This window comes from Candidatus Marivariicella framensis (assembly GCF_982709265.1).
The window spans coordinates 55,660-111,672 of the sequence record NZ_CEXPNT010000002.1; the positions used below are offsets into that span (position 1 = coordinate 55,660).

52 protein-coding genes, 1 tRNA gene and 1 pseudogene are annotated in these 56,013 nt (G+C 29.5%); 16 read left to right on the plus strand and 38 right to left on the minus strand.

Annotated elements, in window-relative coordinates:
• Positions 1 to 116: 116 nt before the first annotated feature.
• The 15 genes from AC34EU_RS01205 to mraZ all read right to left on the minus strand — a co-directional run bounded on the left by AC34EU_RS01205 (position 117) and on the right by mraZ (position 15,995).
• A tRNA-Arg gene (locus AC34EU_RS01205) sits at positions 117 to 193 on the minus strand.
• A gap of 14 nt (positions 194 to 207) precedes the next feature.
• Entirely contained in the window at positions 208 to 657 is a 450-nt protein-coding gene (locus AC34EU_RS01210) for a GatB/YqeY domain-containing protein (RefSeq protein ID WP_487533198.1), read from the minus strand.
• A 20-nt stretch (positions 658 to 677) separates the two neighbouring features.
• Positions 678 to 2,708, minus strand: a complete 2,031-nt coding sequence (ftsZ, locus tag AC34EU_RS01215) for a cell division protein FtsZ (RefSeq protein ID WP_487533197.1) — start codon at positions 2,706 to 2,708, stop codon at positions 678 to 680.
• Positions 2,709 to 2,722: 14 nt separating this feature from the next.
• A complete protein-coding gene (gene ftsA, locus AC34EU_RS01220; RefSeq protein ID WP_487533196.1) occupies positions 2,723 to 4,042 on the minus strand; it encodes a cell division protein FtsA in 1,320 nt (439 codons plus the stop codon).
• A 5-nt stretch (positions 4,043 to 4,047) separates the two neighbouring features.
• Complete coding sequence (locus AC34EU_RS01225) at positions 4,048 to 4,752, minus strand: cell division protein FtsQ/DivIB (protein ID WP_489666577.1); 705 nt, start codon at positions 4,750 to 4,752, stop codon at positions 4,048 to 4,050.
• The gene (locus tag AC34EU_RS01230; protein WP_487533194.1) at positions 4,749 to 6,077 is read right to left on the minus strand and encodes a UDP-N-acetylmuramate--L-alanine ligase; all 1,329 of its coding nucleotides are present in this window, start codon (positions 6,075 to 6,077) and stop codon (positions 4,749 to 4,751) included. The genes AC34EU_RS01225 and AC34EU_RS01230 overlap by 4 nt, the downstream gene beginning before the upstream one ends.
• A complete protein-coding gene (gene murG, locus AC34EU_RS01235) occupies positions 6,074 to 7,162 on the minus strand; it encodes an undecaprenyldiphospho-muramoylpentapeptide beta-N-acetylglucosaminyltransferase (protein ID WP_487533193.1) in 1,089 nt (362 codons plus the stop codon). Before murG ends, AC34EU_RS01230 begins: the two co-directional genes overlap by 4 nt.
• Positions 7,149 to 8,336 carry an FtsW/RodA/SpoVE family cell cycle protein gene (locus AC34EU_RS01240; protein WP_487533191.1) on the minus strand — a complete coding sequence of 396 codons (1,188 nt, stop codon included), beginning with the start codon at positions 8,334 to 8,336 and terminating at the stop codon, positions 7,149 to 7,151. Before AC34EU_RS01240 ends, murG begins: the two co-directional genes overlap by 14 nt.
• A complete protein-coding gene (gene murD, locus AC34EU_RS01245) occupies positions 8,333 to 9,670 on the minus strand; it encodes a UDP-N-acetylmuramoyl-L-alanine--D-glutamate ligase (RefSeq protein ID WP_487533189.1) in 1,338 nt (445 codons plus the stop codon). Before murD ends, AC34EU_RS01240 begins: the two co-directional genes overlap by 4 nt.
• Positions 9,671 to 10,891, minus strand: coding sequence for a phospho-N-acetylmuramoyl-pentapeptide-transferase (gene mraY / locus AC34EU_RS01250; protein ID WP_487533188.1), 1,221 nt, complete (start codon positions 10,889 to 10,891; stop codon positions 9,671 to 9,673).
• A gap of 10 nt (positions 10,892 to 10,901) precedes the next feature.
• Positions 10,902 to 12,359: a UDP-N-acetylmuramoyl-L-alanyl-D-glutamate--2,6-diaminopimelate ligase gene (locus AC34EU_RS01255; protein ID WP_487533187.1), complete on the minus strand. Its 1,458-nt coding sequence runs from the start codon at positions 12,357 to 12,359 to the stop codon at positions 10,902 to 10,904.
• Positions 12,356 to 14,323, minus strand: a complete 1,968-nt coding sequence (locus AC34EU_RS01260) for a penicillin-binding protein (RefSeq protein ID WP_487533186.1) — start codon at positions 14,321 to 14,323, stop codon at positions 12,356 to 12,358. Before AC34EU_RS01260 ends, AC34EU_RS01255 begins: the two co-directional genes overlap by 4 nt.
• A complete protein-coding gene (locus tag AC34EU_RS01265) occupies positions 14,320 to 14,631 on the minus strand; it encodes an FtsL-like putative cell division protein (protein WP_489666575.1) in 312 nt (103 codons plus the stop codon). Before AC34EU_RS01265 ends, AC34EU_RS01260 begins: the two co-directional genes overlap by 4 nt.
• Before the next feature lie 13 nt (positions 14,632 to 14,644).
• Entirely contained in the window at positions 14,645 to 15,538 is an 894-nt protein-coding gene (gene rsmH, locus AC34EU_RS01270) for a 16S rRNA (cytosine(1402)-N(4))-methyltransferase RsmH (RefSeq protein ID WP_487533184.1), read from the minus strand.
• Complete coding sequence (gene mraZ / locus AC34EU_RS01275; RefSeq protein ID WP_487533183.1) at positions 15,528 to 15,995, minus strand: division/cell wall cluster transcriptional repressor MraZ; 468 nt, start codon at positions 15,993 to 15,995, stop codon at positions 15,528 to 15,530. The genes rsmH and mraZ overlap by 11 nt, the downstream gene beginning before the upstream one ends.
• 171 nt (positions 15,996 to 16,166) lie before the next feature.
• Between mraZ and AC34EU_RS01280 the strand changes: the two genes are divergently transcribed.
• A complete protein-coding gene (locus tag AC34EU_RS01280; RefSeq protein WP_487533182.1) occupies positions 16,167 to 16,934 on the plus strand; it encodes an alpha/beta fold hydrolase in 768 nt (255 codons plus the stop codon).
• A 3-nt stretch (positions 16,935 to 16,937) separates the two neighbouring features.
• Positions 16,938 to 17,534, plus strand: a complete 597-nt coding sequence (gene yihA / locus AC34EU_RS01285) for a ribosome biogenesis GTP-binding protein YihA/YsxC (protein WP_489666573.1) — start codon at positions 16,938 to 16,940, stop codon at positions 17,532 to 17,534.
• A gap of 2 nt (positions 17,535 to 17,536) precedes the next feature.
• Here yihA and gldC read toward each other — a convergent pair whose 3' ends face one another.
• Positions 17,537 to 17,869: a gliding motility protein GldC gene (gene gldC / locus AC34EU_RS01290; protein ID WP_487533180.1), complete on the minus strand. Its 333-nt coding sequence runs from the start codon at positions 17,867 to 17,869 to the stop codon at positions 17,537 to 17,539.
• The gene (gene gldB, locus AC34EU_RS01295; protein ID WP_487533179.1) at positions 17,860 to 18,861 is read right to left on the minus strand and encodes a gliding motility lipoprotein GldB; all 1,002 of its coding nucleotides are present in this window, start codon (positions 18,859 to 18,861) and stop codon (positions 17,860 to 17,862) included. Before gldB ends, gldC begins: the two co-directional genes overlap by 10 nt.
• Positions 18,862 to 18,906: 45 nt before the next feature.
• Between gldB and nadE the strand changes: the two genes are divergently transcribed.
• Entirely contained in the window at positions 18,907 to 19,698 is a 792-nt protein-coding gene (gene nadE / locus AC34EU_RS01300) for an NAD(+) synthase (RefSeq protein WP_487533178.1), read from the plus strand.
• Here nadE and dnaG read toward each other — a convergent pair.
• From dnaG to AC34EU_RS01355, 11 genes and pseudogenes are all read right to left on the minus strand, one after another.
• Positions 19,693 to 21,666 (minus strand): DNA primase, encoded by a 1,974-nt coding sequence (gene dnaG / locus AC34EU_RS01305; protein ID WP_487533177.1) that lies wholly within the window; start codon positions 21,664 to 21,666, stop codon positions 19,693 to 19,695. The genes nadE and dnaG overlap by 6 nt on opposite strands.
• Positions 21,667 to 21,689: 23 nt before the next feature.
• Positions 21,690 to 22,670 carry a polyprenyl synthetase family protein gene (locus AC34EU_RS01310; RefSeq protein WP_487533176.1) on the minus strand — a complete coding sequence of 327 codons (981 nt, stop codon included), beginning with the start codon at positions 22,668 to 22,670 and terminating at the stop codon, positions 21,690 to 21,692.
• 31 nt (positions 22,671 to 22,701) lie between these two features.
• The gene (gene rlmN / locus AC34EU_RS01315; RefSeq protein WP_487533174.1) at positions 22,702 to 23,766 is read right to left on the minus strand and encodes a dual-specificity RNA methyltransferase RlmN; all 1,065 of its coding nucleotides are present in this window, start codon (positions 23,764 to 23,766) and stop codon (positions 22,702 to 22,704) included.
• A 5-nt stretch (positions 23,767 to 23,771) separates the two neighbouring features.
• Positions 23,772 to 24,821: a tRNA preQ1(34) S-adenosylmethionine ribosyltransferase-isomerase QueA gene (queA, locus tag AC34EU_RS01320; RefSeq protein ID WP_487533172.1), complete on the minus strand. Its 1,050-nt coding sequence runs from the start codon at positions 24,819 to 24,821 to the stop codon at positions 23,772 to 23,774.
• A 77-nt stretch (positions 24,822 to 24,898) separates the two neighbouring features.
• Positions 24,899 to 26,119 carry a 3-phosphoshikimate 1-carboxyvinyltransferase gene (gene aroA / locus AC34EU_RS01325; RefSeq protein WP_489666527.1) on the minus strand — a complete coding sequence of 407 codons (1,221 nt, stop codon included), beginning with the start codon at positions 26,117 to 26,119 and terminating at the stop codon, positions 24,899 to 24,901.
• Positions 26,120 to 26,122: 3 nt separating this feature from the next.
• Entirely contained in the window at positions 26,123 to 26,449 is a 327-nt protein-coding gene (locus tag AC34EU_RS01330; RefSeq protein ID WP_487533169.1) for a nucleotide pyrophosphohydrolase, read from the minus strand.
• A 4-nt stretch (positions 26,450 to 26,453) separates the two neighbouring features.
• Entirely contained in the window at positions 26,454 to 27,149 is a 696-nt protein-coding gene (locus AC34EU_RS01335) for a YjjG family noncanonical pyrimidine nucleotidase (RefSeq protein WP_487533168.1), read from the minus strand.
• Positions 27,146 to 28,438: a DUF7033 domain-containing protein gene (locus AC34EU_RS01340; protein WP_487533167.1), complete on the minus strand. Its 1,293-nt coding sequence runs from the start codon at positions 28,436 to 28,438 to the stop codon at positions 27,146 to 27,148. The genes AC34EU_RS01335 and AC34EU_RS01340 overlap by 4 nt, the downstream gene beginning before the upstream one ends.
• A gap of 50 nt (positions 28,439 to 28,488) precedes the next feature.
• Positions 28,489 to 29,406 carry a Mur ligase family protein gene (locus AC34EU_RS01345; protein WP_487533166.1) on the minus strand — a complete coding sequence of 306 codons (918 nt, stop codon included), beginning with the start codon at positions 29,404 to 29,406 and terminating at the stop codon, positions 28,489 to 28,491.
• A 6-nt stretch (positions 29,407 to 29,412) separates the two neighbouring features.
• On the minus strand, positions 29,413 to 30,420 hold the full coding sequence (gene obgE / locus AC34EU_RS01350) for a GTPase ObgE (RefSeq protein ID WP_487533165.1): 1,008 nt from the start codon (positions 30,418 to 30,420) through the stop codon (positions 29,413 to 29,415).
• A 1-nt stretch (position 30,421) separates the two neighbouring features.
• Positions 30,422 to 31,009: pseudogene (locus AC34EU_RS01355) on the minus strand (adenylate kinase); the annotation flags it as partial.
• 78 nt (positions 31,010 to 31,087) lie between these two features.
• On the opposite strand from AC34EU_RS01355, the gene AC34EU_RS01360 reads away from it, so the two are divergent.
• The 3 genes from AC34EU_RS01360 to AC34EU_RS01370 are packed head-to-tail and all read left to right on the plus strand — an operon-like array spanning position 31,088 to position 34,749.
• Positions 31,088 to 32,242 carry a 5-(carboxyamino)imidazole ribonucleotide synthase gene (locus AC34EU_RS01360; RefSeq protein WP_487533164.1) on the plus strand — a complete coding sequence of 385 codons (1,155 nt, stop codon included), beginning with the start codon at positions 31,088 to 31,090 and terminating at the stop codon, positions 32,240 to 32,242.
• A 1-nt stretch (position 32,243) separates the two neighbouring features.
• Positions 32,244 to 32,729, plus strand: a complete 486-nt coding sequence (gene purE / locus AC34EU_RS01365) for a 5-(carboxyamino)imidazole ribonucleotide mutase (RefSeq protein ID WP_487533163.1) — start codon at positions 32,244 to 32,246, stop codon at positions 32,727 to 32,729.
• 1 nt (position 32,730) lies between these two features.
• A complete protein-coding gene (locus tag AC34EU_RS01370; protein ID WP_487533162.1) occupies positions 32,731 to 34,749 on the plus strand; it encodes a M3 family metallopeptidase in 2,019 nt (672 codons plus the stop codon).
• Here the strand turns inward: AC34EU_RS01370 and AC34EU_RS01375 are convergent.
• Positions 34,727 to 35,542 (minus strand): hypothetical protein, encoded by an 816-nt coding sequence (locus AC34EU_RS01375; protein ID WP_487533161.1) that lies wholly within the window; start codon positions 35,540 to 35,542, stop codon positions 34,727 to 34,729. The genes AC34EU_RS01370 and AC34EU_RS01375 overlap by 23 nt on opposite strands.
• Before the next feature lie 118 nt (positions 35,543 to 35,660).
• On the opposite strand from AC34EU_RS01375, the gene gcvP reads away from it, so the two are divergent.
• The 4 genes from gcvP to AC34EU_RS01395 all read left to right on the plus strand — a co-directional run bounded on the left by gcvP (position 35,661) and on the right by AC34EU_RS01395 (position 41,250).
• A complete protein-coding gene (gcvP, locus tag AC34EU_RS01380) occupies positions 35,661 to 38,519 on the plus strand; it encodes an aminomethyl-transferring glycine dehydrogenase (RefSeq protein WP_487533160.1) in 2,859 nt (952 codons plus the stop codon).
• A gap of 113 nt (positions 38,520 to 38,632) precedes the next feature.
• Positions 38,633 to 39,691: a 3-oxoacyl-ACP synthase III family protein gene (locus AC34EU_RS01385; RefSeq protein WP_487533159.1), complete on the plus strand. Its 1,059-nt coding sequence runs from the start codon at positions 38,633 to 38,635 to the stop codon at positions 39,689 to 39,691.
• A 48-nt stretch (positions 39,692 to 39,739) separates the two neighbouring features.
• Positions 39,740 to 40,477: an MlaE family ABC transporter permease gene (locus AC34EU_RS01390; protein ID WP_487533158.1), complete on the plus strand. Its 738-nt coding sequence runs from the start codon at positions 39,740 to 39,742 to the stop codon at positions 40,475 to 40,477.
• Complete coding sequence (locus AC34EU_RS01395) at positions 40,477 to 41,250, plus strand: ABC transporter ATP-binding protein (protein ID WP_487533157.1); 774 nt, start codon at positions 40,477 to 40,479, stop codon at positions 41,248 to 41,250. The genes AC34EU_RS01390 and AC34EU_RS01395 overlap by 1 nt, the downstream gene beginning before the upstream one ends.
• Here the strand turns inward: AC34EU_RS01395 and AC34EU_RS01400 are convergent.
• Genes AC34EU_RS01400 through porV form a run of 5 tightly spaced genes read right to left on the minus strand, consistent with a single transcriptional unit; the run spans position 41,245 to position 46,341 of the window.
• Positions 41,245 to 41,841 (minus strand): SprT-like domain-containing protein, encoded by a 597-nt coding sequence (locus AC34EU_RS01400; RefSeq protein WP_487533155.1) that lies wholly within the window; start codon positions 41,839 to 41,841, stop codon positions 41,245 to 41,247. The genes AC34EU_RS01395 and AC34EU_RS01400 overlap by 6 nt on opposite strands.
• Positions 41,841 to 42,524, minus strand: a complete 684-nt coding sequence (locus AC34EU_RS01405; protein ID WP_487533154.1) for an SDR family NAD(P)-dependent oxidoreductase — start codon at positions 42,522 to 42,524, stop codon at positions 41,841 to 41,843. The genes AC34EU_RS01400 and AC34EU_RS01405 overlap by 1 nt, the downstream gene beginning before the upstream one ends.
• 3 nt (positions 42,525 to 42,527) lie before the next feature.
• Positions 42,528 to 44,132, minus strand: a complete 1,605-nt coding sequence (locus AC34EU_RS01410) for a dihydrolipoyl dehydrogenase family protein (RefSeq protein WP_489696001.1) — start codon at positions 44,130 to 44,132, stop codon at positions 42,528 to 42,530.
• Position 44,133: 1 nt separating this feature from the next.
• Positions 44,134 to 45,135 (minus strand): pyruvate dehydrogenase (acetyl-transferring) E1 component subunit alpha, encoded by a 1,002-nt coding sequence (gene pdhA, locus AC34EU_RS01415; RefSeq protein ID WP_487533152.1) that lies wholly within the window; start codon positions 45,133 to 45,135, stop codon positions 44,134 to 44,136.
• Positions 45,136 to 45,195: 60 nt separating this feature from the next.
• Complete coding sequence (gene porV, locus AC34EU_RS01420) at positions 45,196 to 46,341, minus strand: type IX secretion system outer membrane channel protein PorV (RefSeq protein ID WP_487533151.1); 1,146 nt, start codon at positions 46,339 to 46,341, stop codon at positions 45,196 to 45,198.
• A gap of 178 nt (positions 46,342 to 46,519) precedes the next feature.
• On the opposite strand from porV, the gene gldJ reads away from it, so the two are divergent.
• Together gldJ and AC34EU_RS01430 are read left to right on the plus strand one after the other, a co-directional pair.
• Positions 46,520 to 48,226: a gliding motility lipoprotein GldJ gene (gene gldJ / locus AC34EU_RS01425; protein ID WP_487533150.1), complete on the plus strand. Its 1,707-nt coding sequence runs from the start codon at positions 46,520 to 46,522 to the stop codon at positions 48,224 to 48,226.
• Positions 48,227 to 48,245: 19 nt separating this feature from the next.
• A complete protein-coding gene (locus tag AC34EU_RS01430) occupies positions 48,246 to 49,550 on the plus strand; it encodes a UDP-N-acetylmuramoyl-tripeptide--D-alanyl-D-alanine ligase (protein ID WP_489666529.1) in 1,305 nt (434 codons plus the stop codon).
• Here AC34EU_RS01430 and AC34EU_RS01435 read toward each other — a convergent pair.
• A complete protein-coding gene (locus tag AC34EU_RS01435) occupies positions 49,536 to 50,669 on the minus strand; it encodes an NAD(P)/FAD-dependent oxidoreductase (protein ID WP_487533148.1) in 1,134 nt (377 codons plus the stop codon). The two genes, AC34EU_RS01430 and AC34EU_RS01435, sit on opposite strands and share 15 nt — an antisense overlap.
• 321 nt (positions 50,670 to 50,990) lie before the next feature.
• Between AC34EU_RS01435 and AC34EU_RS01440 the strand changes: the two genes are divergently transcribed.
• The 4 genes from AC34EU_RS01440 to AC34EU_RS01455 are packed head-to-tail and all read left to right on the plus strand — an operon-like array spanning position 50,991 to position 52,833.
• The gene (locus tag AC34EU_RS01440; RefSeq protein ID WP_487533147.1) at positions 50,991 to 51,284 is read left to right on the plus strand and encodes a hypothetical protein; all 294 of its coding nucleotides are present in this window, start codon (positions 50,991 to 50,993) and stop codon (positions 51,282 to 51,284) included.
• A gap of 17 nt (positions 51,285 to 51,301) precedes the next feature.
• Entirely contained in the window at positions 51,302 to 51,550 is a 249-nt protein-coding gene (locus AC34EU_RS01445) for a hypothetical protein (RefSeq protein WP_487533146.1), read from the plus strand.
• Positions 51,551 to 51,589: 39 nt separating this feature from the next.
• The gene (locus tag AC34EU_RS01450) at positions 51,590 to 52,168 is read left to right on the plus strand and encodes a flavin reductase family protein (protein ID WP_487533145.1); all 579 of its coding nucleotides are present in this window, start codon (positions 51,590 to 51,592) and stop codon (positions 52,166 to 52,168) included.
• A gap of 23 nt (positions 52,169 to 52,191) precedes the next feature.
• Complete coding sequence (locus tag AC34EU_RS01455; RefSeq protein ID WP_487533144.1) at positions 52,192 to 52,833, plus strand: O-methyltransferase; 642 nt, start codon at positions 52,192 to 52,194, stop codon at positions 52,831 to 52,833.
• Here AC34EU_RS01455 and AC34EU_RS01460 read toward each other — a convergent pair.
• From AC34EU_RS01460 to AC34EU_RS01470, 3 genes are all read right to left on the minus strand, one after another.
• Positions 52,830 to 53,102: a Sec-independent protein translocase subunit TatA/TatB gene (locus tag AC34EU_RS01460; protein ID WP_487533142.1), complete on the minus strand. Its 273-nt coding sequence runs from the start codon at positions 53,100 to 53,102 to the stop codon at positions 52,830 to 52,832. The genes AC34EU_RS01455 and AC34EU_RS01460 overlap by 4 nt on opposite strands.
• 79 nt (positions 53,103 to 53,181) lie before the next feature.
• Positions 53,182 to 55,473 carry a M1 family metallopeptidase gene (locus tag AC34EU_RS01465; RefSeq protein ID WP_489666532.1) on the minus strand — a complete coding sequence of 764 codons (2,292 nt, stop codon included), beginning with the start codon at positions 55,471 to 55,473 and terminating at the stop codon, positions 53,182 to 53,184.
• Positions 55,474 to 55,531: 58 nt separating this feature from the next.
• Positions 55,532 to 56,013, minus strand: a 482-nt coding sequence (locus AC34EU_RS01470) for a DUF6702 family protein (RefSeq protein WP_489696002.1), incomplete at its 5' end; no start/stop codon positions are given.

The following is a 56,013-nucleotide window of genomic DNA, read 5'->3' on the forward strand; positions in this document are numbered from 1 at the left end:
AAATTTACATTATGAAGAAGATGTCATTATTTCTATTTACATCACTAATTATAGTAGCTTGTGTCAATAATAAAGATCAAAAAAATAAAACCCACTTATTTAAGTGGATTTATTTTTGGTGACCCAGAGAGGATTCGAACCTCCAACCCTCAGAGCCGAAATCTGATATTCTATCCAGTTGAACTACTGGGCCATTTTTAAATATACCTAAGATGATAGTTTTTCCCTAACAATATTAGAAATTGTTTTTCCATCCGCTTTTCCTGCTAATTTATTAGACACTATTCCCATAACTTTTCCCATATCTTTAATTCCTTCAGCACTAATTTGGGTTATTACTCCAATGACTACGTTTTCAATTTCTGATTCAGATAATTGTTTAGGAAGAAACTCCGAAATTATATTAGCTTGAGCCTCTTCAGGTTCTGCCAAATCAATTCTATTTTGCTCTCTAAAGATTGATGCACTATCTTTTCTTTGCTTAACTAATTTCTGGAGAACTTGAACTTCTTTAGTTTCTAAAATTGGTTGATTTCTGTCTTCAGTCTTTAATAAAATTAAGGCTGATTTTATCGCTCTTAAAGCTTCAAGACGGATTACATCTTTTGCTTTCATAGCTTCTTTGAGTTTACTCGTTACATTATTTTCTAGAGACATATGGTTTTATTTTGTTAAAACTAATCCACATTATCATGAAGAAAAGAGTTGTTTGACTTGAGTTTAACGCTATCATTTTCATCTGTTTCAATAACTATTTTAGGTAAATTATGACTAGATTCAGATTCGTCAATATTTAACCCATATCTTTTATAAGCAGGTTCTTTCTCTAATTCATCAATATTACTTAAATTATTTTTGAATGAATAGTTAAATTCCTTTAGGTGAACCATTCTTTTTTTATTCTCCAAAGAAGCTGTTTCTATAATTGTTTTATCAAATGGAGTTTGACCATTATTAGTATTAGAATCAATAAATTCAGGTTCATTAACTTCAATATTAAATAGTTCAGACGTTGAAATTTCTTTACTATCATTTAATTTATCTATATCATCATCCATTTCATTTTTTTCTAAATCATAATTTTTAATTTCAACAAAATCTGGAACATCTATTTTTTCTGAATTTTCAACTTGATCAGTTTCAAAATCGTTAAGAATAAAGTTAATAGAATCTACAGCCTTAATTTCATTTTTTTGAATTCTACTTAATGGTATTCCAAAATCAAAGGTTGTCTGATTTTCTTTTTCAATATCTAATAGCTCTTCATCTACAATTTTTAATGATTTAATATCCTCGCTTAAATCATTAATTATGAAACTACCCTCAAATTCTTGATCATAAGATTCCGAAGGAGGAGAATTTAATAATTCATTATTTATTTCAAATGAATCAAACATCTCAATCCCTTTATTTTCATAGATAGAGTTTGAATTTTCATTTATTAAGTTAGTTTTATCAGAATCTTGAATATTATTTCCTTTAATTTCTTTAAAAACAACATCTATATTCCTTATTTCATCTGTTAAAAGTATTTTTAAACTTACCTCATTAGTATTATCATATATTGAATCATTTTCTTCAACTTCTTCAATATCATCCTCTGTATTTTCTAAGTTATGATATGTGATTTTCTTGTCAGTTGAAACTAATATATGTTCCATTTTCTGATCTTCCTCAAGGGTATGAATGATTTTTTTCGATTCAGTATTAACAATTTGATTTTGCTGATCTACATCAAACCCAGTTGCAATTATAGTTACTGATATAGCATTTTCAAGATTTTTATCTTCACCAACCCCCATAATAATATTTGTATTATTTCCGGCTTCAGACTGAATAAAATCATTTATTTCTCCTATTTCATCAATCGTAATTTCCTCAGATCCTGATACTATAAGTAATAAAACATTTTTACTACCCGTTATTTTATTATCATTTAATAATGGAGAGTCTAAAGCTTTAACAATTGCTTCTTGTGCCCTGTTAGTTCCACTGGATGTTCCTGAACCCATTATGGCAGACCCACTATTAGTCAATACAGTTTTGGCATCTTTAAGATCAATATTTTGAGTGTAATGATGAGTTATAACTTCCGCTATACCTCTTGCTGCTTTAGACAAAACCTCATCGGCCTTAGCAAAACCAGCTTTAAACCCAAGATTTCCATAAACTTCTCTAAGTTTATTATTGTTAATTACTACTAAAGAATCAACTTCAGATTTTATGTTTTCTAATCCCTTTTGGGCTTGATCCAATCTGAGTTTTCCTTCAAACTGAAATGGCATTGTAACTATTCCTACAGTTAATATATCCAATTCTTTTGCCATTTTAGCAATTATTGGAGCAGCTCCAGTTCCAGTTCCACCTCCCATTCCTGCTGTAATAAAAATCATTTTTGTTTGTGCATTTAAAAGACTTCTTAGGTCTTCGTAACTTTCCTGTGCAGCTTGAGCCCCAACCTCTGGATTTGCACCTGCACCCAGCCCTTCAGTTAAAGTCGCCCCTAATTGAATTTTTATCGGAACTGAGCTTTGATTTAGAGCTTGAGCATCTGTATTACAAACAACAAAATCAACACCATTTAGTCCTTGTTGAAACATATAATTGATAGCATTACTCCCTCCTCCTCCAACTCCAATTACCTTAATTACGTTGCTCTTGTTTTTTGGTAAATCGAAACTAAAATTTGTACTATTTTCTTGATCCATTCTACTAGGTTTATTTATGCATTATCTAAAAACTCCTTAAACTTATCTACCCATTTATCAAAAATTGATTTATTAGGGTTTGTTTTATCTAAATTGATTTTAATATCATTGTTTTCAATATTTTCTGAATGATTTAAATTTTCAGTACCATTCACTTCTTTATCTCCTTGTGTGAAATTTGAATTATTCAAAGCATTCATTAATAGTCCAACAGCAGTAGAAAACATTGGGCTGGTGTTTTTACTAGAATCTCCTGCCAAATGCTCACTAGGATATCCAATTCTTGTGTCCATTCCTGTTATATATTCTGCTAATTGTTTTAAATGATTTAATTGACTTCCACCTCCAGTTAAAACAATACCAGCAATAAGCTTATTCTTTTGCTCACTGTGTCCGTAATTTTTAATTTCTAAAAAGACTTGCTCTATTATCTCAACAACTCGAGCATTAATAATTTTTGATAATGTTTTTAATGAAATTTCTTTTGGATCTCGACCTCTTAAACCTGGAATAGACACAATTTCAGTATCTCTGTTTTCTCCAGGCCATGCGGAACCAAATTTAACTTTTAAAAGTTCAGCTTGTTTTTCGATAATAGAACAACCTTCTTTAATATCTTCTGTAATTACATTTCCTCCAAAAGGAATAACAGCTGTATGTCTAATAATTCCATCTTTAAAAATAGCTAAATCACTTGTTCCGCCGCCTATATCAATTAAAGCAACACCAGCCTCTTTTTCTTCATTACTTAGAACTGCATCTGATGAAGCAAGTGGTTCTAGAGTGATATTTCCCATTTTCAAGCCTGAACTTTTAATGCACCTACCAATATTTCTTATTGATGAAACCTGACCTACAACTACATGAAAATTTGCCTCAAGCCTTCCGCCGTACATACCAATTGGCTCTTTTATCTCGGCTTGACCATCAACCTTATATTCCTGAGGAAGAACATGTATGATTTCTTCACCTGGCAACATAACCAGTTTATAAACTTGTTGAATTAAACGCTCAATATCATTTTCATCAATAACTTCTTCCGGGTTATTTCTTGTAATGTAATCACTGTGTTGTAAACTTCTTATATGCTGACCAGCAATTCCAACAACGACTTCATCAATTTCAACACCTGATACACTCTTGGCTTCTTCAACCGCTTGTTGGATTGATTGTATAGTTTGAGTTATGTTATTAACCACTCCTCTATGAACACCCAAACTTTGAGATTTTCCAATTCCTAGAACTTCTACTTTATTGAAATCATTCATTGTACCAACCATAGCTACAATTTTAGTAGTACCAATATCTAATCCAACCGAAGTATTTTTTTTCATTTTAATCAGTGTGTAGAAATAATTTGATTATAAACTGTCAAATCAATTCGTTTTGGTTTTTTATTAATTTTATTCTCTTTAACAAATGCACAAAAAGCCTTTAACTTCTTTATTTTATTATCACTATTTTTAGAATCACCGAAATAGACCTCGAAATCATAATCTCTAAGCCTTATAGTGAATCCATATTTATCATCCCATACTTCAACAAGTTCTGATTTCAAATAACTGTCACTAATGATTGATTTTGACAACCTTATTAAATCTTCAACATTTTCATCTTTAAAAACCCCACTATATATAGGGACTTTAGGAGTGTACTTTTTTGAAAACGGAATTTTTTCACCAAAATAATCTATATAAAAACCTTCATTATGAATTCTTAACAAAGCTGAACTTTCAAAAATTCTGGTATTAACAGTGCCATTGGCATCATAAAACACTTCCGCATTACGAACTTCAGGAAGTAACTCTAAATATTCCTCAAGATCTTTCAAATCTAGTTTAAGATTTGAAAGATTTACTTTAATTCCTGTCTTTTGTATCAACAATTTATTAACGAGAGAATCATTTAAAAAATTAGATTTGTTTTCAAAAAATAAAATATTGAATCTACTATCATTCCTATGATTAAAATTCCAATGAGATAAAACACTTAACCCCGACAAAAGAAGAGTTGTTAATCCAAGAAATAATTTTTCTTTAATCATCTAATAGATTTAGTTTTTAAATATTCAGTTATATAACCTCCAATACTTCCTGCTCCTAAAATTGCAACAACATCTGCTTTATTTGTGTCTAAATTTTTATTGAAATTTTTTCTATCTAAAAGAGCCGCTTTTGAAGTTATCTTTTTAAGAATTCTAAGACTGTCTATTCCAGGAATCGGTTCTTCTCTAGCAGGATAAATCTGCATCAACTTAACGCTATCAAATTTTGATAATTCAAAAGCAAAATCATTAAGAAAATCTCTAGTCCTTGAGAACAAATGTGGCTGAAATATAACTTCAATATATGAATCTGGATATTTTTCTCTAAGAGTGTTATTTACAGCAGCTATTTCTGTTGGATGATGAGCATAATCATCAATTATTATTTTATTATCAATTTGATGAGTTATCATTCTCCTCATAATTCCATCAAAAGTTCCTAATGATGGAATTATCTCCTCCAATTCATGTCCAGATTGATGAGCTAAGGCCAGAGCAGCCAACATGTTTTCTAAATTATGTTTACCAGTTACTTTACAGAATATCTTTGAGAAGCTTTTGTCTGGAGTCTTAATGTCTACATAATAACCGTCATTTGATTGATTACAGTTTTCGAAAACATAATCAGCTTTAACATTTAGACCATATGTTAGACCCTTAAATGGAATTGTGTGATGAATTATTAATTGACCCTTAACATTTTTGGAAAAATAATAAAATGCTTGCTTTAATGATTCATGACTTTTATATATATCTAGATGATCTGCATCTAAAGAGGTGATACATGCTGCATAAGGATAAAGCTTTAAAAATGATCTATCAAATTCATCAGCTTCAACTACTGTCTTTTCAAATCCTTTATGAATAAAATTAGTTTTCTCTGGCAACATTATTCCACCAACAAAAGCAGAAAATGACACTTTAATGTTTTTAAAAATATGAGTTAAAATAGAGCTAGTTGTGGTTTTACCGTGTGTGCCGGCAACCGCATATGATTCAGTATCATTAACTATTGAAGCTAAAAAAACTGCTCTTTTAATTGGAACATGTCCATTCAAAACAAAATAACTTAGAATTGGATGTTCTGGTTTAATTGCTGCAGAATAAATAATTTGAATTTTACTTTTTTTGAAATATTTTTGTATACTATTAACTGAATCAGTAAAACTAATAACTGCTCCTTTACTCTCAAGTAAATCTGTTATATATGAAGAAGTTCTATCATAACCAAAAACTTTACAGCCCTTTAGAAGCAGATATTGTGCTATTGAAGACATTCCAATACCACCAATTCCAATTAAAAAATATGTTTTAAAATTTTTCAATTAATTATTTTTTTTATGACTTCAACAATATCTTTGGTTGCATTAGGTTTTGATAATTTTTGTAAATTATTTTTCATTTTAATTCTTAATAAATTATTTACCCAAAACTCAGTTAATACAGTTTTAAATTTTTTTTCAAGATGTTTTTCTTCAATCATTTCAGAAGCATTTAAATTGAATAGTTCTATAGCATTATAATATTGATGATTTTCTGCAACATTTGGGGAGGGAATTAATATAGTGGGTGTATTCGTGATACATATTTCAGAAATAGTTGACGCTCCTGATCTAGATATTAAAACATCTACTGCTTTGTAAAAAAAATTCATTCTGTTAATGAATGGTAAAACCTTTATGCTATCCGTTTGAAGAAACTTATATTTTTCATAATATAGTTTTCCACATTGCCAAATAACTTGAACTTCTAGATCATTGAAAACCTCTAGATTATCACTTATGATCTTATTTAGATAAAGAGCTCCTAAACTACCACCAATAACACCTATAACTGGCTTATTAGGGTTTAAATTAAAAAATGCTTTTGCGTCTGTCGATTTTATATTATTATCAATTATATCTTTCCTCACGGGGTTTCCTGTATATACAATTTTTTCTTTTAAGAAAAACCTATCCATTTTAGAATAGGCTACGGAAATGAATTTAGCTCTTTTTCCTAATATCTTATTTGTAACTCCTGGGTATGAGTTTTGCTCTTGAATTAATGTAGGGTAACCCATTATTTGTGAAGCAAAAACTACGGGACCACTTGCAAATCCTCCTGTTCCAATCACTATGTCTGGCTTGAACCTAATGACAATAAAAATTGACTTTATAATACTTATTAAAAGCTTAAAAGGAAATAGAATGTTTTTAAATGAAAAAGAACGTTGAAAACCCTCTACAGGAATACCAATTATATCAAAACCAGAATCTGGAATTTTTTTCATTTCCATCTTCCCAATTGACCCTACAAATAAAAATTCTGAACCTGGTTCATCATTTTTTATCTCATTAGCAATTGATAATGCAGGAAAAATATGTCCTCCTGTCCCACCTCCTGAAATAATATATTTATTTGTCTTCACTTAAAATAGCTAAAGGGTTATCAATGTCTGTTAAATTATTTTGAATTGAACTGCTGACGCTTAAAATGACACCTAACGCTATAAATGTCATCCAAGCCGAAGTACCTCCACTACTTACTAAAGGAAGAGTTTGTCCAGTTACAGGAAAAACCTGAAGAGTAACACCAATATTTATAAAAGCTTGAAAAACTATTGGAACACCTAAACCAACGACTAAAAGTTTGCCAAATAAATTTGAAGTTTTATGAACAATGACAACTATTCTAAAAAGAAGAAGTAAGTATAATAAAATTAATGTCACACCTCCTACAAGCCCGTATTCTTCAACAATTATAGCATATATAAAATCGGATGAACTTTGTGGAAGAAAGTTTTTCATTACACTTTTTCCAGCTCCTTGACCGTATACTCCTCCCGAAGCAATTGCAATTTTTGCTCGTTCAATTTGATAATTTCCATCTTGCTTACCTGATTTAAAATTTTCAATTCTACTTGTCCATGTATCAATTCTATTTGGAATTATTTCTGGAAAAGTCTTAACTAATAAAAAAAATATGAAAATCATTCCAATACAAAATCCTAATATATAAATAAGATACTTTGATGGGTATCCACCAATGAACATCTGAGTAATTACCATAAATAAAAGTATTACTGCAGTTGAAAAGTTTGAAGGAAATATAAGCATCACAATCGAAATAACAGGAAACCACAATAACCAAAAAGAGTTTTTAAACCTTAGATAACTATTGTTAGGTTTTGACATATAATTAGCCACATAAATCATTAAAATCATAGAGGCAAGTGTAGAAGTTTGAAAGCTAAAACCAATTATTGGAATCTCGATCCACCTATTTGCATTTGCACCACCAATAATATCACCTTGTGAAGCGGTATATATTAGTAAAATGAAAATAACTGGCATCATCAAAACAGAAATCCCTTTAAAATATGTGTATGGAACCTTATGAACCGCAAATAAAAGTGAAAAACCAAATGACATTATAACAAAATGTTTGATCAAATATCCTAGAGGAGTGCCTTTTCCAATAACATAAGCAAGGTTTGAGCTTGCGCTAAAAACTGGCAAAAACGAAAATATTACTAACAATGATATTATGCACCACAAAACTCGATCCCCTTTAATCCAATAATTTTGTGTAGTTAAACTCATAAACTTCTTACTGCATTTTTAAACTGATTTCCACGATCTTCATAATTTTTAAATAAATCAAAACTAGCACAAGCTGGTGATAATAAAACTGTTTCTTTTTTTTTGGAAATGTTGTGTGCTATTTTCACAGCTTCTTGCATAGATTGGGTCTCTACCATTACATCTGTTACTTTATAAAAAACTTCAATTAATCTTTGATTATTTTTTCCTAAACAAATAATAGCTTTAATCTTCTCTCTAACTAAAGGCAATAACTGCTCATAATCATTTCCCTTGTCAACCCCTCCAACAATCCAAACTCCTTTGGTGTTTAATGTTTCTAGAGCATAAAAAGTTGCATTAACATTTGTTGCTTTAGAATCATTTATGTAATTAACATCCTGGATTTTTAAAACATGTTCAAGTCGGTGAGGTAAACCATTAAAATTTGATAAACTTTCACGAATATTACTTTTATTCAATTTAAATATTGATGCAATAGTCGACGCAACCATTGCATTTAGTAAATTATGTCTTCCTTTTAATGGAAATGTACTAGTTGAAATCATAGTATTAACATTTTTATATTTAATAGTTATATTTTTATTATTTAATGATGTTGATGAATCACACTCTAAATCGTATCCGAATAAATGCTTGTGAGCTTTGGTTGAAACCCGACTAATTGCCTCCATTAAAACTGAATCATTTGCGTTTAAAAGTAAAAATTGATCATTAGTTTGATTTAAAGTAATTCTAAGTTTAGAGGCTATGTAATTATTAAAATTATTATTGTAACGATCTAAATGATCTGGAGTAATATTAGTTATCACTGCTATATCAGGGGCAAAGTCAATAATGTCATCTAACTGAAAGCTGCTTAGCTCCAAAACATAAATTTCAAAAGAGTTTTCAGCAACTTGCTGAGCAAAGCTTTTTCCAATATTACCTGCTATTCCAACGTTAAGCCCTGAGTTTTTTAACATCTGATAAGTTAACTCTGTTGTCGTGGTTTTTCCATTACTACCTGTAATACCAATAATTTTTGCATTAGTGTGTCTTGATGCAAACTCTATTTCTGATAGAATTGGAATACCTAATTCTTTTGCTAATAAAACTGAGGATGAATTATTTGGTATTCCTGGACTTTTCATTATCCAATCTGCATTTTGAAAAAAATTAGATTCTTGAACATTTTCTTCCCAGAAAACTCCCCAATCTTTAAATTTATCTTTAATATTATTTTCGAGTAAGCTAGTATCTGAAACATACACATCAAAACCTTGTTTAATAGCAAGTTGTGCAGTTCCTACTCCACTAATTCCCCCTCCTAAAATAACACACTTATTTTTCATCTATCTTATCTTTAATGTTACTATTGTTAGGATTGCAAATAAAATTCCTAAAATCCAAAATCTAGTTACAATCTTACTCTCATGAATTCCTTTTTTTTGAAAATGATGATGAATAGGTGACATTAAAAAAATTCTTTGACCCTTTCCCTTTTTTCCTTTAGTATACTTAAAATAGCCTACCTGAATTAATACTGATAGTGTTTCGATAAAGAATATTCCACACAATAATGGTATTAATAACTCCTTTCTAACTATTAAAGCTATAACTGCTATAAGGGCTCCAATTGTTAGACTACCTGTGTCTCCCATAAAAACTACGGCAGGATAAGTATTGTACCACAAAAAACCTATTAAACTCCCTAAAAAGGCAGCTATAAAAATTGTTATTTCCCCAACTTGAGGGATATACATGATATTTAGATAGTCAGCAAAAACAAAATTACCAGAAATCCATGCAAAAATCCCTAAAACAAAAACAATTATGGCAGAGCTTCCTGCACATAAACCGTCTAAACCATCTGTTAAATTTGCTCCATTAGAAACAGCTGTTATTATAAAAATAACTATTGGTATAAAAACTATCCAAGTATAATCAATTAAGTTTTTATCAATCCATGTGATTAAGCTAGAATAATTAAATGCATTATCTTTTATGAGAGGAATATTTGTTACGAAGGCTTTCTCTTCAGCAGAAAAAGGATTTTCAACTTCAACGCTTAAGATTTCATAAGTTATAAGTTTTTGACGAACAGTAATATCTGAATGAAAATATAATGTAGATCCAATAAATATTCCAAGGATTATTTGACCAATCACCTTAAAATGACCTTTAAGGCCTGCTTTATTTTTTTTAAAAACCTTTATGTAATCATCTAATCCCCCTATTAGCCCCATCCATAGAGAAGTAATCAAAAGAATTATTATATATATATTCTCTAATTTAGCTAAGAGAATAACAGGAATAATAGTTGAAAATATAATTATTAAACCTCCCATTGTAGGTGTGCCTGACTTTTCCTTTTGCCCTTCCAATCCGAGGTCTCGTATGGATTCACCTATTTGTAGTTTGGATAAATAGGATATTATTTTTTGTCCAAAAACTAAAGAAAAAGTTAAAGAAAAAATCATTGCTACTGCTGCTCTAAAGGATAAAAATTGGTACAATCCTGATCCTGGAAAATGATACTTATATTCAAGAAATTCAAAAAAATAATAAAGCATATGATTAGTTTTAATTTTTAAAATATTTTTTTGCTATTACAAAATCATCAAATGGAATTTTATTATTACATATTTCTTGATATGATTCATGACCTTTTCCTGCTATCAAGATTATATCAGAATGATTTGAAATATGTTTGGAGGTTTTAATTGCCATTTCACGTTCTTCAATATTTAATACTTTATGATAATCTTCAGGCTTAACTCCTTCAAGCATTTGATCTATAATTTTACTGGGGTCTTCATTTCTTGGATTATCAGAAGTGAAAATCACCTTGTCACTTTTTTGAGATGCAATTCTTCCCATCTCAGGTCTTTTTTTCTTATCTCTATTTCCTCCACATCCTATCACAGTAATTAAATTTTCATTTTTAGTTCTTATTTGATTTATTGTGTCAATAACATTTTCAAGAGCATTTGGAGTGTGAGCGTAATCAATTATCACTAGTCCTTTTTTATTAAATTGAAATGTCTGAAAACGTCCTGGAACATTTTTCAACATACTTATACTTCGCAAAATTTCAGATTCTGGAATATTTAACAAAGCAGCAACACTAAATACGGCTAGTAAATTTGAAGCATTAAAATTACCTAGCAAACTTGTCCATACCTCTTGATTATTTATTCTAATAAGCATTCCATCAAATTCACATTCTAATATTTTAACTTTAAAATCTGCAAAATTATTCATTGCATACCCTGACTTATTAGAGCTTGTATTTTGCAGCATAAATGATGCATTTTTATCATCATTATTTACTAATGAAAATGAAGATTTTGGAAGTTTGTCAAAGAAAGTTTTTTTGACATTTCTGTAATTTTTAAAAGTTTTATGATAATCAAGATGATCATGAGTCAAATTACTAAATACGGCACCTGAAAAATTAAGTCCATCAATTCTTCCCTGAGATATTCCGTGAGAAGAGACCTCCATAAAACAATAATTAATATTTTCGCTTACCATTTCGGATAAGTAAAAATTAGTGGTAATTATATCTGGAGTTGTATGATTAGATGGAATTTCATTTGTGTCATATTTGATATTAATAGTTGAAATTAAACCTGCTTTTCTCTTTTGATTGTTAAAAAGCTCAAACAATAGATTTGTTATTGTTGTTTTACCATTTGTTCCAGTCACTCCAACTAATTTTAGTTTTTTTGATGGATGATCATAAAAATTTCCTGAAATTACAGCAAGTGCTTTAGTTGTGTCTTCTACTTTTATATAAGTTTTTGATTTTTTTAAATTGTTTGGAAATTCTAAACAAACTATTGCTGAAGCTCCATTATTTATTGATTCGTCAATATAATCATGACCATTTGAATTTGTTCCAGATAAAGCAACAAATAAATAATTTTTTTTAACCTTTCTTGAATCAATTTCGATTTTAGATATATTTTGATCTGGAGGACCTGCCATACCAATTATAGAGACTTTATATAATATATCTTTCAACGACTTTTTCATAAGTTCAAGTTGATGGTTTTAACTTTATTTAAAGAAGTTCCTGGTGCCACAGACTGCCTTTTAACTTTCCCTTTCTTTCCTTGTATATTTACTTTTATATTTTTATTTTCAAGAAAAGCTATAGCATCCATTGCTTCAGCTCCTACCATATTTGGCAGTATGTTATTGGATTCAAATAAAGTGTTTTTAGAAATTTTTAAATTTTGCATAGAAATTTCAACCTCTTTAGGTATACCTGTATAAATTTTCTTTGCTATTTTTTTAAAGACAGGCGCTGCAACTTGAGCTCCATAATACCCTTTATCTTTATTAGGTTTGCTAATAACTACTATACAAGAGTATTTTGGTTTTTCAGCAGGAAAATAACCAACAAAGCTTGATATATATTCTGTTGAATTTGTAGTATAAGCGGTTTGAGTGGTGCCTGTCTTTCCTGCAATAGTAAAATTTTTATCTTTTATGTTATTTGCAGTACCCCACTCTTTATCTACAACGTTAAACAACATTTTCTTTACTGCTAAAAGTGTAGACTCTGAACAAACAGAAGGGTTTAACACCTCCCTTGAAAATTTAATGTGAGGTTTTGCGCCTAAACGACCTATCTTATCAATAAAATTTGGTTTAACCATTACACCATTATTTGCTATTGCATTATAAAAGGTGAGTATTTGTAAAGGTGTTAATGAAACTCCATATCCCCATGCCATCCATGGTAAACTAATTCCACTCCACTCATTATCTGTTGGATAGGGTATTTTTGGATTTGCCTCCCCTTTTATAGGGATATTTAATGGCTTATGAAGCCCCATATTATATATTCGATCTACAAATTGTTTTGGCTTATTTTTATAATTATCATATATGATTTTTACAATTCCTGTGTTAGAAGAAACCTCAAAAACTTTAGATACGGATATAGAACCATATCCTCCTTTTTGTGAATCTTTTATCTTTTTTCCATAAATAATTCTTTCTCCGTCTCCTGTATCAATTATATCTGTAGGTTTAACAATATTATCCTCCAAAGCTGCAATAATACTAATTAATTTAAATGTAGATCCAGGCTCTTGAGCTGATCCTACAGCATAGTTTAATTTTTCAAAATATGTTTTCTTAGAAGTAATTCCAAGATTTGAAATAGCTTTAATTGCTCCAGTTTCTACCTCCATTACTACAACTGTTCCACTATCAGCTTCATATTTTTCCAATTGTTCTAAAAGTGAGTTATGAGCTATGTCTTGAAAATTTATATTTATAGTTGTATAAATATCGTATCCCTCTGTGGGCTCTTTTTCATTTATATTATTAATTGATTTCCATTTACCATTAGCTATTTTTCTTTTCAACCTATACCCTTCTTTTCCTTTTAACAAACTTCCATATGCACCTTCAAGGCCTACTCTTAAAAATGTACCATCTAAATGAGGACGTTCATAACCAATTGTTCTTTCTGCAATTTTCCCTAGAGGCCTTTCTCTGGTCACTTTCTGTTCAATTATTAAACCTCCTTTATATGATGGAAAGTTAAAAAGAGGTAATTTTTTTAAAGCTTTTTGTTGAGAGTAGCTCAGATTTTTTCCAACCAACCAATAACGATTATTTTTATACCTAGCTTCTTCTAAATCTATTTTTGTTTTCAATAAATCTTTATTAGTAATCCTAGAAATTCCAACAGCTAATTTTTCTTTATTTTTTTTAAAATTTTTATCTGAAACTACTTTTGAATCCCATCTTAATTCATATTTAACTACTGAAGTTGCTAATAAACTTTGATCATCAGAGTATATGTTTCCAGGAATAGGTTTTACTATAATATTTTTAAGAGTTCTTTCTTTTGCAATTTTTTTATATTTATCCCCTTCTATTATCTGAATATAAATAAGCTTAGAACATAAGGTTATAGATAATAAGATCAGGATGGAAATAACAAAATAAAACCGAAAATTAAAATTTCTAAATTTCATTTTGTTACAATAATTTTTATTGGTGGTCTTTCAGAGGAAACTATTCCTTTATGAGATAGTAAATTGATTACATTAGTTTCCATTTTTAATTTCATCAGATATGTTCTCTGTTCAACAAACTCACTTTTTAGTGATTTAATTTTTTCATTCAAATTTGCTATTTTAAATATTTTTCTATCAGCAGAATGACCAATTGATATCATGGTTAAAGCTAAAATTGAAAAAAATAAAATCATTCTCCAATTTTTAAAAGAATCTTCTTTAATCAAAAACTCCATTTTTAAAAAAGAAATAATTTTTTTAATCATATGATTTATTTAACTATACTTTTTCAGCTATTCTAAGTTTAGCACTTCTAGACCTATTGTTTTTATTTATTTCATCTGAGGAAGGTACTTGAACACCTCCTATTTTTTTGAAAGGCAAGTTTGTGTTTCCGTATACATCTTTATCTGCCTCACCTTGAAACTTGCCTTCTCTTATAAATCGTTTCACTAAACGATCTTCTAAAGAGTGATATGATATACAGACCAACCTGCCTCCAGGAGACAATGAATGGGGTGTTTGAATTAAAAAATCTTTAATAACTTCTAATTCATCATTTACTTCTATCCTAAGAGCCTGGAAAAGCTGTGCCAATGTTTTATTTAAAAACCTATCAGGCAGGATAGACTCAACTACTCTTCTTAATTCAGCTGTTGTTAATATGGGAGCAATTGACCGTTGGACACCAATAACCGCAGCCAATTGCTTTGAATTTCTTAACTCCCCATAATCCTTGAATAACTTAACTAAATCTTCTACAGAATATTCATTTATAATATTGAATGCTGATAAAGTTTGGGTTTTATCCATTCTCATGTCAAGCGGACCATTAAAACGCGTTGAAAAACCTCTTTCCTTAGAGTCAAATTGGTGAGAAGAAACACCAAAATCAGCTAAAATTCCATCGACTTTATTTATGCCATTTAATTTCAAAAACCTGTTTAGATATCTAAAATTTGATGAAATAAATAAAATTCTATTATCATTTAATCTATTACTCATTGCATCTTCATCATGATCAAAAGCAATAAGCTTTCCCTTGTCAGATAGTTTTTCTAAAATCACCTTACTATGCCCTCCTCCTCCATAAGTAACATCAACATAAACTCCATCAGACTTTATTTCTAAGCCATTTATTGATCGTTCGAGAAGAACTGGTTTATGATACATCTTTATTATTGTTATCACCCATTACGTCTTCAGCTAATGATCCAAAGTCAACTGTTGCTGCGTTAATTGACTCCTCATAAAGGTCTTTATCCCAAACTTCAAGTATGTTAACTGCTGAAGAAACTACAACTTCTTTTTTAATTTCAGCATGTAATATTAAGTCGCGAGGAATTAGTAGTCTACCTGAAGAATCAATATTTACAATTTTAACACCAGCAGTAAATCTTCTTATAAAGTCATTATTTTTTTTATTAAATCGGTTTAAAGCATTTACTTTTTCCATTAACAAAGTCCACTCTGACATAGGGTATAATTCCAAGCAAGAATTAAAAACTGCTCTTTTAATAACAAAACTCTCTGTTATAATATTAGATATTTGCTTTTTTAAAGACACAGGGATCATTATCCTTGATTTATCATCTGCTTTGCACTCGAAAGTTCCTATAAAATGACTCATCAATTAAAATTAACTCGTTAATAATCAAATATAAATAATATTTTACCACATTTTACCAGATAAAACCACTTATTTCCTTTTTTTTCTTAACAATCCTCCTATGTATTCAAATTCAATTAAAGTGCTATATTGGAAACTAATTGAATATATTTGTCAATTCAGAACATGAAAATGAATCATTTGAATCTAATAGAAGAGAACTCATTTAAGTATGTTCAATCCGGAGAAGGGCAGCCAATAATAATCCTGCACGGATTGATGGGAGGACTGAGTAATTTTGATAAAGTATTGTTGTATTTTCCACAAAAAGGATATAAGGTTATAATGCCAATACTTCCCTTATATGACAAACCAATACTTGAAACAACTGTAAAGGCGTTTGCAGAATACTTAAATGACTTTTTATTGTATAAAAAATTAGATTCTGTTATCCTTCTTGGAAATTCCTTAGGCGGACATATAGCCCTATTTTTTGCCAAAATATTTAAACCAAAGGTTATTGGACTTATTCTTACAGGTAGTTCGGGTCTCTATGAAAACTCTATGGGTGATGGATATCCAAAACGCGGTAACTATAATTATATTAAAACAAAAACAGAAGAAGTGTTTTTTAATTCAAAAATTGCAACAAAAGAACTAGTTGATGAGGTTTTTGAAACAGTTAATGACAGAAATAAATTAATTAAAACACTAACTATAGCCAAAAGTGCCATTAGACATAATATGGCTAATGATCTTCCAAATATTAAAAATCCAACATTAATAATCTGGGGTAAACAGGACAGTGTAACCCCTCCCAGTGTTGCAAAAGAATTCGACAGCCTTCTTCCTAACTCAAGTCTTATTTGGATAAACAACTGTGGACATGCACCAATGATGGAACATCCAGATGAATTTAACACCCTTGTTTTTGAATGGCTTCAAAAAAAGAGATTTTGAGTTATGAAAGTTACAAGCTCTGAGTTTTTAATAAGTAATTCGAATGTTAATAAATGTCCCAGTAATAATTTATCTGACTATGCCTTTATAGGTAGATCTAATGTCGGTAAATCTTCATTGATAAATGCTTTATGTAATAAAAAATCATTAGCTAAAACTTCCTCGAGACCTGGTAAAACTCAATTAATAAATCATTTTCTGATAAATAATAGTTGGCATTTGGTTGATCTGCCTGGCTATGGATATGCAAGAACATCAAAAACCCAAAAGAAAATATTTCAAAAGTTTATAACTGAATATTTTAATGAAAGAAAGCAATTGGTTTCTGCTTTTGTTTTAATTGACATAAGACACGAACCCCAACCTATTGATTTAGACTTCATGTATTGGCTAGGGGAAAAAGAAATTCCATTTTCGATAATTTTTACTAAATCAGATAAATTAAAACCTAATAAAATAAAAATAAATATTGAAAATTATTTTAATAAAATGAATGATCAATGGAATTCTTTTCCAGTTCATTTTATTACTTCTGCCGCAAAAAAAAACGGCATTAAAGATGTTTTAATATACATCGACCAACTTAACGGTTTAAAATAAAATTACTTTAAGTCCATTTTTTCAGCAAAATAATCACAAAAGTCATTCATTGTTGAAGTCATCTTTTCATCTTGAGTTGCTCTATGAAATGTATTGGTCATGCTAATCAAGCTTTGATGAAAAAACTGTTTCATCTCATTTAAAGGCATCTCTTTTACCCAAAGATCCATTCTAAGAGATTCTTTACTTTCTCCATCCCAAAAAGTTAAAAGCATAGCCATAGCCTCCTGATTATTCACTCCTCCATCAGGAGCAGACCATTTTATACTTTCAGGTATTTTGTTTTCATCTAAACTAACATTAATTGTAATTGGGGCTTGTTTTTTTACTGCCATATTCTTCTTGGTTTGTACTTTGATTTATTAAATAATTCTTCTGCTGGAAGATCTAATATTTCATACAACTCAGCATCAGGAAACTCATCTGAATATGATCTTACTATCTGCCAGCCTATCCATTGGCCAATTCTACCCGGAGAATCGTTGTCTATTTCTAGATAAAATTTCGAAAAAGGTGCTGGAAGAAGAAATCTATCATCTAGCCTGTCGTCTGTATCATATAATAATTGTTTTTCAATAATATATTGCCATATAAATAATTCATTTTTATTAACCCAAGTATTTTCTTCTTCGGAATAGTTGATTTTAACCGCATCACTACTATGCATCATTATTATGTCTTTAAAATATAATTGCTTTCCGTAAAATATCATTTTAGATAAAAAATTTCTTTCTGAATGTTTTATAATTGTTTTATTGGCATATTTTTCTGCAATATTTGACAATAAATAATTTATATCCATACCATTCTTTACAAAAAGAGGGATTCCATCATACAGACTATGATTTGCACCCAAATAAGAGTCAATTGAAATTATAAGTAACGTGTCTGCTAATATTAATTTATTTTCATAGTCAACATTATTAATCACAGAAATAATTCTGGGCACTTTAACTTGAGGAAACTCGTATTTTAAATGTTTATAAAAGTGAGACATGTCATCCTCGATTTCGTTAAAATCTTTAAACTTATTAGTTACAGCCTTTTTCAGCAAATTGTATAAGGTGTCATTAGACTTATTTAACCAGAAAGTATTTGAATAATTACTAGGAAACAAAAAAGGATATTTTTTCTTTATGTTAGAAATATTTGATTCAGATAAAGTGTCAAACACTTCATCAAATCGATCAACCTTAACTTTAACTTCAATAGAGTTAACTTTAGTTTCTTTATTATTAATATTATTACACCTTATATTTAATAAAAATATAGTAAAAAAAAGAAAAGTTGTAAAACGATACTTTTTCAAATTGAGTTTAGCTTTCAAATTTTTATCTTTGCACAAACTTACACTCTATAATAGAATTATTAAATGAAATCTCCTGAAAAAGTAAAAAAATATATTGTTAATTGGCTTAAAGAATACCTTGTTAACTCAAAACAAAAAGGTTTTGTCGTAGGAGTTTCAGGTGGAATTGATTCTGCTCTTACTTCAACATTATGTGCGTTAACTGAGTTTCCAGTTCACGCCATTGAAATGCCAATTCATCAAAATAAAAATGAAATTTCTAGATCAAAAGATCACATAAAATGGCTTACCTCTAATCATGAAAATGTTAAGTCGTTTTCTCATTCTCTCACAAATGTGTTTGATACATTCAAAGATGAGATTGAAATAGAAAGAAGAGGGAAACTAGATTTGCTTAGCCTAGCAAACACAAGAGCCAGGTTAAGAATGGCTACTTTATATTATTTTGCAGGGTCTTATAAATGCATAGTAGCTGGTACTGGGAATAAAGTTGAAGATTTTGGAGTAGGGTTTTATACGAAATATGGAGACGGAGGAGTAGATATAAGCCCAATAGCTGACTTAATAAAATCGGAAGTTTTTTCATTAGCATCTCATTTAAATATAATAAAAAGTATTTTGACTACAAAACCCACTGATGGTCTTTGGGATGACGGAAGGACAGATGAAGATCAAATTGGAGCTAGCTATAAAGACTTAGAAAAGGCAATGGAATTAATTGAAAGAAAAATCCCTGATAATAATCTAACCGAAAAAGAAGTTAAGACAAGAAAAATATATCAAAAACTTAACTCTCAAAACAAACATAAGATGTTGCCAATTCCAGTATGCAATATTCCAAAAAAATATTTATAGGACTCTATTAAGCTTATTTGATACAATCTTTTTTAATGAATTATAATTCATTATATCCTCTAATAAGTCTTTGTTGTTGATTGACTCATCCTTAACAAGTTCACTTTTCAAATCATTAATTTTTTCATTAATTAAATTTTTCCTTAATGATAAAATAGTCTCACTAACTAACTGACCAATATCTTTAGTTTTACTTTTAACAAAAATATTTTTTGTTTCCCAAGAATGCAAGAAATATTTTTCAGTTTCCATAATTATATCAGTTACAACCAAATTTAAATCACTATTATTAGAAAAAATTAATTTGTTTATTGCAGAATCAGCTTTTGTTTGATATGCTGAAATAAGCTGGGAAAATAGTTTTCTGAAAATAGGGTCAGCCAATTCAATTTCATCCTCTTGTAAATCAAGAAAAATTTTCTCATACACCTTAGATTTAATTTTTTCAAAACTTTCTATTAGCACTCCTTCTTCATTTGGTTTAACAACAATATCCTCATATTCAGCTTCTATGTGCCCATATTGTAAAAGAATTGAAATGATTTGTTTTTCTAGATTATATAAATCATTAATTTTTTTTAAAGGAGTTGTTTTTTTGAGAACTGTTTGAGGAAGTTGATATTTTTTTACATTTTTATTTCTATGTTTTTTATTATTTTCTTGAGCAAAAGCGCTAAACAAAACCTCTTCACTTACATCCATGATTTCAGAGCAGCTTTTTAAATAAAATTCTTGCTGAATTATATCTGGAATTTTAGAAATACTTTCAATCATATCTCTTACAGTAGATGTTTTTTTAATAGGATCATTTTCAGATTCATGAAGTAAGAGTTTAGCTTTAAATTGAATAAAATCTTTTGCATTATTAATTAAAAAATCTTTTAAATCAGAAGAAGAACTACTCTTAGCAAAGCTGTCAGGATCTTCACCGTCGGGAAAAGTACAGACTCTAACATTAATACCTTGTTCTAAAATTAAATCTACACCTCTTAAAGCAGCTCTTATTCCAGCCGGATCTGAATCAAACAAAACTACAATATTAGAAGTCAGTCTTTTAATCAATCTAATTTGGTCAGAACTAAGAGCAGTTCCTGATGATGAAACAATGTTTGTTATACCAGATTGATACATTTGAATCACATCTGTATATCCTTCAACTAAATAGCAACAATTCTCTTTTGCTATAGATTGTTTAGCCTCATATAAACCATACAAGGTTTTGCTTTTATAGTAAATATCACTTTCAGGTGAATTAATATATTTTGCAGTTTTTTTATAACTTGACAAGGTTCTTCCTCCAAAACCTTGAATGCGCCCTGACATAGTTCTAATAGGGAAAATCACTCTTCCTCTAAAACGATCCACATTACTTTTTTGAATTTCATTAGAAATGACCAAACCTGTTTTGATCATAAATTCTATTTTATATCCATTTTTTAGAGCATCGTTTGAAAACACATCAATTTTATCTGAAGAATAACCAAGTTTAAAAAATTTTATAGTTTGATCACTAAACCCTCTTTCTCTGAAATAAGTAACTCCAATTGATTTTCCCTCCTCTGAATCCCATAATGATTTTTCAAAAAAATCAGAAGCATATTTTGAAAGAAGATACATGCTCTCCCTATCATCATTTAGCAGCTTTTCTTCTTCAGTTTGCTGAGTTTCCTCAATTTCTATGGAATACTTCTTAGCTAAATAACGAATCGCTTCAGGGTAAGTAAAATGCTCATGTTCCATTATAAATGCTATAACGTTTCCGCCCTTTCCACTACTGAAATCTTTCCAAATCTGTTTTACAGGCGAAACCATGAAGCTTGGTGTGTTTTCCTTTGTAAAAGGGCTGAGTCCTTTAAAATTTGCTCCTGACTTTTTTAATGACACAAAATCACCAATAACCTCCTCGACTCTGGAAGCTTCATAAACTTGATCAATCGTACTTTTATTTATCACCTTTAGGTTTTTCATAAAAGTATAAAAAAGTATAGTATTTATACTTTTCTCTCAACAACATAATTAACCATTAATTCTAGAGAATCTCTATATTCACTTTTAGGAAAATTATTTAAAACCTTAAGCGCTTTATTTTTATACAAATACATGGTGTCAGAAGCGTATTTGACACCCCCTAATTTCACAACTTGATCAATAACTTTTTTTATACTTTTTTTGTCATTATTTTTATTTTTAATAATATTAACTATCCATTTCTTGTCTTTTTGTTCTGCAATATTAATTGCATAGATAAGTGGTAATGTTAATTTTCTTTCTTTAATATCTATCCCTGTAGGCTTTCCAATTTTAGTTTCTCCGTAATCAAAAAGATCATCCTTAATCTGAAAAGCAACCCCTATCAATTCCCCAAACTCATGAAGTTTAAGAACTTCATCCTCAGAGCTATTCACTGATTTAGCTCCTACTGCACAGCACGCAGCTAAGAGTGATGCTGTTTTCTGTTTGATAATTTTAAAATAAATATCTTCAGTGATATTCAGTTTTCTTGATTTTTCAAGTTGCAACAACTCACCTTGACTTATTTCACGAACTGCTACAGAAATGATTTTTAATAAATCAAAATCCTCATTTTCTATAGAAAGAAGCAAACCTTTAGAAAGGAGATAATCTCCAACTAAAACTGCAATCTTATTTTTCCAGAGAGCATTGATGGAAAAAAAACCTCTACGCAGACTGCTATCATCAACTATATCATCATGAACTAAAGTTGCAGTATGAATTAACTCAATTACCGCAGCTCCTCTATATGTTCTCTCATCAACTTCACTTTCTTTTGACAATAGCTTAGCAGAAAGAAAAACAAACATGGGTCGCATCTGTTTCCCCTTTCTTTTTACTATAAAATGAGTTATACGGTTTAAAAGAGCAACTTTTGACAACATAGAATCTGAAAATTTCTTTTCAAAGAGCTCCATCTCTTTATAAATTGGTAATTTAATACGCTCAGTTATTTTCATATTTCAAATATAAACCATATGAAATAGACTTTTATTGAGCTCTGGAAAATTCATTAATCTTATTAGCAAGCTGACCGCAAGCTGCCTCAATATCTTGCCCTCTTGAATGTCTTATTGTAACTGTAATATTAGCTTTTTCTAATGCATTCTTATATTCATTTATTTTTGATTTTGAAGCCTGAATAAATTTCGAATTACCAATCGAGTTATATTGAATTAAATTTACTTTGGAAGGAATTTTTTTACAAAAGTTGATTAATGATACAATATCTTCATTTTGATCATTAATACCTTTCCAAATAATATATTCAAAAGTCACAGACTTATTTACTTTTTTATACCAATATAGAAGTGAATCCATTAAATCATCAAGTGGAAAGTTTTTTGTAAAAGGCATTATTTGTTCTCTTATAGATTGTCTAGCGCTATGCAAAGAAATAGCTAAACCAAATTTAACTTTATCATCAGCTAATTTTTTTATCATTTTAGGAATTCCAGATGTAGATAAAGTTATTCTCCTAGGAGACATTCCTAAGCTTTCTGGTTCAGTAATTTTTTTTATTGCTAATAAAACATTTTTATAATTCATTAATGGCTCCCCCATTCCCATAAAAACAATATTTGTCAAAGACCGTTTATGATAAAGCATACTTTGTTTATCTATAGCAACAACCTGATCATAAATCTCATCTGGATTAAGGTTTCTCATCCTTTTTAGGAGAGAAGTTGCACAAAAAGAACAATCTAAACTACATCCAACTTGAGAAGAGATACAAGCTGTGATTCTTTTTTTTGTTGGAATTAAAACTGATTCAACTAATAAACCATCGTGCAGTTTTACAGAATTTTTTATAGTTCCATCTTTGCTTTTTTGTTGAAGGTCAATTAAAATATTATTAATTATGAATTTTTTTTCTAAAATTACTCGAGTAGTTTTAGAAATATTTGTCATTTTACTAAAGGAAAAAACATTGTTTTTCCATAACCAATTATAAACCTGTTTAGCTCGAAAAACTTTTTCACCAATACTTTCAAAAAAAGATATTAATTCTTCTAATGAGAGAGCCCTTATATCTTGTTTGACTTGACTTTCCATTTTTACTAAAGGATAAGCATAGCATCTCCATAAGATGAAAATCTATATTTTTCTTTTTTTGCAACATTATAGGCATTCATAATCATATCGTGATCTGCAAATGCAGAAACCGTCATTAAAAGTGTAGATTTTGAAGTATGAAAATTTGTTATCATACAGTTTGCAATGGAAAATTTATGAGGTGGAAAAAGAAATTTATGAGTCCAACCGTCGTGAGGCTTTAGGGTTTTTATTGAAGAAACAGAGCTTTCTAGTCCTCTCATTACAGTAGTTCCAACAGCACATATTCTTTTTTTACTTTTCAGAGCAGTATTTACAAGATCAACCGCTTCGTCTTCAATAATCAACTCTTCTGAATCCATTTTATGCTTTGAAAGATCTTCAACTTCAACAGGATTAAATGTGCCTAATCCTATATGAAGAGTTAATTCTGCTAAATTTATACCTTTAATTTGAAGACGTTTCAGAAGGTGCTTTGAAAAATGGAGTCCTGCAGTTGGAGCTGCAACTGCTCCCTCATGTTTTGCATAAATAGTCTGATACCTTTCTTTATCTTGCTCTTCAATAGCTCGATTTATATATTTTGGGAGAGGTGTTTGTCCCAACTCATTTAACTTTACTCTAAATTCAGAGTATGTGCCATCAAATAAAAAACGTAATGTTCTACCCCTAGATGTTGTATTATCAATAACTTCAGCAACTAGTGATTCATCTTCACCAAAATATAACTTATTTCCAATTCTTATTTTTCTAGCTGGATCAACTAAAACATCCCACAATCGCTGATCTGTATTAAGCTCTCTGAGTAAAAAAACCTCAATTCTAGCTCCAGTTTTTTCTTTGTTTCCATACAATCTAGCTGGAAAAACCTTTGTATTGTTTAAAACAAAAACATCATCTTCATCAAAATAGTTGATCACATCTTTAAAGGTGTGATGTTCGATTTTTCCATTACTTCTATCCAAAACCATCAAACGAGACTCGTCTCGAATGGGAGTTGGATGTTGAGCTAATAAAGAATCAGGAAGTTCAAAATTAAAATTAGTTAGTTTCATTTTCTATTTATTTTTTGAATTGCAAATATACTATCCTGAGATAGGCAAAGTCAAGTAAATATCAAATTATATTAATTTCAAACATATCGAAAACCAATTTTATGTAAATCATTCCAAAAATCTGGGTATGATTTATTAACGACACTGGCATCCTCAATCATTAAAGATGTTTTTATAGCTAGAGGAGCAAATGCCATTGCCATTCGATGATCTTGGTATGTGGAGACTTTAATATTTTGATTTAATTTTTTTGAAGATTTAACATGAATACTTTCCTCTGTTGTATGAACATCGGCTCCAAACTTTGTTAATTCTTTCTTTAATGCACTTAAACGATCTGTCTCTTTTATTTTTAGAGTATGAAGTCCGTGTAATTCAGAATCTATACATAACCCAATACAAGTTACCGCTATTGTTTGTGCTAGGTCAGGAGAATTAATTAAGTTTAAGGAAATAAGTTTTGGGTTTTTAAAATCAGATAGTTTTTCAATAACTAAAGTATCCCCTTCAAACTTGGAAGAAACTCCAAGTTTTTCATAAATTTCTATTAGACAATCATCGCCTTGTAAAGATTTTTTTTTATAACTATTTAATCTAATTATTGAGCGTTCAGATAAAGCAGCAATACTATAAAAATATGACGCAGAACTCCAATCTGACTCAATAGTTATTGTTTGATTACTTATTGTTTCTTTATTAAATATTTTTATTTTTTTATTTTCAAACTCAACTTTTACTCCTATATTTTTCAGGAGTGACTCGGTCATTTTTATGTAAGGTAACGAGGTTATTTTACCAGACAATTCGATTGTTAAACCATTCAATATTTTTGGAGCAACAAGCATTAAAGCAGAAACATATTGACTACTAGTAGATGAAGACAGTTTTACAAAACTCTTTAAAGGCTTTGAACCTTTAATTCTTATTGGAGGAAATCCATTTATTTTTTGATACTCGATTAATGCTCCTAAATCTTTTAAAGCATCAATAAGAATTTTAATTGGTCTGTTTTGCATTCTTTCAGACCCCGTCAATACAATATCACTATTTAACTTAAATGCGTAATATGCAGTCAAAAATCTCATAGCAGTTCCTGCATGATGAATATCAATATTTTTTTTAGAAGACTTAAGAGCATTTATAATCATATTAGTATCATCCGAATTAGAAACATTATTTAATTTAATATTTGGATAAATTGCTTGTAAAAGAAGCAATCTATTTGATTCGCTTTTAGAGCCTGTAATATATATTTTTCCTGAAAAATTATTTGGCTTATATAATAACTTGATATTCATTTACTAATTCAATTTTTTATTTAAACGATGACGTTTGTTATCTCTTTTTGTTTTCGATTTAAGCTTTTTGTCAAATGCCTTCTGTAAATCTATATCTGTTTGATTTGCTAAACACATAATTACAAAAACAACATCAGCTAATTCTTCTCCTAAATCTTTATTTTTATCTTCTTCTTTCTCACTTTGCTCACCATATCTTCTTGAAATTATTCTAGCAACCTCACCTACTTCCTCTGTTAATTGTGCCATATTAGTTAGAATGTTGAAATATCTTACACCGTGTTTAGAAATCCACTCATCAACTATTTTTTGATAATTTTTGATATCCATATTTTTAATTTAATAATTTATGTAATTCCTTTATAGAATTTACGATTGTACATTTTTCATGTTTGGGTTCATTAGTTGAGTTGAAATGAATTGCATTCATACCAACGTTAAGGGCTCCCATAACATCTGCAAAAAAGTCATCTCCTATCATTAAGCAGTTTTTAGGGTTTTCTTTAACAAGACTTAGAGCATAGTTGAAAATTTTGCTGTTAGGTTTTTTTGCTAAAGAATTTTCTGGATTGATAATTTTATCAAAATAAGTAAGTATTTTGGAATTTTTTAATTTCATATACTGAACATCTTCAAATCCGTTTGTAATTATATGCAAATTATATTTTGGCTTTAAATGTTTAAGCAAATCAATAACTCCCTCAAATAAAAAAGTTTGTGTAGGAAGAGTTTTCATGTATTCACAAGAAATTTCATCAATAAATTTTGCAGTACTATTAAACTTTAAGGCTTTAAAAGTTTCTTTCAAACGAATTGTCCTTAATTGTTCTGCACTTATTTTATTTTCACTGTAATAGTCCCAGTACTTATGATTAATTGGAATATAAAATGTTAAAAATTTTGAATGAGAAAAAGGAAAGCTTCTGTTATTAAAAATATTTTTAAAAGCTAAGGAGGAGTTTTTTTCAAAGTCCCATAAAGTATGATCTAAATCAAAAAAAATTGTATTTACTTGATTAATAAATTTCATATTTCATTAATAAACTTTAAAAAAGAGGAACGCCATAAAAGATTTTCTGAAGATTGTGATAATAGTTTAGGGGTAAAAGCAAAACAAAATATTGAATTTTCTAGAGGTAGTTTTAAAAGATATTCTTTCATAACTTCAAAAGCATTTTTAACTGATAATTTCCTTAAAGCAAATTCAGTGATTGCAACAGGGTAAACCTTGAGAGAGCTTTGAACTTCATTTATTAAATCATAATAATAAAATGGGATCGAAGTACTTGCTCTATAACCAATTTGATCAATGTAACCCATACTATAATCCTCTAAAACTTCACTTTGAACCAACATTGGGTATATTTCTGAAATTGATAAAATTCCTAAATTAAGTCTAACTTTTTGAGAATTTCTATGCGTTAGCTTTGTTAAATTCTTCATTTCATTTTTTAGAATTTTTATATTTTTTTGAGCAAAAGAAGAAACCAATAAACTAATGAAAATTTTATCCGAAATATTTTTAATTAATAATTTATATGAAGAGTTGAAAATTGAAATAGCACCAATATCAATACTGTGCTGGGTATATCTGAAAAAACCAAGAAGATCAATTTTGATGTTGTTAAACTGATCTGTTATAAAATCATACTCCAAGTATGGGTCTTTTGAAAGACGAAATAACACATAAACTTGATTAATCAAATTTTTAAAATTTAAATTCCAAATTGAATTTAGTGCTTGGAAAAATGATAGAAAAATTGATTTATTTTGAAACATATATGGTTCAGAAACTTCAAAGACTGGAATTATATTTTTATTTTTTTTTGATTCTTTTATTGTGGTTTTGAATTTAATATTTATGATTTCAGCTAATTCAATTACCCATATATCTATAATTGGCTTATCTAAAAAATTATTTTTAAACGCTATACTTTCTTCAAAACAGAATCTACCACTAGCATCTTTTAAGTGAGGTAAATATTCTTCATAACGACTTATTAAATAAAAACTTGCTGCAAAAATATCAAATGGCATAGCTGATTCAGCATTAACTTGAAAAAAAATAGGATACTTTTCAGTGTTTGAAACATTAATTGAAATATCTTGAATTCCTTGATCAATTAAAAATGCTGTTGAATAAAAAAATAACTCATTACCCAAAGGCTTATTTGAATAGGAGAATTTCGGTCCATTATGTGCTACAAAATCTTCAACAGATCCAGTCAAATTAATTTCTAATTCAAGCATCCTGAAAAAAATATGTTTAAAAACATACCGAATCCTTGGAGTTATTTTAGGGGTATAAACCAAAAGCATTTTAAAAGAAATTTTTAGATTTAGCTAAAATAAGGATTTACTATCATTACTTAATCTCCTTGGTAGCTAATTATAGCTTCATAAAAATCAGATTGGTAAATTCCTATGAGTTGGCATGCCCATAGCGCTCCTCCAATATTAATAAGACTATAGTCATTGTGAGAAATTAATGGATAATTCCCTTCTTCTGTTTGTAAATTAACAACCCCTTTAAAAATAACGCTTCTTGGACTAGAGTAACTCTTTTTTTTAATAGTATGGTTTGAATTTTTAACTAAATTATTTGTTTGATGATCATTCTCATTATAAATTAAAGTTCCTCCAGGGACTATATTATCTATTAATAAAGAAAAATACTTTTTATAACCCTCAAAAGAAGAATGTCTTTCAACATGTTTCCAAAACATAGATGTTATTATTGCTAAATGAGGATTAAAAAATTCAAATTTAGATAAATTATCAATTTTAGGTAAAATGTTTTCATTTCCTTCAATAATTATAAAATCATTCTCTTTAGATAAATGAATTGAAGAATCAAACGCTGAAACTTTTTTATTGATAATAAAATCAAAAGAGAAATCATGAAATTTTAAAACATGTAAAATAATAGATATTATAGAAGTTTTCCCATAGGTTCTTCCAGCAACTAAAACTCTAGTTTTTTCTTTTGAAAAATAGTTAATAAACTGTGTAATAGAAAATATCTTAATTTTCAGACTTTCAGCTCTTACAAATTCTGAATTATTGTTATTTAAATTAGAACCCAATATAATAAAATCAATGTTTTTAGTTATATTATTAGGGCGCCATCCTTCATAAAAGTTTAAATTATTTTTTTTGAAATTTTCTTTCAAACTCAATGAAATGTTTTCTTCACTAATAGACACTTCAAAATCAATATTTTTAAGAGCAGTTGCTAGACTTATAGTCTGTTTATCTATAGCTGAAATAAAATGGATTTTTTGCACCTCAAATTATTTCACTTCATTTAAAAGATTCCAAAGACCATCCTTGAGAAGGTCAAGTCCTCTTTTTGAGATAGATGAAATTAAAAAATGTGGAATTTTATCAAAATAATTTTTCATTTCAATTTTATACTCCTCGAATAATTCGTCATCTAATAAATCACACTTAGTTAATGCAATTGCAAAATTTTTATCTAATAATTCTGGATTATATTCCTTTAATTCCGCTATTAAAATTTCAAAATCTTTTTTAACATCTTTTGAATCACATGGAATCGTAAATAATAAAATTGAATTTCTTTCTATATGTCTCAAAAAATAATGCCCTAATCCTTTTCCTTTTCCCGCTCCCTCAATTATACCAGGGATATCTGCAATTACAAAAGATCTGAAATCACGATAAGGAACAATACCTAAGTTTGGTTTAAGTGTTGTAAATTCATAATCAGCAATTTTTGGTTTTGCTCCAGTTACAGCAGCTAATAATGTTGATTTTCCAGCATTAGGAAAGCCCACTAATCCAACGTCTGCTAAAACTTTAAGTTCTAGAGTTACAGCCAATTCTTTTCCTTTTTGTCCTGGCTGTGCATATCTTGGAGTCTGTCTTGTAGAAGATTTAAAGTGCCAATTACCCAGACCTCCTAATCCACCTTCAAGAAGAATGACTTCTTGTTTTTTTTCTGTAATCTCAAATAGCGTTTCATTAGTATTTGAGTCTTTAAAAACTGTTCCAAAAGGCACCTCTACATAAATGTCCTGACCTTGAGCTCCAGAACTTCTATTTTTACTGCCATGCTCTCCATGACCTGCTGAAAAATGTCGCTTAAATTTAAAGTGATATAGTGTCCATAAATTAGAATTAGCTCTAATTATCACATGCCCTCCTCTTCCTCCGTCACCTCCATCGGGTCCACCCTTGGTGATAAATTTTTCTCTATGAAGGTGAATTGAGCCTTTTCCTCCATTCCCAGAGTCTACATTTAACTTTACATAATCCACAAAATTACCTTCTGTCATTTTATTTAATTTGATTAATCAAATTAATTAATCGATTTTTTATTTCATCAATTGTTCCAATGCCATTAATATTAAACAATTTATTCATGGAGTTATAATATTTTTTTAATGGAGATGTTTTTGTGTTATATTCATTAAAGCGATTACGGATTTTATCAATATCTTGATCATCGGTTCTTCCACTTAACTGACCTCTTTTAATTAATCGTTCTTCTAGAATAGAATCCTCAGCTTCCAAAGAAATAGTGGCTGTTATTTTCATGTTAATGGATTTCATAAAAGAATCTAATGCCTCAGCTTGCGAAATTGTTCTTGGAAAACCATCAAAAATAAAACCATTAACATCATGATTTATATTAACCTGATTTATTAACATTTCAATAGTAACTTGATCTGGAACTAAACCTCCTTTATCAATATAAGACTTAGCTAAAAGACCAAGTTGAGTTTTATTTTTAATATTATTTCGAAATAAATCGCCAGTAGATATATGAACTAAATTATAATTTTTTTTTAAGAATTCTGCTTGTGTTCCCTTTCCAGATCCAGGTTTTCCGAATAATATAAGATTAATCATATAACTAAAATTAAAAACCAAATATACCCAATTTGTTTAGCAATTTTCGAATCACCAAAAGATATACGTATTTTTGACAAAAAGTATTGAATGAATTTTTTTTCAACAAATAAAAAACTTGGAATTTTAGGAGGTGGGCAACTTGGAAAAATGTTACTGTACAGTACTCGAAAATGGGATATAAGAACCTTTGTTTTAGATCCTAATTATGAAGCTCCAGCAAAGCTGGCCTGTGATGTTTTTATTCAAGGAGATTTGACAGATTATCAAACTGTCTTAGATTTCGGAAAAAAAGTTGATATTTTAACAATTGAAATTGAAAATATTAATATAAAAGCCCTTTATAAACTTAAAAAAGAGGGAGTTAAAATATTTCCTCAACCCGAAATAATTGAAATTATTCAAAATAAATCTTCACAAAAAGAATTTTATATAAAAAATAATATTCCAACTTCAAACTATAAAAGTTTTTCAAATTTGGAAACTTTGAAAAATGCTATAGCAAAAGGAAGCCTTTCCTTTCCATTTGTTTGGAAAGCATCCGAAATGGGATATGATGGATATGGAGTTTCCGTAATTAAGAAAAATAAAGATTTAGAAAATCTTCTAGATTGTGATTGCATTGCTGAGGACTTTGTGCCTTTTAAAAATGAGCTTTCTGTAATTATAGCTAGACGTGAACAAGGAGAAACTAAAGCATATCCTGTTGTTGAAATGGAGTTTCATCCAACTGCTAATCAAGTAGAATATGTTATTTGCCCTGCTAGAATTTCAAGTGAAATCAAATTAAGGGCAAAGAAAATTGCTTTAGAAGTTTCGAAAAAATATAAACATATAGGCCTTCTTGCTGTTGAGATGTTTTTAACTGAGACAGGAGAAATTTTAGTCAACGAGGTCGCACCAAGGCCACATAATTCTGGACATTTAACAATTGAATCATCATATACAAATCAGTTTGAACAGCATATTAGAGCAATTTTAAATCTTCCATTGGGTGATAGTGGTAATAAAGTATCAGGAGTTATGGTAAATCTAGTTGGAAAAGAAAATCATAATGGGCCTGTTGTTTATAAAAATATTGACCAAATTCTTGCAATAAACGGAGTTACTCCTCATATTTATGGAAAGAAACAAACTCGTCCGTTTAGGAAAATGGGACACGTGTCAATAGTTAATAAAAGTTTAGATAAAGCAAGGCAAATTGCAGAAGAAGTTAAATCAATAATTGAAGTAATCTCTGAATAAAATGGAACAAGTAGGAATTATAATGGGTAGTAAATCAGATCTTCCAGTAATGAAAGAAGCGATTGAAATTTTAAAAAAGTTTAATATAATTGCTGAGGTTGATATAGTGTCCGCCCATCGAACACCCTCTAAACTCATGGAATATGGTGAGAATGCTCATAAAAGAGGTTTAAAGGTTATTATAGCTGGAGCTGGAGGCGCAGCTCACTTACCAGGAATGATTGCCTCTTTAAGTCCTTTACCTGTTATTGGTGTTCCAATAAAATCTAGTAATTCCATTGATGGATGGGATTCAATTCTCTCCATACTACAAATGCCCAGTGGCGTTCCAGTTGCGACCGTTGCATTAAATGGTGCTAAAAATGCTGGGATATTAGCTGCTCAAATTATTGGTGTAGATTCAAATGAAACCCAAAAAAAAATAATTGATTACAAAAACGAATTATCTCAAAAAGTAATTGATAGCTCAAAAAATATAAATAAATAAATTGCAAAACCCTCTTCTTACTGAATTTCAAACTCCTTTTAAATCAGCTCCTTTTTCAAAAATACTTCCAGAACATTTCGTTGAAGCTATTCTGAAAAATATCAATGATTCTATTTCCTTGATTGAACTTATATCGATCCAAAAGGAAATTCCAACTTTTGATAACACAATTAATGGCTTACAAGAATCAAGTAAACAATTAGGTAGAAATGTAAGTTTATTATTTAATTTGAATAGTGCTGAGACCTCTCCTAAATTGCAAGAAGTCACACAAAAAATTGCACCACATTTAAGCAAATACAAAAACGATATACTTTTAAATAAAAAACTTTTTAAAAGGGTAAAATTTGTTTATTTAAAGTCTGATAAATCAATACTATCTCCTGAACAAAATACTTTATTAGAAAAAGAATTTAATGAGTTTGTTAGAAATGGAGCATTATTGTCAACAAAACAAAAAGAAAAATTAAGACAAGTAGATGAAATTCTAGCTATAAGATCTCTTTCTTTTGGTGAAAAAATACTAGCTGACACTAATATCTATTTACTTCATATAAAAAATGAAAAAAAATTAAAAGGACTTCCTGATTTTTCAATAAATGAAGCTAAATCAAAAGCAAAAAGCAAAAATTTAAAAGGATGGGTTTTTACTTTAGACGCACCAAGCTATATACCATTTATAACTTATTCAGAAGTAAGAAGTTTGCGAAAAGAAATTTCTATAGCATATGGAAGCAGAGGTTATAGAAAAAACGAGAATAATACAATCTTATTAATTGAAGAAATAATAAAACTGAGACATAAAAGATCGAAAATTCTTGGTTATAAATCTCATGCTGATTTTGTCTTAGAAGAAAGAATGTCTCTGACAGAAAAAAATACAAATTATTTTATAAGTCAGCTATATTTAAAGTCATTTCCTTTTGCTAAAAAAGAATGGGATGAATTAACCTTGTTTTCTAATCAAAATTTAGGGATAAACAAACTTGAAAAATGGGATATCGCATTTGTGACAGAAAAATTAAAAAAATCATCTTTAGAACTGGATGAGCTTGAATTAAAAAAATATTTTTCGCTAGATAATGTTATTTTGGGTCTATTTAAAATATTGAATAAACTTTACGGCTTAAGTTTTAATATTAATAATAAAATAGAAGTTTATGCTAAATCAGTTAGAGCTTATGAAGTATATGATCGAAATAATAATTTTAAATCTTTGCTATATTTGGATTTATATCCAAGAGCAGGTAAAAGAAGTGGAGCATGGATGACCAGTTATGTTGGTCAAAAAAAAAATCAAAGACCACATATTTCTGTAGTTTGTAATTTTCCGGTTCCTAATAAATCAAAACCATCTCTAATTAGTTTTCAAGACGTAACAACACTATTTCACGAATTTGGACATGCTCTTCATGGCATTTTAGCTAATACGTATTATGAAAGCTTAAGTGGAACAAATGTCTTATGGGATTTTGTTGAGTTACCTAGTCAAATAATGGAAAACTGGTGTTATGAAGAAGAGGCATTAAATATTTTTGCTAGACATTATAAAACTAATAAACTAATACCTAAATCATTTATAAAAAAAATAAAGGCTATTAGTTATTTCCAGCAAGGAATTCAGAACCTTAGACAACTTGGCTTTGCATCACTTGACCTGAGTTATCATTCAATGAATTCACATGAAATTAAAAATATAAAAAAACATGAAGATTTGATTTTAGATAAATTTAATTTTATAAAACCATACAAAGATCAGTGCTTAAGTTCTTCATTTTCTCATATATTTCAGGGAGGTTATTCTGCTGGTTATTATAGTTATAAATGGGCAGAGGTATTGGATGCTGATGCGTTTGAAATGTTTATAGAAAATGGTATTTTTAACTCTAAAGTTGCTAAAAAATTTGAAGATAATATTCTTTCTAAAGGGGGGACAGAACACCCTATGAAACTTTATAAGAAATTCAGAGGCAAAGAGCCTGATCCAGAAGCATTGATTAGAAGATCTGGTTTAATATAAGCAAAGTAAATATCCAAATTATTGGAATTCCCTCAACCCAAAACCTTGTGAAGCTTAAAGGTTTATTGGTAGATGAAATTAACAATGCATAGCCTAGAACTAAATAAATAAAAAATTCAATAATTTTAAATATCAAATTGATTTCAATGACAAAATAAAGCAAACAAGTATTTAATGTTAAAAGTAGAATCCCTAATAATTTACTTTTAAAAACTCCAAACCTTTGGGGCAAAGTACCAAGCTCACTATCATCTATGTTAATATCTCGAATCTCGAACGGAATTGTAGCAACCAAAACGAAAATAAAACGTTGAATACCCAAAATAACATTTTGATTGAACTCAAGAATATTCATCTGACTTGTTAGAGAAACATAGCTTACCAAAGTCCATGAAAAAGCAACTAAAAAAATCTTAACACCATTTGAATTTCTCAAATTTATTTTTGAAGAAGGATTTGGAATAATATAAAAAATTACTAAAATAAAACTCAGTATAAAAACAACTTGTGTTAACAAATGAGTATAAAAAAAACACCATATACCAATTAATAATGACGAAAAAGTGATAAAAATTATTTCTTTTGAAACCAGTGTTTTGTTTTTTAAAAACATTGATCCATACTTTATTACATTATATCCAACAACTGATGAAGTAAACACAAGTCCATCTAGATAAAGGTTTTCAGTTGAATTAAAATAAATAAAAGACACTTTATATAAGGCCCAAACTGCAAAAGAAACATGTAAACTGCTTAGCAAGTAAAAAGAATAAAGGGTTTTAAGTAGTTTCATTTTGTAAAACTAAACAAAGTGCTTTTTTATTTTATTTTTTTAGTTGAAAAATTTTTAAAATAGATGTACATATCTAAATAATACAATTAAATTTTGAACTATTTTTGAAAAAAAAAGAATGAACACAGATCTTTTTGAATCAAGACATATTGGGCCTAGTTCAGATGAAGTAAATAAAATGTTGAAATCACTAGGGGTTAAAAATTTAAATGACTTAATTGATGAAACAATTCCAAAAAGTATTCAATTAAAAAAACCCCTGAATCTTCCTGACGGAATAAGTGAAAATTATTTTTTAAAACATATAAAAGAAGTAGGTGAAAAAAATAAAATTTTTCAAACATACATAGGGCTTGGATATAATCCTTCCATTACACCAGCTGTAATTCAAAGAAATATTCTGGAAAACCCTGGATGGTACACTGCATACACTCCATATCAAGCTGAAATTGCTCAAGGCAGATTAGAAGCTTTATTTAATTTTCAAACAGTCATTTGTGATCTTACGTGTATGGAAATAGCAAATGCTTCTTTATTAGATGAAAGCACATCTGCAGCAGAGGGAATGACTATGTTACATAGTTTTTTTAATTCAAAAATTAAAAAACTTGGTGCAAATAAATTTTTTGTCCATGATCAAATTCTTCCTCAAACATTATCGGTTTTAAAAACAAGAGCAACACCTTTAGAAATAGAACTAATTGTTGGTAATCCTGAAACCTTTGAATTTAATGAAAATTTTTATGGAGCTTTAATTCAATATCCAGGAAAACATGGTGAAATAGTAAATCTTCCGGAGATTACAGAAAAACTCAAATTAAAAGATATTAAATGTATTGTAGCTGCTGATATTCAAAGCTTAGTTTTGTTAGAGGGACCTGGATCTTATGATGTAGATGTAGTTGTTGGAACTACTCAGCGTTTTGGAATTCCGCTTGGCTATGGAGGTCCTCATGCAGCATTTTTTGCTACAAAAAAAATATATAAAAGAAGCATACCTGGAAGAATTATTGGGCAAACCAAAGACACGGATGGTAATCCCGCTTTAAGAATGGCTTTACAAACAAGAGAACAACATATAAAAAGAGATAGGGCTACTTCAAATATATGTACAGCTCAAGTTCTTTTAGCTGTAATGGCAGGAATGTATGCTGTTTATCATGGGCCCGAGGGGTTAAAGTATATTGCAAATAAAATACATGATAATGCAAAAAAATTGGAAAAAATGCTAAATAATATTGGTATTAATCAATTAAATAAGTTTTATTTTGACACCCTTAAAGTTAATGTTGAATCTGAAGAAATTAGACTAATTGCAGAAAAAGCTAAAATTAACTTAAATTATATTGATAATAATACTGTGTCTATTTCATTAAATGAGACAACAGATAAAATTGAATTGGAGGCTTTATTCAAAATATTTAGTATTTATGCAAATAATTTAAATAAGAAAGAAAAAGAAAATCATATTTCTCTAATTAGAATCCCTAAATCAACGACTAGAGTAAAAAGTTTTATGACTCATTCTGTTTTTAATTCTTATCATTCTGAGACAGCGTTAATGAGATATATTAAAAGTCTTGAATTAAAAGATTTAGCTTTAAATCATTCTATGATTTCACTTGGATCATGTACAATGAAGCTAAATGCAGCAGCAGAAATGCTTCCTTTAAGCTCACCTAATTGGAACAGTATTCATCCTTTTGTTCCAGTTAATCAAGCTAAAGGGTATCATAAAATTTTAAAAGCTTTAATTTCTCAACTAAATGAGATAACTGGATTTCACGCAACTTCAATTCAACCAAACTCTGGAGCTCAAGGAGAGTATGCCGGTTTAATGGTTATAAGAGCATATCATCTTTCAAGAGACAATAGACATCGTAATATCTGTTTAATCCCAGCTTCAGCTCATGGAACTAACCCAGCTTCAGCTGTAATGGCAGGAATGAAAGTTGTTGTTATAAATACAGATAAAAATGGAAATATTGATTGGAATGATATTAAAGAAAAGGCTGAGCTTTACAAAGAAAATTTAGCAGCTTTAATGATCACATATCCATCAACTCATGGAGTTTTTGAGAGTCATATTCAAAAGATAACAAGACTTATTCATGATAGTGGTGGACAAGTTTATATGGATGGCGCTAATATGAATGCACAGGTTGGTTTAACTAGTCCTGCTATTATTGGTGCTGATGTATGTCACCTAAACTTACACAAAACCTTTGCAATTCCTCATGGAGGAGGTGGGCCTGGAGTTGGACCCATATGTGTAGCAAAACATTTAGCATCATTTCTTCCATCTAATCCTATTATAAAAACAGGAGGTAATAAAGGAATAAACGCTATTGCTGGGGCCCCATGGGGGTCTGCATTAGCTTGTATTATATCTTATGGCTATATAAAAATGCTTGGGAAAAATGGATTGAAAAATTCTACTAAAATAGCCATCTTAAATGCAAATTATATAAAAAAGTCGCTCGAAGGTGCTTATGAAATTTTATATACTGGAGAAAATGGAAGGGCTGCTCATGAGCTAATAATAGATTGCAGGAGCTTCAAGAAAAAAGGCGTTGAAGTTGTTGATATAGCAAAAAGACTAATGGACTATGGTTTTCATGCTCCTACTGTATCATTCCCTGTAGCAGGAACAATGATGATTGAGCCTACAGAAAGCGAAAACTTGAATGAAATTGACCGTTTTTGTAAAGCGATGATTTCTATTAGGTTAGAAATTGAAAGTGATAACCCAGATGGAATAGAAATTCTTAAAAATGCACCTCATACTTTATCAATGATTACTAATGATTCCTGGCCATTCAAATACAGCCGAAAGAAGGCAGCTTTCCCTTTAGATTTTGTAAAAGAAAATAAGTTTTGGCCAAGAGTTAGAAGAGTTGATGAAGCATTTGGGGATCGTAATTTAATTTGTAGCTGCACTCCATTAAATGAATATCAAAATATTGATAATCAATGATTTATAAACATATTTTGTAATCTATTATAATTTTAAAAAAAAATGAACATTACAGTTAATTTAGTTTTTATTGTTAATAGAAATGTAAATATTAATAGTATTGTCAATATATGATGAATTCAAAAATAATTGGGACCGGAAGCTATATTCCATCTGAAGTTAAAAATAATAATGCTTTTCTAGATCATTCATTTTTAGATATTGAAGGAAATAAAATTCAATCTGAAAATGAGGAAATCATTGATAAATTTGAATCAATTACAGGGATAAAAGAAAGAAAATATGTAACTAACGGCATGAAATCTTCTGATATAGCTACAGAAGCATCCATAAGCGCTATTAAATCATCATCTGTTAACCCAGAAACTATTGATTACATAATTTTAGCTCATAATATTGGAGACGTAACTCAAGGATCAAATCAATTAGACGCTATGCCTTCACTGGCATCTAGAGTGAAGTCAAAACTTGGAATAGAAAACCCTAATTGTGTCGCTTACGACATCTTATTTGGCTGTCCAGGTTGGCTAGAAGGAGTTATTCAAGCTAATGCCTTTATAAAAGCAGGAATTGCAAATAGATGTCTAGTTATAGGATCTGAAACTTTATCTCGAGTCATTGATTCAAATGATAGAGATGGAATGATTTTTGCCGATGGAGCTGGAGCTGTAATTATTGAATCTTCAAATAAGAGTGATGGAGTTCTAAGTCATAAAACTGTTACTTACTCTAATAATGATGAAGCAAACTATATATGCTATGGAAAATCAAATAACTTAAACTCCGATGATACTAAGTACATTAAAATGCAAGGGAGAAAAGTATATGAATTCGCATTAAACAAAGTCCCTAATGCTATGAAAAAATGTTTTGACGAATGTGGTCATGATATAAAAGATTTGAAAAAAATATTTATTCATCAGGCAAATCTAAAAATGGATGAAGCTATTGTTAAACGTTTTTATAAACTATATGACCTAAAAGCTCCTAAAGATGTTTTACCGATGAATATTGAAGTGTTTGGTAATAGCTCTACTGCAACAATTCCAACACTTCTAGACTTAGTTATAAAAAAAAAGTATAATGGTCATGAAATAAAAAAAGGAGATATAATTCTTTTTGCTAGTGTAGGAGCCGGAATGAACATAAATGCCGTTTCTTATCAATACTAATTTTTATTTCACATATAGTTTTTTCCTTTTTGTATTTTTACAAAAGACATGAAGGTTTTAATAAATATTGGAAGTTACTTTTTAATGCTTCAAAAAGTTTTTGGAAAGTTTACTAAATGGTCTGTACTTAGAACTCTGATTTTTAAGGATATAGAAGTGCTAATTATTGGGTCTCTTGGCATTGTTAGTGTTATTTCTTTTTTTGTGGGTGGTGTGGTTGCGATACAAACAGCTCTAAACTTGAGCAATCCTTTAATTCCTAGAAATCTTATAGGTTATGCTACGAGACAATCTGTTATTTTAGAATTTGCCCCTACTTTTATGTCTATAATTATGGCTGGAAAGGTAGGTTCATATATAACATCAAGTATTGGAACGATGAGAGTTACAGAGCAAATTGATGCTTTGGAGGTCATGGGGATTAACACTTATAACTATCTTATTTTTCCTAAAATAATTGCTTTATTACTATATCCATTTGTTATAACACTTTCAATGTTTTTAGGAATTTTGGGGGGTTATGTAGCAAGCGTAACAGGTGGCCTTTGTTCTAGTGCTATATTTATTGAAGGACTTCAACTTGATTTTAACCCTTTTCATATACAATATGCTTTTATTAAGACTACTCTATTCTCATTTTTTTTAGCAACAGTTCCTGCATTTCATGGATATTATCTCAAGGGCGGAGCTCTTCAAGTCGGAAAAGCAAGTACCACTTCTTTTGTTTGGACTAGTGTGGTAATAATTTTAGCCAATTTTATAATAACTCAATTAATTCTTGCTTAATGATAACTGTAAAAAACATTTTTAAGGTTTTTGACAAAACAACTATACTAAATAATATTAGTGCTTCTTTTAAAAAAGGAAAGACAAATCTAATTATTGGTCAGAGTGGATCTGGAAAAACAGTTTTATTAAAATGTTTATTGGGATTGCATGTTCCTGAAAAAGGAGAAATATTTTTTGGAGATGAGTCATTAATTGATATGAAAGAAAAACAAAGGAGGATGCTTAGACAGGAAATGGGAATTGTTTTTCAGGGAAGTGCTCTTTTTGATTCAATGAATGTTGAGGAAAATATTATGTTTCCATTAAAAATGTTTACTAATAATAATGATGAGGAAATATTAGATCGAGTAAATGAAGTTATTAAAAGAGTAAATTTAACTAATTCAAATTATAAAATGCCTTCAGAGCTTTCGGGGGGTATGCAAAAAAGAGTAGCCATCGCTAGAGCTATTGTTATGAATCCAAAATTTTTATTCTGCGATGAGCCCAATTCTGGATTAGATCCAAAAACTTCAATACTAATTGATAATTTAATTCAAGAAATAACAAAAGAGTATAACATAACAACGGTAATTAATACTCACGACATGAATTCTGTTATGGAAATTGGAGAAAATATTATTTTTCTTCAGAATGGAAAAAAAGAATGGGAAGGTTCAAACCTAGATATTTTTGATACTGATAATAAACCGTTTATTGACTTTGTTTATTCATCAGAAATATTAAAGAAGGCGAGAAAAGCTTTAAAAAATAGTAAAGCTGATTTATAATGTTACTTCAGCTATTGGATTGAATAGATATTTCCTTCCTGATGATTTCTCTTCACATTCAAAACGTTTTCTAAGTTTTGGTCCTTTTTTAAAAACTCGACCGTTATATATTTTAAAATACTCTCCTTCAGGAATTTTAAAAACATATAATTTATCATCTTTTTCATAGGTATGCAATGCTGTTACTAATTCTATATCAGAGTCTGAAGACGCTTTGGGGTTTATAAAATGTTTTCTTAAAACTGGCAGAAGTTTTTCAGGAAAAATACTTGAATTTAAAAATGGAGTCATTAGGTTTATATATGTTTTTTTCCATTCAATTCCGTGTGGTTTTATATTTTTACTATGAAATTTATATGTGACTAAATGAGCTATCTCGTGAATTAAAGTTATTAAAAATCTAAACGGGCTAAGATTAGAATTAATTGTAATCTGTTCAGAGCCATTAAAATAAATTCTGTAATCTCCGTGCTTAGTATATCTTTTTTTTGATATTTTAAATTTAACCGGATATTCCTTTATGTATTTTGCTAAAATGGAGTGAGCCTGAACTGGCGTGTAGTCAAATATCGTTTTAAAATGATTATCCATTATGGAGTGGATAAAGAAACTGGAATCAATTTTCCATTATACAATTCATGTCCTGAAATTGAGAACTCTAAAATATAAGAGGCCATTTTTTTAGCTGAAACATTTGATTTATATCCAGGAAAAGCCTTTTCTAACATTTCGGTTTGTACAGCTCCAAGGGCTAGAACATTAAATGAAGGGCCTGTTTCATTGTATTCCTCAGCAAGTAATTCAGTTAATGTTATTAAAGCTCCTTTACTACTTGAATAGGCAGAAAGTCCTGGAAACTTTGAGCTACCCTGAACTCCCCCCATACTACTAATATTTAAAACATGGCTTTTTTTATTCATTATTGGTAAACACATACGAATAACGGATACAACCCCAAAGACATTAACATTATATACATTTTTAAAAGTTTTAATAGAAGTTTCTTCAAAAGGCATGTTTACCAGTAATCCTGCATTGTTTATTAAAATATCTAATTTGATTTTTTTTTGAATTAGATTTTTAACAAAAGATTCTATTAAGGAATCATTAGTTATATCAACAGAATATGAGTCAACATTTATAAGAGGTTTTAAATTAGTTATGTCTCTAGAAATAGCTATTACTTTATGCCCTAAAGAAGCGGCTGTTTTAGCTATCTCAAAACCAATACCGTTACTAGCTCCTGTAATTAAAATAGTTTTTTTGTTTATCATAGACTATAATAAGAGTCCTATCGGATTTTCTATAAAATTTCTTAAAGTTTTAAGAAATGCTGAGCCAGTAGCACCATCAACTGATCTATGATCGCACGCCAATGTAAGTTTCATTGTGTTTCCTACTACAATCTTACCCTCTTTGACAATTGGTTTTTGAATTATTGCACCAACAGATAAAATAGCTGAATTAGGCTGATTAATAATGGATGTAAATTCAGAAATACCAAACATACCAAGATTGGAAATTGTAAAAGTACTTCCATCCATTTCGGCTGGCGTTATCTTTTTAGACCTTGCTCGAATTGCTAACTCTTTAACTAGCTCACCAATTTGTAATAAGCTTTTTTCGTTTGCAAATTTAACAACAGGGACTACAAGCCCTTCGTCGACTGCGACAGCAACTCCCACATGAACATGATTAAAGTGAACTATTTTCTCATCATACCATCTAGAATTAACTTCAGGATGAAGCTTCAAAGCTTTTGCTGATGCTTTTATAATTAAATCATTAAATGAAATCTTTGAATCTGTTGAGTTATTATGCTGAATTCTAAATGAAATTAGATTTTCCATGTCAAATTCAACTCCTAAATAATAATGGGGTGCTGAAAATTTTGATTGAGAAAGTCTTTTAGCAATAGCTTTTCGCATTTGGCTGTTTGCAAATTCAGATAAAGACTCTTCTCTATTTAAAGTTGAATTTTCTTTTGAAACGATATTACTAGAATTAAAGTTTTCAATATCTCTTTTTATAATTCTACCATTATCTCCAGTCCCACTTACTTGTGAAATTTTTATTCCTTTTTCAGTAGCAATCTTTTTAGCTAATGGAGAAGCAAAAATTCTATCATTATTTATTATTTCAGATTTAATATTTTTAATTGGTTTTTCTGACTCCTTAGGTTTCTCTTTTAAAGATTCCTCTTTTTTAGTTGTATTACTTGATTCATTTATAGTACTAGATTCTTTACTTGAATTTAATGAAAGTAGCACTTCATCAACATCAGTATCTTTATCTCCAATAATCGCTAAAACACTATCAACCAAAGCTGATTCGCCCTCTTTTACCCCTATATAAATTAAATGTCCAGAATAAAAAGATTCAAACTCCATAGTGGCCTTGTCTGTCTCAATTTCGGCTAAAATATCTCCCTCTTTAACAATATCACCAACTTTTTTATTCCATGAAGCTACGACCCCTTCTTCCATTGTGTCACTTAATCTTGGCATATTAATAACCTCTAAATTTTTATTGATATTAGTAATGGGTTTCGTTTCTTTAACTACTCTATTTTCTGATTTCACATCAGATTTTTTAGAAAGTGAATCTTTGGAAGGTTTATCTATATATTTTGAAATATTTTCATCTTTTTCACCAATAATAGCAAGCAAGCTATCTACCGGTGCAGTTTCACCTTCATTCACACCAATGTGAAGTAGTTCGCCTTCATAAAAAGCTTCAAACTCCATTGTAGCCTTATCCGTCTCAATTTCAGCTAAAATATCTCCCTCTTTAATGCTATCACCAACTTTTTTAAACCACTTAGCAACTGTGCCTTCTTCCATCGTATCGCTCAAGCGGGGCATGTTTATAATTTCAGGCATATTAATCTAATTTATGTTTCAAAAAAGGATAATCTTTTTGTTCATATACTGCATCGTACATTAAGCTTTTATCAGGATATGGAGATTCATTTGCAAATTTTTCACACTCAAGCACTCGCTCTTTGATAGATACATCTATTTTATCTAACTGAGATTGTGTTGCATATTTCTTTTTCACTATAACATCTTTAACCTGAATAATTGGATCTATCTTACGGTATTCAACTACCTCATCTTTAGTTCGGTACTGTTGAGCATCTGACATTGAATGGCCACGATATCTATATGTTTTCATTTCTAAAAATGAAGGACCTTTTCCGGATCTAGCGTGTTTAATTGCCTTATCTAATGATTTTGCAACTTCAACAGGGTTCATTCCGTCTACAGGCTCACATGGCATTTCATAACCAAGACCTAGTTTCCAAATATCTTGATGACTTGCAGTTCTCGCTACAGAAGTACCCATAGCATATCCATTATTTTCAACGACAAAGACAACAGGTAAGCCCCATAGAGTAGCTAGGTTTAATGTTTCATGTAAAGTTCCTTGTCTTACTGCTCCATCTCCCAAAAAACATAAAGTAACATTATCCCTGTTAAAATATTTATCACCAAATGCCATACCGGCTCCTAAAGGAATTTGACCACCAACAATTCCATGTCCTCCATGAAATTTAAATTCTTTAGAAAAAATATGCATTGAACCGCCCAAACCAGATGATGTTCCCGTGGCTTTCCCAAATAATTCAGCCATAACTCTCCTTGGATCTTCTCCCATTCCTATAGGTTGAACATGATTCCTGTAAGCTGTTATCATCCTATCCTTTCCGAGCTGCATAACATGTAGCGCACCTGCTAAAACAGCTTCTTGACCGTTATACAAATGTAAAAAGCCTCTTACCTTTTGTTGGATATAAACAGAGGCTAATTTGTCTTCAAACTTTCTCCAAAAAAGCATGTTTTCATACCAATTAAGATATGTCTCCTTGGTGATTTTTTTCATAAAACCTATATGATATGTGTTTAATTAAGCAAAACAAAAATACTGAATTCTTGTGGATTTTTAAATGCTTTCTAGAATATTAAAAGCTAAAGAAAATCTCAATGTGTTTTCTAATGGACTTCTTACATTTGAAGTAGAGAATAAATAAGATACATTAAAGTTCATTTGATTAATTAAAAACCCTGTTCCAAAAGTCACATAACGTCTAGCACCTTTTTCTATGCTTTCATTAAAATATCCTGTTCTTAATGAAAAAGCTTCCTGAAAAACGTATTCAAAACCTAATGCCCATGTAATTTCTTTTAGCTCTTCTTTGAATCCATCAGGAGCATCATTAAAAGATTGCATGATCCCTTTTAAAAACCCTATATCTGGTTGCTTATATCCTAAAAATTTATTTGAATCATCATAACTAGCTATAGGAGTAGGAACTAATAATTTATTTAATTCTAAATTAAAATTCAAAGTGTTATCATCATCAAAAGAAATCTCAAGTCCAGTTCCAAGCTTAAGATTTGTCGGAATGAAATTTTGTTTTCCCCCTACGTCATATTTTAATCTAGGGCCTATATTAGATATGTTAAAACCAGATCTAAAAATTGTATTCATACCATTTATATCAAAAGATTTACTTTGATAAAAACCTGCAATATCAACACCTAAAGAATTTGCTGAATTATTATCTGAATCACTGGAAAGTTTTAAATCAGATCTAATATACCTCACAGCGACAGCCATTGAAAAAAACTCACTTAGCTTCAAAGAATATGATAAGTCAAGAGTTAATTCGTTTGGGCGCTCAACCCCTTGATCTATAATTGATCCAGCAATAACCTGATTAAACTGTACGTCACCCAAACTGAAATACTTAAAACTTGTAGCCCACGAACTCCTCTCATTAAGTTTTCTGTAATAAGTTACATTTCCTAAAAAAATATCATTTACTAGCTTACTTAGGTAAGGAGTATAACTTATCCCAAAACCTCCTGATGTTTTTACAAAAGAATATTTAGCAGGGTTCCATTGCTGAGAAAAAGCATCTGAACTAGTTGCTACTCCAATATCTCCCATTCCTGCCGCTCTTGCGTCTGAGGTTATTAATAAAAAAGGAACCCCTGTAGTAATAACTCTATCTTGAGCATTTATTTTAAAGATAAACATGATCAAGACAGATACTCCAAAAAATAGAATTTTACTTTTTATCATTTTGCATATTTATAACGAATAGATATCGTTTTTGGTATTTTTTTTAAAAAAAAATACTAAAAATTTATTTTAAACGTTCTAGGATTGAATGTTTTAATGAGTCTGTTATTTAATAAATAACAATGAGAGTGTTAAAATTATTATATTTGTTTAAGTTTTACAAACATAAAGTATTTATATGAGCATAAAAATTGTATATCGTTTACCTCTTTTGGTTCTAATATTATTAATAGTTACTGGTTGTGGTAAAAATAATACGTCAAGAGGAACTGGTTGGGGTATAAATGCAAAGGATAAAGGTTTTCAATATAATACTGACTTTGAAGATCAAGAAACTGGTCCTGGATTAGTATTTATCGAAGGAGGTACTTTTACAAAAGGCCAAGTTCAAGATGATGTTCTTCATGACTGGAATAATAGTCCATCTCAACAACATGTAATGTCTTTTTACATTGATGAAACTGAGGTTACTAATATCATGTATATGGAGTATTTAGACTGGTTAGAAACTGTTTTTCCTCAAACTAATAATATATATAGACAAGTTTACCGTCAAGCCCTTCCTGATACTCTTGTTTGGAGAAACGCTCTTGGATACGTTGAGGAGCTTACCACTAATTATCTTCGCCATCCGGCTTATGCTGAATACCCAGTTGTTGGAGTTACTTGGGTTCAGGCAGTTCAATATGCAGAGTGGAGAACAGATAGAGTAAATGAATTTTTACTAGAAAGAGAATCATATGTTAAAAAAGATGTTCGTTTTGAAAGTATAGATCCAAATAGCACATTTAATACTCAAGCATACTTAAGTAGGCCTGAAACAGCATACGGTTCAAAAATTGATAGCCTTGATGGAGGAGAAATACCCCTTATTAATTCTGGGAAAAGGGGTACTACTAAAAAAGATACAACAACAGTAAATGTATATGCTGGCGTAGGCAGTGGGCTTCTTCTACCATCCTATAGACTTCCAACAGAAACAGAATGGGAGTATGCAGCTTTAGCTTTAGTAGGGGATAGAGAGTATAACAATTACAGAGGTAAGAAAAAATATCCTTGGCAGGGAGAATACACAAGATCTCAAGATCGAAAAATGGAAGGTGATCAGTTAGCAAACTTCAAGTTTGGTAAGGGTGATTATGGAGGAATTGCTGGATGGTCAGACGATGGAGCAGATATAACAATTCAGGTTAAGTCTTATCCTCCAAATGACTTTGGATTATATGATATGGGTGGTAATGTAGCCGAGTGGGTTGCCGACGTTTACAGACCTATAATAGATGACGAATACAATGATTTTAATTATTACAGAGGAAACATCTACTATAAGAAAAGAATTGGAGAGGATGGAAAAGCTATTGTTATTGCAAGGGATGAATTGATTTACGATACTCTACCGAATGGGAGAGTAATACTAAAAAAAATACCAGGACAATTAGATCAATTAGCAATTGATGAGGAAGAAACATTTTTAAGACAAAACTTTTCAGAAAGTGATAATCGTAACTTTCGTGATGGAGATAGAGAGTCTTCTAGAGAGTTTGTTAAAGGACCACCTGAAGAAGGAGAAATGGAAACCCGCACTGAAACCTCAGGCATGTACAATGCCCCTAAGTCTCCATCGATAGTAACAAATGAAGAAACTGGAAAAAAAGAATATAAGAAAGATGATTCTAGTAAAAGAAGTTCATTAATTACTGATGAAACTAGAGTTTATAAAGGTGGGTCATGGAAAGATAGAGCTTATTGGCTGGACCCGTCTCAACGTAGATTTCTACCTCAATATATAGCTACAGAATATATAGGCTTTAGGTGTGCTATGTCTCGAGTTGGATCCAAAAGCAAAAATAAAAAATCAGCACGTCATCGACGTGGTGGACGTTAAATTCTTTTAAGGCATCCTAATGGATGCCTTTTTTTTTATGAGTGAAATAGAAAAAATATATAAAATTTTTAAGAAAGCATCAGGGGTATACACTGACACAAGAAAACGATTAATTAATGGAGTTTTTATAGCTCTTAAGGGGTCTTCATTTGACGGAAACACATATGCGTCAAAAGCAATTCAACAGGGTGCTTGTATTGCTATTGTTGACGATTTTGAAACATCTAAGAGAAATGAAAAAATTATATATGTAAAAGACACCTATTCTACATTAAAAAATCTAGCTAATTACCATAGAAAGAAGTTGACTTGCCCAGTAGTTGCTATAACTGGTAGTAATGGTAAAACTACTACAAAAGACCTTCTAAAGGTAGTGTTGGAAGAAGGCTATGAAACTCATGCAACTCAAGGGAATTTGAATAATCATATTGGTGTTCCTTTAACTATATTAAATTTACCACTATCGGCTGAATTATCCATAATTGAAATGGGTGCTAACCATCTAAAAGAAATTGAAGAATTATGTAAAATTGCTGAACCAACTCATGGGTTTATTACAAATTTTGGAAAGGCTCACATTGAAGGTTTTGGGAGTGAAAATGGAGTTGTGAATGGTAAATCAGAGCTATATACCTATTTGACAATTTCGAAAGGAACTGTATTTGTAAATTTGGACAATAAGAACCAAGTAAAAAAATTAGGTGAGGCTCCCTTTATTTCTTTTGGTCAAGATGAAAAATCAGATTACCAAGTATCATATCAAAATAGAAATAACAAGTTAGAGATAAGCTTCAAAGGATTTAAATTTAAAAGTTCACTTCACGGTGAATACAACCTTAAAAATATTGCAGCAGCAATTGTTATTGGGAATTACTTTAAAGTTCCGATAAATAAAATTCAAAAAGCAATTGAATCTTACAAATCAAGCAACAATAGGTCTCAATTAATAAAACTAAAAAACTATAAAATTATATTAGATGCTTATAATGCTAATCCTTCAAGCATGGAGCTAGCTGTCAAAAGTTTTAAAAAAAGTTATTCTAATATGAATATTTTAATTTTAGGGGATATGTTGGAGCTTGGAGATTATACTTTAACTGCACATAAAGAAATAATTCGGTTAGCAAAAAAATTATCGTTCTCTAAAATAATTACAGTCGGTGAAAATTTTAAAAAAACTGGAATATTATTATCTAATCTAGAACAATTCAGTACTACAAAAGAATTAATAGTTCATCTTGAAAATAAACCTATTAAGGAAGAAAATATTTTAATTAAAGGTTCTAGATCTATGGAATTAGAAAAAATATTAACTATTCTCTAAAAGAAGATCTGACACTTCTTTCCCTACTAAACTTCCTAATGCAACCCCCATTCCTCCGAGTCTAACACCCATTACAGCATTCTTGTGTATTTTTTTTATTATAGGTTGCTTAGTGTCACCAAAAGCCATTATACCTGACCATTCCATGTCTAGTTCATAATTAGTATCAGGCAAAATAATGGAATCTAAATCATTAAGAAGTGATTTTTTAATTATTTTATTTATTCCAAATTCTGTGGTATTTTCATTTTTTAAATCTAACTGTCTTCCTCCACCGAACAGTACTCTATTTTGAAAGTCTCTGAAATAATAGTACCCTTTATTGTAATGGAAACATCCCTTTAATTTTAAATTTTTTATTGGTTTAGTTATTAACACCATTCCTCTTCCAGGATTAATATCATAATCAGGAAACCATTGCTTTGTAAAAGCATTAGAACAAATAGCCAAATACTTTGATTTAAATGAAATTTTTGAATTAAAATTTGAAACATGAATTTCATGATCAAAAGAGTTTAGATCAAAATTTTCTACATTAGCTCCTGTAATTATTTTAATTCCCTTTTGATTAGCTAATTTTTGAAGCTCATAAATAGTAGTTCCTGTATTAATTTGAGCCTCAAAAGGATTAAAAATTAGTTGCTTAACTATTTTTTTTGAAAAACCCAAACTTTCAATTTTCTCATTTTTTAATGAAAATATATTTTTATTAAATATTGGGAAAAGTAGTTTATTATATTTTTCTATTGATCTTTCAAGATTTTGATTTTGAGTAAAAAAAAGCTCATAACCTCCATTATTTATTAAATCAAGATTTTTTTGAGAAATAGTTTTTTTAAGAAGCTCTAAACCTCTAACACGTTTTTCTACCAAATTAAGTAAAGAAAGTTCAGACATTTTAATACTGTCTTCGATTAACTCTGAAATAGATCCAAAACATGCAAAACCAGCATTTTTAGTACTCGCTCCATTTGGAAAAATATCTCGTTCCAAAATCGCAATTCTTGCGTTAGGTTTTTTTTTATTAAAAGACAATGCTGAAAATAGACCTGAAATTCCCCCTCCAATGACAATTAAATCATAGTTAGTAAATGCTATTTTTTCCCAATAACTTATCATTAGTAAGCTAATTAATATTAACTAAAGTAATTAAATTGAAAGATTGGTATTAAGGTACTTTATTAGACTTATTATTAATGATTTTTTTTAAATTTTATCATCTTCATAATCTAAAGAAGCACTAACAAATGATTAATCCTTAAAGCCTCCAAACAAGACAATAAAAAATAATAACACAAAAAATATCTCTGAAATATGTAGTTAAACTCTATGTCAATCACAATTTAACCAAAAAGTGCGATTTATTAAAATAATTTAAAAATTAGAATTTTTAAAAACTTAATTTTAACTACTTTAGATTTTAAATATTATATTTTTTAAATGAAAAAAATTATATTACTTCTATTGCTCACCTCTAATGCTTTATTCTCGCAGGATTGGCTTGTAATAGAACAGCATACCGAAAATAGATATAAAAATGGGAAGATGAAGGTTGTTATAGATGATGGAAAATCATTAAACACTATTGAGCTAGAAGATCCTTCGTTTGCCAACCTAATCAAGACTCTTCAAGGAGAGGATTTCGAATTAAAATTTATAGACTCTTCTTTTATTCTTGAAGGAAAAACTCAAAAACCAATCACACGATATTACTTTATCAGAAAGGATTTATAACTATTTTATTTAAAAGTATGAGAACCTTAAAGGTGCTTTTGTTTTGTTTATTGTTTTTTAATTGTCAAAAAAATGATGATTGCATAACTATTATTGAAAAAAAATATATAGAAAATAAATATTATTTTTTATTTGAAGCAAATAATATAACTAACAACACCAACAATCTTCAATCTACAAATATTCCTGACCAATACTCTTCGGGACAGGTTGATGATAAGACTTATCAAAGTTATAACGTTGGTGATGTATATTGTAACAATTAATTATAAATGCAGAGCTTTAAAAAAACAGACATTAATAAAATGTCAAAAATTTATAGGTTAAACCTTATTAATAGTATTACTGGCTACAAATCTGCAAACCTGATTGGAACCAAAACAAATGATAATATTAATAATGTTGCTGTGTTTAGCTCTGTTATACATTTGGGTAGTAATCCTCCATTAATTGGTTTTATTCTTAGACCTACCAAAGTTCCAAGGCACACATATGAAAATATACATAAATATGGTTGCTTTACACTAAATCAAATAAGTAAATCTCAAATCAAATCAGCTCATCAGACAAGTGCGAAATATTCAAAAGAAAATTCCGAGTTTAAAGAAACAGGATTAAAATATGATTTTAAAGACGGAATTGAAGCCCCTTTTGTTAAAAATTCTCCTATTCAAGTTGGTTGTTCTTATATAAATGAATATGATATAAAAGAAAATAATACGATTTTTATTATTGGGAAAATAGAGGTTATATACGTAAATAAAAATCTTTTATTAGATGATGGATTAGTTCAACTCGATAAGGGTGCAATTGTTGCAATTAACGGTTTGGATGCATATGCCTTACCTAAATTAATCGAAAGATTTTCATATGCAAGACCATAAAGTAATTTTTAAATTTATTATTTATGGAATTTATTGATGAAGCTCTCATTGAATATGCAATTAAAAACAGTAGTGAGGAGTCTGATTTACTAAAAATATTAAGAAAAGAAACCAATCAAAAAATTCTTCATCCAAGAATGCTTAGTAGTACTATTCAGGGAAGATTTTTAAGTTTTATTTCTAAATTAATTATGCCTAAAAACATTCTTGAAATTGGAACTTATACAGGTTATGGAACTCTTTGTCTTTCTGAAGGACTTCAAAAAAATGGTAAAATTCATACTATAGAGATCAATGAGGAGTTAAAAGATTTTCAAAATCACTTTTTTAGACAAAGTGATAAAAAAAATCAAATCAATCAACATGTTGGAAATGCAATGTATATAATTGAACAAATAAATGAAGAATTTGATATTGTTTTTTTAGATGCAGATAAAAGTAATTATGTGAATTATATGAATTTAATAGTACCTAGACTAAAGAAGGGGGGAGTTCTAATTTCTGATAATGTGTTATGGAGCGGTAAAGTACTACAAAAACCAGAAAAAAACGATTTAGACACAAAAGCCCTTCAAAAATTCAATACTACTTTAAAAAATCATTCTGAATTAGAAACAATCTTACTGCCAATAAGAGACGGCCTTAGTCTAAGTAGAAAACTTTAAAGATTACGTTTAACTGAATCGGATAATTCATCTAAATCTTTTTTAGCACTTTTAATTTCCTTATTTAACTTTTTCACAACTGAGGCTGAAGAATCCTCGATGTCTGATGATTTTTGAATTTCAGTTTTAATTTCATTTGTTGCATGTCGAATTTGAGTAATTCCCTTAGCCATTCCTCTTGCGATAGATGGAATTTTATCTGCACCAAAAACCAACAAAACAATAAAAAAAATTAAAGCTATTTCAGCTCCACTTATAAATAGAAACATTATCTAATTTTTAACAAATATAAAAAAACCAGAATGAACTATAATAGCAGTTTAAATTCATTTTTATAAAAATAAAAATCTACCCTTTGATTTTTGCTTTAAATTTTTCAAAATCAGAAGAAGATTTTTCTTTTGGCCAACTGTTATTCGAATTGTCAATATCTGCTGTCTCCATGTCAGGATCAACTTTCACTCCAATCAATTCTTTATTTGTAGCTAATACTTTTCTAACTGAATTATCATTTTTTCTCCATACCTGTACAGGATATTTTATTCTATCCTTAGTTCCATCTTTATATGAATACTCTACAATTAGAGGCATAACTAGTCCACCTGGTTTTTCGAATTCAATTTCATAAAAATATTTTGGAAGATTATTTTTTTCAGTTGAATTATCACCAAAACTTTCGTCAATATATTTTTTTAAGGGAATTGAATTATTAAAATCTACTTCCCCATTATTTTCTCCATTTTCAGGAGACATAAATACATAATCTGGAGCAAGATCATTTGCTGTCATTCCATAAGCTGATAATATTTTATCTACCTCTGGTCCGGGTTTAGATGATATTTTATATTTCTTAACACCTTTTACTCCAATATCCACATAATCCGTTGAATAAAACCATCCCCTCCAAAACCAATCTAAATCAACGGCAGAAGCATCTTCCATAGTTCTAAAAAAATCTTCAGGCGTTGGATGTTTAAACATCCATCGTTGAGAATACGTTTTAAATGCGTGATCAAACAACTCTCTTCCCATGATAGTTTCTCTTAGTATATTCAGTGCAGTTGCAGGTTTTGCATATGCATTTGGTCCTAATTGAAAAACATTTTCAGGATTTGACATTATAGCCGAAATATTATCTTGATTTCCTGACATATAAGGAGTTATCTTAGAAGGCTCACCTCTTCTTGAAGGATATTTGCTAAGAGGGTTAATTGCTTCTTTAAAATTCTCACCAAACTCTTGTTCGGTCAAATACTGCATAAAAGTATCTAACCCTTCATCCATCCAGCCCCATTGACGTTCATCTGAATTAACAATCATAGGAAAGTAATTGTGACCCACTTCATGAATAATAACACTTATCATTCCAAACTTTACTCGATCTGAATACTTTCCATCTTCATCAGGACGACCGTAATTCCAACATATCATCGGATACTCCATTCCTTGATTTTTAGCATGAACTGAGACTGCTTTAGGATATGGATAATCAAACGTGTATTTTGAATACGTGTCTAATGTTTGCGCAACAGCTATGGTTGAATATTTTTCCCACAAAGGATTTCCTTCTTTAGGATAAAGTGAAACAGCCATAACTTTTCTTGGACCAACCTTAACTGCCATCATATCCCAAATAAATTTTCTTGAACTAGCAAAGGCAAAATCACGTACATTTTTAGCTATATACTTCCAGGTTTTTTTCTTTTCTGAAAATTTAGATTCTTTTTCAACTACTTCTTCTTGATTTACAATAATGACTGGCTTATCGAATGAATTTTGAGCTTTTTTATATCTTTTAAATTCTTCATTTGTTAAAACTTCACGAGGATTTTTCAAGTCTCCAGTTGCCTCTACTACATGATCCGCTGGGACAGTCAAGTTAACTTCATAATTTCCAAAGTTTAAAGCAAACTCTCCGTTACCCCAAAATTGATAATTCTGCCATCCCTCAACATCATTATAAACAGCTAGTCTAGGAAAAAATTGAGCGATAACATAGGCTCTATTTCCATCCGTAGGAAAAAATTCATACCCTGATCTTGCACGATTTGTTACATGATTATTGATTTTATACCACCACTTTATTTTAAAAGAATAACTTTCACCACTCTCAATAGGATTTGGTAAATCAACTCGCATCATGGTGTTGTTTATAGTGTATTTTAACGGTAAGCCTGAATTAGATTTAACCCAGTTTATATTAAAACCTCCGTCAAAAGGCTTGTCAAAATATTTAGCAGCGAAAGCTTCAACAGGAATAAGTGGATCAGCTCCTCCTCCATTTTTTTCAAGTGCTGGAGCATCTTTTTTTCTAATGTTTTGGTCTAATTGAATCCATAAATAATCTAATTGATCTGGTGAATTGTTTTTATAAATAATTGTTTCTTCTCCATATAATTTTGTGTTTTTATCATCAAGCTCAATATCCATAATATAATCAACTTGTTGTTGATAATAATCTGAACCTGGTGCTCCAGAAGCAGTTCTATATCGATTTGGAGTCGAAAACTCTTCATATAATTGCTTAAATTTGTTATTGTTACCATGTCCTGGTTTAGGTAATGAAGAAACACCTTCTTGAGCACTAGTATTGAAGCTAATAAAAATTATAAGGGATATAGAGTAAATAAATTTTTTCATTATAACTTGATTTAAAGTTATCGAATATAATATTATTTTTTTTAAAAATAATATTTAACTAATCAAGGAATAAAGTAGCTTTTGGATTATTTACATCAAGTAAAAAGCTTTTTCTGAATTTATCAATTTTAAAATGAATAATATTCTGTTGATTTTTAAAAAAATCAAATAAAATATAATTTTCAAAAGACACACTTTTAATCTTTTCAAATAATTTAACCTCATAATAAACTTGTAGCATGTCTGTTTTATACTCCTTTCCAATAAAATCAAGAATCATTGGCTCTTGGTTAGCTAATATTTTAAATTTTTCAATTATATATTGATTCAATTGTTTGTTTATTTCGATAGAATTCGAATCTGGATCAAGTTTTAAATTATTGTTTTTTGTAATTACATCCTCAAAATCATTAATAAACATTCTAATTGTAATCTGAAGAATATTTTTTTTCTTTATATAATCAACTTGAGTTGTCGAAACGTAATAGTCATGAAACTCAAGTTCAACATTTTCTCCTTGAGAAAGCATCATGATAAATA

Excerpts from the sequence above, each read along its gene's own strand:
- AC34EU_RS01210 (WP_487533198.1), bottom strand. The coding sequence starts at position 657 with ATGTCTCTAGAAAATAATGTAACGAGTAAACTCAAAGAAGCTATGAAA.
- ftsZ (WP_487533197.1), bottom strand. The coding sequence starts at position 2,708 with ATGGATCAAGAAAATAGTACAAATTTTAGTTTCGATTTACCAAAAAAC.
- ftsA (WP_487533196.1), bottom strand. The coding sequence starts at position 4,042 with ATGAAAAAAAATACTTCGGTTGGATTAGATATTGGTACTACTAAAATT.
- AC34EU_RS01225 (WP_489666577.1), bottom strand. The coding sequence starts at position 4,752 with ATGATTAAAGAAAAATTATTTCTTGGATTAACAACTCTTCTTTTGTCG.
- AC34EU_RS01240 (WP_487533191.1), bottom strand. The coding sequence starts at position 8,336 with ATGAGTTTAACTACACAAAATTATTGGATTAAAGGGGATCGAGTTTTG.
- murD (WP_487533189.1), bottom strand. The coding sequence starts at position 9,670 with ATGAAAAATAAGTGTGTTATTTTAGGAGGGGGAATTAGTGGAGTAGGA.
- mraY (WP_487533188.1), bottom strand. The coding sequence starts at position 10,891 with ATGCTTTATTATTTTTTTGAATTTCTTGAATATAAGTATCATTTTCCA.
- AC34EU_RS01255 (WP_487533187.1), bottom strand. The coding sequence starts at position 12,359 with ATGAAAAAGTCGTTGAAAGATATATTATATAAAGTCTCTATAATTGGT.
- AC34EU_RS01260 (WP_487533186.1), bottom strand. The coding sequence starts at position 14,323 with ATGAAATTTAGAAATTTTAATTTTCGGTTTTATTTTGTTATTTCCATC.
- AC34EU_RS01265 (WP_489666575.1), bottom strand. The coding sequence starts at position 14,631 with ATGATTAAAAAAATTATTTCTTTTTTAAAAATGGAGTTTTTGATTAAA.
- rsmH (WP_487533184.1), bottom strand. The coding sequence starts at position 15,538 with ATGTATCATAAACCAGTTCTTCTCGAACGATCAATAAATGGCTTAGAA.
- mraZ (WP_487533183.1), bottom strand. The coding sequence starts at position 15,995 with ATGAGTCATTTTATAGGAACTTTCGAGTGCAAAGCAGATGATAAATCA.
- AC34EU_RS01280 (WP_487533182.1), top strand. The coding sequence starts at position 16,167 with ATGAATCATTTGAATCTAATAGAAGAGAACTCATTTAAGTATGTTCAA.
- yihA (WP_489666573.1), top strand. The coding sequence starts at position 16,938 with ATGAAAGTTACAAGCTCTGAGTTTTTAATAAGTAATTCGAATGTTAAT.
- gldC (WP_487533180.1), bottom strand. The coding sequence starts at position 17,869 with ATGGCAGTAAAAAAACAAGCCCCAATTACAATTAATGTTAGTTTAGAT.
- nadE (WP_487533178.1), top strand. The coding sequence starts at position 18,907 with ATGAAATCTCCTGAAAAAGTAAAAAAATATATTGTTAATTGGCTTAAA.
- dnaG (WP_487533177.1), bottom strand. The coding sequence starts at position 21,666 with ATGAAAAACCTAAAGGTGATAAATAAAAGTACGATTGATCAAGTTTAT.
- AC34EU_RS01310 (WP_487533176.1), bottom strand. The coding sequence starts at position 22,670 with ATGAAAATAACTGAGCGTATTAAATTACCAATTTATAAAGAGATGGAG.
- rlmN (WP_487533174.1), bottom strand. The coding sequence starts at position 23,766 with ATGGAAAGTCAAGTCAAACAAGATATAAGGGCTCTCTCATTAGAAGAA.
- queA (WP_487533172.1), bottom strand. The coding sequence starts at position 24,821 with ATGAAACTAACTAATTTTAATTTTGAACTTCCTGATTCTTTATTAGCT.
- aroA (WP_489666527.1), bottom strand. The coding sequence starts at position 26,119 with ATGAATATCAAGTTATTATATAAGCCAAATAATTTTTCAGGAAAAATA.
- AC34EU_RS01330 (WP_487533169.1), bottom strand. The coding sequence starts at position 26,449 with ATGGATATCAAAAATTATCAAAAAATAGTTGATGAGTGGATTTCTAAA.
- AC34EU_RS01335 (WP_487533168.1), bottom strand. The coding sequence starts at position 27,149 with ATGAAATTTATTAATCAAGTAAATACAATTTTTTTTGATTTAGATCAT.
- AC34EU_RS01340 (WP_487533167.1), bottom strand. The coding sequence starts at position 28,438 with ATGCTTTTGGTTTATACCCCTAAAATAACTCCAAGGATTCGGTATGTT.
- obgE (WP_487533165.1), bottom strand. The coding sequence starts at position 30,420 with ATGACAGAAGGTAATTTTGTGGATTATGTAAAGTTAAATGTAGACTCT.
- AC34EU_RS01360 (WP_487533164.1), top strand. The coding sequence starts at position 31,088 with ATGAATTTTTTTTCAACAAATAAAAAACTTGGAATTTTAGGAGGTGGG.
- purE (WP_487533163.1), top strand. The coding sequence starts at position 32,244 with ATGGAACAAGTAGGAATTATAATGGGTAGTAAATCAGATCTTCCAGTA.
- AC34EU_RS01375 (WP_487533161.1), bottom strand. The coding sequence starts at position 35,542 with ATGAAACTACTTAAAACCCTTTATTCTTTTTACTTGCTAAGCAGTTTA.
- gcvP (WP_487533160.1), top strand. The coding sequence starts at position 35,661 with ATGAACACAGATCTTTTTGAATCAAGACATATTGGGCCTAGTTCAGAT.
- AC34EU_RS01385 (WP_487533159.1), top strand. The coding sequence starts at position 38,633 with ATGAATTCAAAAATAATTGGGACCGGAAGCTATATTCCATCTGAAGTT.
- AC34EU_RS01390 (WP_487533158.1), top strand. The coding sequence starts at position 39,740 with ATGAAGGTTTTAATAAATATTGGAAGTTACTTTTTAATGCTTCAAAAA.
- AC34EU_RS01395 (WP_487533157.1), top strand. The coding sequence starts at position 40,477 with ATGATAACTGTAAAAAACATTTTTAAGGTTTTTGACAAAACAACTATA.
- AC34EU_RS01400 (WP_487533155.1), bottom strand. The coding sequence starts at position 41,841 with ATGGATAATCATTTTAAAACGATATTTGACTACACGCCAGTTCAGGCT.
- AC34EU_RS01405 (WP_487533154.1), bottom strand. The coding sequence starts at position 42,524 with ATGATAAACAAAAAAACTATTTTAATTACAGGAGCTAGTAACGGTATT.
- AC34EU_RS01410 (WP_489696001.1), bottom strand. The coding sequence starts at position 44,132 with ATGCCTGAAATTATAAACATGCCCCGCTTGAGCGATACGATGGAAGAA.
- pdhA (WP_487533152.1), bottom strand. The coding sequence starts at position 45,135 with ATGAAAAAAATCACCAAGGAGACATATCTTAATTGGTATGAAAACATG.
- porV (WP_487533151.1), bottom strand. The coding sequence starts at position 46,341 with ATGATAAAAAGTAAAATTCTATTTTTTGGAGTATCTGTCTTGATCATG.
- gldJ (WP_487533150.1), top strand. The coding sequence starts at position 46,520 with ATGAGCATAAAAATTGTATATCGTTTACCTCTTTTGGTTCTAATATTA.
- AC34EU_RS01430 (WP_489666529.1), top strand. The coding sequence starts at position 48,246 with ATGGATGCCTTTTTTTTTATGAGTGAAATAGAAAAAATATATAAAATT.
- AC34EU_RS01435 (WP_487533148.1), bottom strand. The coding sequence starts at position 50,669 with ATGATAAGTTATTGGGAAAAAATAGCATTTACTAACTATGATTTAATT.
- AC34EU_RS01440 (WP_487533147.1), top strand. The coding sequence starts at position 50,991 with ATGAAAAAAATTATATTACTTCTATTGCTCACCTCTAATGCTTTATTC.
- AC34EU_RS01445 (WP_487533146.1), top strand. The coding sequence starts at position 51,302 with ATGAGAACCTTAAAGGTGCTTTTGTTTTGTTTATTGTTTTTTAATTGT.
- AC34EU_RS01450 (WP_487533145.1), top strand. The coding sequence starts at position 51,590 with ATGTCAAAAATTTATAGGTTAAACCTTATTAATAGTATTACTGGCTAC.
- AC34EU_RS01455 (WP_487533144.1), top strand. The coding sequence starts at position 52,192 with ATGGAATTTATTGATGAAGCTCTCATTGAATATGCAATTAAAAACAGT.
- AC34EU_RS01460 (WP_487533142.1), bottom strand. The coding sequence starts at position 53,102 with ATGTTTCTATTTATAAGTGGAGCTGAAATAGCTTTAATTTTTTTTATT.
- AC34EU_RS01465 (WP_489666532.1), bottom strand. The coding sequence starts at position 55,473 with ATGAAAAAATTTATTTACTCTATATCCCTTATAATTTTTATTAGCTTC.